This is a genomic window from Streptomyces cirratus, assembly GCF_014650775.1.
GTDB classification, from domain to species: domain Bacteria; phylum Actinomycetota; class Actinomycetes; order Streptomycetales; family Streptomycetaceae; genus Streptomyces; species Streptomyces cirratus.
This window is the reverse complement of record NZ_BMVP01000001.1, coordinates 1-55055: the sequence shown is the minus strand read 5'-3', so window position 1 is coordinate 55055 and position 55055 is coordinate 1. Positions and strand designations below refer to the sequence as shown.

General features: G+C 71.7%; 60 protein-coding genes and 1 pseudogene (1 of these 61 running past the window's edge). 37 read left to right on the top strand and 24 right to left on the bottom strand.

All coding sequences use genetic code 11. From position 1 onward, the window contains the following. Both IE207_RS00300 and IE207_RS00295 read left to right on the top strand, forming a co-directional pair. Positions 1-82, top strand: the end of a protein-coding gene (locus IE207_RS00300; protein WP_190181946.1) for an alpha/beta hydrolase family protein. 1049 nt of this gene lie to the left of the window's left edge; the window shows 82 of its 1131 coding nt (coding positions 1050-1131); its start codon lies off the left edge, out of view; it ends in the stop codon at positions 80-82. A gap of 117 nt (positions 83-199) precedes the next feature. Further along, positions 200-1681: a hypothetical protein gene (locus IE207_RS00295; RefSeq protein WP_373304636.1), complete on the top strand. Its 1482-nt coding sequence runs from the start codon at positions 200-202 to the stop codon at positions 1679-1681. Between the two features lie 52 nt (positions 1682-1733). On the opposite strand, the gene IE207_RS00290 is transcribed toward IE207_RS00295, so the two are convergent. Further along, complete coding sequence (locus tag IE207_RS00290; protein WP_190181945.1) at positions 1734-2129, bottom strand: VOC family protein; 396 nt, start codon at positions 2127-2129, stop codon at positions 1734-1736. Between the two features lie 107 nt (positions 2130-2236). Next, positions 2237-3127 (bottom strand): KPN_02809 family neutral zinc metallopeptidase, encoded by an 891-nt coding sequence (ypfJ, locus tag IE207_RS00285; protein WP_190181944.1) that lies wholly within the window; start codon positions 3125-3127, stop codon positions 2237-2239. A gap of 273 nt (positions 3128-3400) precedes the next feature. Between ypfJ and IE207_RS00280 the strand changes: the two genes are divergently transcribed. The 8 genes from IE207_RS00280 to amaP all read left to right on the top strand — a co-directional run bounded on the left by IE207_RS00280 (position 3401) and on the right by amaP (position 8742). Beyond that, a complete protein-coding gene (locus tag IE207_RS00280; protein ID WP_190181943.1) occupies positions 3401-4999 on the top strand; it encodes an ABC-F family ATP-binding cassette domain-containing protein in 1599 nt (532 codons plus the stop codon). Between the two features lie 385 nt (positions 5000-5384). After that, complete coding sequence (locus IE207_RS00275) at positions 5385-5606, top strand: helix-turn-helix domain-containing protein (RefSeq protein ID WP_190181942.1); 222 nt, start codon at positions 5385-5387, stop codon at positions 5604-5606. Positions 5607-5724: 118 nt separating this feature from the next. Further along, the gene (locus IE207_RS00270) at positions 5725-6504 is read left to right on the top strand and encodes an enoyl-CoA hydratase/isomerase family protein (protein ID WP_190181941.1); all 780 of its coding nucleotides are present in this window, start codon (positions 5725-5727) and stop codon (positions 6502-6504) included. 104 nt (positions 6505-6608) lie between these two features. Next, positions 6609-7040: an Asp23/Gls24 family envelope stress response protein gene (locus IE207_RS00265; protein WP_190181940.1), complete on the top strand. Its 432-nt coding sequence runs from the start codon at positions 6609-6611 to the stop codon at positions 7038-7040. A gap of 15 nt (positions 7041-7055) precedes the next feature. Beyond that, on the top strand, positions 7056-7241 hold the full coding sequence (locus IE207_RS00260) for a hypothetical protein (protein ID WP_190181939.1): 186 nt from the start codon (positions 7056-7058) through the stop codon (positions 7239-7241). Between the two features lie 7 nt (positions 7242-7248). Next, entirely contained in the window at positions 7249-7638 is a 390-nt protein-coding gene (locus IE207_RS00255; RefSeq protein WP_190181938.1) for an Asp23/Gls24 family envelope stress response protein, read from the top strand. A gap of 29 nt (positions 7639-7667) precedes the next feature. Continuing rightward, positions 7668-8174: a DUF6286 domain-containing protein gene (locus IE207_RS00250; RefSeq protein WP_190181937.1), complete on the top strand. Its 507-nt coding sequence runs from the start codon at positions 7668-7670 to the stop codon at positions 8172-8174. Positions 8175-8184: 10 nt separating this feature from the next. Then, the gene (gene amaP / locus IE207_RS00245) at positions 8185-8742 is read left to right on the top strand and encodes an alkaline shock response membrane anchor protein AmaP (protein ID WP_190181936.1); all 558 of its coding nucleotides are present in this window, start codon (positions 8185-8187) and stop codon (positions 8740-8742) included. A 46-nt stretch (positions 8743-8788) separates the two neighbouring features. Here amaP and IE207_RS00240 read toward each other — a convergent pair whose 3' ends face one another. The 5 genes from IE207_RS00240 to IE207_RS00220 form a co-directional block, all read right to left on the bottom strand. After that, positions 8789-9544, bottom strand: coding sequence for an SDR family oxidoreductase (locus IE207_RS00240; RefSeq protein ID WP_190181935.1), 756 nt, complete (start codon positions 9542-9544; stop codon positions 8789-8791). 10 nt (positions 9545-9554) lie between these two features. Beyond that, positions 9555-10343: an SURF1 family cytochrome oxidase biogenesis protein gene (locus IE207_RS00235; protein ID WP_190181934.1), complete on the bottom strand. Its 789-nt coding sequence runs from the start codon at positions 10341-10343 to the stop codon at positions 9555-9557. Between the two features lie 48 nt (positions 10344-10391). After that, positions 10392-10652 (bottom strand): metallothionein, encoded by a 261-nt coding sequence (locus IE207_RS00230; protein ID WP_190181933.1) that lies wholly within the window; start codon positions 10650-10652, stop codon positions 10392-10394. Positions 10653-10715: 63 nt separating this feature from the next. After that, positions 10716-11687 carry a DEDDh family exonuclease gene (locus tag IE207_RS00225; RefSeq protein ID WP_373304635.1) on the bottom strand — a complete coding sequence of 324 codons (972 nt, stop codon included), beginning with the start codon at positions 11685-11687 and terminating at the stop codon, positions 10716-10718. A 76-nt stretch (positions 11688-11763) separates the two neighbouring features. Beyond that, complete coding sequence (locus IE207_RS00220) at positions 11764-12399, bottom strand: TetR/AcrR family transcriptional regulator (RefSeq protein ID WP_190181932.1); 636 nt, start codon at positions 12397-12399, stop codon at positions 11764-11766. 113 nt (positions 12400-12512) lie between these two features. Here IE207_RS00220 and IE207_RS00215 point away from each other — a divergent pair, with 113 nt between their 5' ends. The 7 genes from IE207_RS00215 to IE207_RS00185 all read left to right on the top strand — a co-directional run bounded on the left by IE207_RS00215 (position 12513) and on the right by IE207_RS00185 (position 19509). Continuing rightward, on the top strand, positions 12513-13310 hold the full coding sequence (locus tag IE207_RS00215) for an acetoacetate decarboxylase family protein (protein WP_190181931.1): 798 nt from the start codon (positions 12513-12515) through the stop codon (positions 13308-13310). Position 13311: 1 nt separating this feature from the next. After that, a complete protein-coding gene (locus tag IE207_RS00210) occupies positions 13312-14196 on the top strand; it encodes an SDR family NAD(P)-dependent oxidoreductase (protein WP_190181930.1) in 885 nt (294 codons plus the stop codon). Between the two features lie 19 nt (positions 14197-14215). Beyond that, positions 14216-15502 (top strand): amidohydrolase family protein, encoded by a 1287-nt coding sequence (locus IE207_RS00205; protein ID WP_190181929.1) that lies wholly within the window; start codon positions 14216-14218, stop codon positions 15500-15502. Further along, entirely contained in the window at positions 15499-16719 is a 1221-nt protein-coding gene (locus tag IE207_RS00200; RefSeq protein WP_190181928.1) for an amidohydrolase family protein, read from the top strand. The genes IE207_RS00205 and IE207_RS00200 overlap by 4 nt, the downstream gene beginning before the upstream one ends. A 143-nt stretch (positions 16720-16862) precedes the next feature. Then, positions 16863-17753, top strand: a complete 891-nt coding sequence (locus IE207_RS00195) for a sterol desaturase family protein (protein WP_190181927.1) — start codon at positions 16863-16865, stop codon at positions 17751-17753. Beyond that, the gene (locus tag IE207_RS00190; protein WP_190181926.1) at positions 17750-18436 is read left to right on the top strand and encodes a lysoplasmalogenase; all 687 of its coding nucleotides are present in this window, start codon (positions 17750-17752) and stop codon (positions 18434-18436) included. Before IE207_RS00195 ends, IE207_RS00190 begins: the two co-directional genes overlap by 4 nt. A 29-nt stretch (positions 18437-18465) precedes the next feature. Continuing rightward, positions 18466-19509 (top strand): zinc-dependent alcohol dehydrogenase family protein, encoded by a 1044-nt coding sequence (locus IE207_RS00185; protein WP_190181925.1) that lies wholly within the window; start codon positions 18466-18468, stop codon positions 19507-19509. 64 nt (positions 19510-19573) lie between these two features. On the opposite strand, the gene IE207_RS00180 is transcribed toward IE207_RS00185, so the two are convergent. Then, entirely contained in the window at positions 19574-21127 is a 1554-nt protein-coding gene (locus IE207_RS00180) for a S8 family peptidase (protein WP_190181924.1), read from the bottom strand. 287 nt (positions 21128-21414) lie between these two features. Between IE207_RS00180 and IE207_RS00175 the strand changes: the two genes are divergently transcribed. The 3 genes from IE207_RS00175 (at position 21415) to moaA (ending at position 24572) form a co-directional block, all read left to right on the top strand. Then, positions 21415-21783, top strand: a complete 369-nt coding sequence (locus tag IE207_RS00175) for a DUF485 domain-containing protein (protein ID WP_190181923.1) — start codon at positions 21415-21417, stop codon at positions 21781-21783. Then, positions 21780-23405: a monocarboxylic acid transporter gene (locus IE207_RS00170; protein WP_190181922.1), complete on the top strand. Its 1626-nt coding sequence runs from the start codon at positions 21780-21782 to the stop codon at positions 23403-23405. The genes IE207_RS00175 and IE207_RS00170 overlap by 4 nt, the downstream gene beginning before the upstream one ends. A 177-nt stretch (positions 23406-23582) precedes the next feature. After that, positions 23583-24572, top strand: coding sequence for a GTP 3',8-cyclase MoaA (gene moaA, locus IE207_RS00165; RefSeq protein ID WP_190181921.1), 990 nt, complete (start codon positions 23583-23585; stop codon positions 24570-24572). A gap of 132 nt (positions 24573-24704) precedes the next feature. On the opposite strand, the gene IE207_RS00160 is transcribed toward moaA, so the two are convergent. Both IE207_RS00160 and IE207_RS00155 read right to left on the bottom strand, forming a co-directional pair. Continuing rightward, complete coding sequence (locus tag IE207_RS00160; RefSeq protein ID WP_190181920.1) at positions 24705-24962, bottom strand: hypothetical protein; 258 nt, start codon at positions 24960-24962, stop codon at positions 24705-24707. Positions 24963-25100: 138 nt separating this feature from the next. After that, entirely contained in the window at positions 25101-25433 is a 333-nt protein-coding gene (locus IE207_RS00155) for a DUF3099 domain-containing protein (RefSeq protein ID WP_190181919.1), read from the bottom strand. Between the two features lie 178 nt (positions 25434-25611). On the opposite strand from IE207_RS00155, the gene IE207_RS00150 reads away from it, so the two are divergent. After that, positions 25612-25893 carry a GlsB/YeaQ/YmgE family stress response membrane protein gene (locus IE207_RS00150; protein ID WP_190181918.1) on the top strand — a complete coding sequence of 94 codons (282 nt, stop codon included), beginning with the start codon at positions 25612-25614 and terminating at the stop codon, positions 25891-25893. Positions 25894-25976: 83 nt separating this feature from the next. Here IE207_RS00150 and tyrS read toward each other — a convergent pair whose 3' ends face one another. The 3 genes from tyrS to IE207_RS00135 all read right to left on the bottom strand — a co-directional run bounded on the left by tyrS (position 25977) and on the right by IE207_RS00135 (position 30255). Beyond that, positions 25977-27242, bottom strand: coding sequence for a tyrosine--tRNA ligase (gene tyrS, locus IE207_RS00145; RefSeq protein WP_190181917.1), 1266 nt, complete (start codon positions 27240-27242; stop codon positions 25977-25979). Between the two features lie 89 nt (positions 27243-27331). Then, positions 27332-28732 carry a metallopeptidase TldD-related protein gene (locus tag IE207_RS00140; protein WP_190181916.1) on the bottom strand — a complete coding sequence of 467 codons (1401 nt, stop codon included), beginning with the start codon at positions 28730-28732 and terminating at the stop codon, positions 27332-27334. Then, a complete protein-coding gene (locus IE207_RS00135; RefSeq protein ID WP_190181915.1) occupies positions 28732-30255 on the bottom strand; it encodes a TldD/PmbA family protein in 1524 nt (507 codons plus the stop codon). The genes IE207_RS00140 and IE207_RS00135 overlap by 1 nt, the downstream gene beginning before the upstream one ends. Positions 30256-30441: 186 nt before the next feature. Between IE207_RS00135 and fabG the strand changes: the two genes are divergently transcribed. From fabG to IE207_RS34320, 3 genes are all read left to right on the top strand, one after another. Beyond that, a complete protein-coding gene (gene fabG, locus IE207_RS00130; RefSeq protein ID WP_190181914.1) occupies positions 30442-31161 on the top strand; it encodes a 3-oxoacyl-[acyl-carrier-protein] reductase in 720 nt (239 codons plus the stop codon). A 5-nt stretch (positions 31162-31166) separates the two neighbouring features. Next, a complete protein-coding gene (fabI, locus tag IE207_RS00125) occupies positions 31167-31937 on the top strand; it encodes an enoyl-ACP reductase FabI (protein ID WP_190181913.1) in 771 nt (256 codons plus the stop codon). Positions 31938-32354: 417 nt separating this feature from the next. Further along, positions 32355-32645 (top strand): hypothetical protein, encoded by a 291-nt coding sequence (locus tag IE207_RS34320; RefSeq protein WP_417815920.1) that lies wholly within the window; start codon positions 32355-32357, stop codon positions 32643-32645. On the opposite strand, the gene IE207_RS00115 is transcribed toward IE207_RS34320, so the two are convergent. Continuing rightward, the gene (locus IE207_RS00115; RefSeq protein ID WP_190181911.1) at positions 32626-33324 is read right to left on the bottom strand and encodes a FadR/GntR family transcriptional regulator; all 699 of its coding nucleotides are present in this window, start codon (positions 33322-33324) and stop codon (positions 32626-32628) included. The genes IE207_RS34320 and IE207_RS00115 overlap by 20 nt on opposite strands. A gap of 90 nt (positions 33325-33414) precedes the next feature. Between IE207_RS00115 and IE207_RS00110 the strand changes: the two are divergent. From IE207_RS00110 to IE207_RS00100, 4 genes and pseudogenes are all read left to right on the top strand, one after another. Next, positions 33415-34699, top strand: a pseudogene (locus IE207_RS00110) (CynX/NimT family MFS transporter). Beyond that, a complete protein-coding gene (locus IE207_RS33710; RefSeq protein ID WP_308433538.1) occupies positions 34681-34824 on the top strand; it encodes an SGM_5486 family transporter-associated protein in 144 nt (47 codons plus the stop codon). Before IE207_RS00110 ends, IE207_RS33710 begins: the two are co-directional and overlap by 19 nt. A 160-nt stretch (positions 34825-34984) precedes the next feature. Further along, complete coding sequence (locus IE207_RS00105; RefSeq protein WP_190181910.1) at positions 34985-35206, top strand: hypothetical protein; 222 nt, start codon at positions 34985-34987, stop codon at positions 35204-35206. A 107-nt stretch (positions 35207-35313) separates the two neighbouring features. Further along, positions 35314-35835: a SixA phosphatase family protein gene (locus IE207_RS00100; protein ID WP_190181909.1), complete on the top strand. Its 522-nt coding sequence runs from the start codon at positions 35314-35316 to the stop codon at positions 35833-35835. Between the two features lie 72 nt (positions 35836-35907). On the opposite strand, the gene IE207_RS00095 is transcribed toward IE207_RS00100, so the two are convergent. The 5 genes from IE207_RS00095 to serB form a co-directional block, all read right to left on the bottom strand. Beyond that, entirely contained in the window at positions 35908-36738 is an 831-nt protein-coding gene (locus tag IE207_RS00095) for a tryptophan 2,3-dioxygenase family protein (protein WP_190181908.1), read from the bottom strand. Then, the gene (locus tag IE207_RS00090) at positions 36731-37678 is read right to left on the bottom strand and encodes a diiron oxygenase (RefSeq protein WP_190181907.1); all 948 of its coding nucleotides are present in this window, start codon (positions 37676-37678) and stop codon (positions 36731-36733) included. Before IE207_RS00090 ends, IE207_RS00095 begins: the two co-directional genes overlap by 8 nt. Then, the gene (locus IE207_RS00085) at positions 37675-38934 is read right to left on the bottom strand and encodes an aminotransferase class I/II-fold pyridoxal phosphate-dependent enzyme (RefSeq protein WP_190181906.1); all 1260 of its coding nucleotides are present in this window, start codon (positions 38932-38934) and stop codon (positions 37675-37677) included. The genes IE207_RS00090 and IE207_RS00085 overlap by 4 nt, the downstream gene beginning before the upstream one ends. Further along, complete coding sequence (locus IE207_RS00080; RefSeq protein WP_190181905.1) at positions 38934-39740, bottom strand: SDR family NAD(P)-dependent oxidoreductase; 807 nt, start codon at positions 39738-39740, stop codon at positions 38934-38936. Before IE207_RS00080 ends, IE207_RS00085 begins: the two co-directional genes overlap by 1 nt. Before the next feature lie 227 nt (positions 39741-39967). Further along, a complete protein-coding gene (gene serB / locus IE207_RS00075) occupies positions 39968-41167 on the bottom strand; it encodes a phosphoserine phosphatase SerB (protein ID WP_190181904.1) in 1200 nt (399 codons plus the stop codon). A gap of 313 nt (positions 41168-41480) precedes the next feature. Here serB and IE207_RS00070 point away from each other — a divergent pair, with 313 nt between their 5' ends. After that, complete coding sequence (locus tag IE207_RS00070; RefSeq protein ID WP_190181903.1) at positions 41481-43985, top strand: ABC transporter ATP-binding protein/permease; 2505 nt, start codon at positions 41481-41483, stop codon at positions 43983-43985. A gap of 98 nt (positions 43986-44083) precedes the next feature. On the opposite strand, the gene IE207_RS00065 is transcribed toward IE207_RS00070, so the two are convergent. Next, positions 44084-44755 carry a transglycosylase SLT domain-containing protein gene (locus IE207_RS00065; RefSeq protein ID WP_190181902.1) on the bottom strand — a complete coding sequence of 224 codons (672 nt, stop codon included), beginning with the start codon at positions 44753-44755 and terminating at the stop codon, positions 44084-44086. 529 nt (positions 44756-45284) lie between these two features. On the opposite strand from IE207_RS00065, the gene IE207_RS00060 reads away from it, so the two are divergent. The 3 genes from IE207_RS00060 to IE207_RS00050 all read left to right on the top strand — a co-directional run bounded on the left by IE207_RS00060 (position 45285) and on the right by IE207_RS00050 (position 47450). Further along, positions 45285-46436 carry a GAF domain-containing sensor histidine kinase gene (locus tag IE207_RS00060; protein WP_190181901.1) on the top strand — a complete coding sequence of 384 codons (1152 nt, stop codon included), beginning with the start codon at positions 45285-45287 and terminating at the stop codon, positions 46434-46436. Then, the gene (locus IE207_RS00055; protein WP_190181900.1) at positions 46429-47076 is read left to right on the top strand and encodes a response regulator; all 648 of its coding nucleotides are present in this window, start codon (positions 46429-46431) and stop codon (positions 47074-47076) included. The genes IE207_RS00060 and IE207_RS00055 overlap by 8 nt, the downstream gene beginning before the upstream one ends. Positions 47077-47204: 128 nt before the next feature. Further along, positions 47205-47450, top strand: a complete 246-nt coding sequence (locus tag IE207_RS00050; RefSeq protein WP_190181899.1) for a chaplin — start codon at positions 47205-47207, stop codon at positions 47448-47450. A 228-nt stretch (positions 47451-47678) separates the two neighbouring features. On the opposite strand, the gene IE207_RS00045 is transcribed toward IE207_RS00050, so the two are convergent. Continuing rightward, the gene (locus tag IE207_RS00045; RefSeq protein ID WP_190181898.1) at positions 47679-48455 is read right to left on the bottom strand and encodes an Rv1486c family protein; all 777 of its coding nucleotides are present in this window, start codon (positions 48453-48455) and stop codon (positions 47679-47681) included. Positions 48456-48589: 134 nt separating this feature from the next. Between IE207_RS00045 and IE207_RS00040 the strand changes: the two genes are divergently transcribed. The 4 genes from IE207_RS00040 (at position 48590) to IE207_RS00025 (ending at position 51867) form a co-directional block, all read left to right on the top strand. Further along, complete coding sequence (locus tag IE207_RS00040; RefSeq protein WP_190181897.1) at positions 48590-49384, top strand: ABC transporter ATP-binding protein; 795 nt, start codon at positions 48590-48592, stop codon at positions 49382-49384. Positions 49385-49513: 129 nt separating this feature from the next. Then, positions 49514-49945 (top strand): NfeD family protein, encoded by a 432-nt coding sequence (locus IE207_RS00035; RefSeq protein WP_190181896.1) that lies wholly within the window; start codon positions 49514-49516, stop codon positions 49943-49945. A gap of 84 nt (positions 49946-50029) precedes the next feature. Beyond that, positions 50030-51007 carry an SPFH domain-containing protein gene (locus IE207_RS00030; protein WP_190181895.1) on the top strand — a complete coding sequence of 326 codons (978 nt, stop codon included), beginning with the start codon at positions 50030-50032 and terminating at the stop codon, positions 51005-51007. 89 nt (positions 51008-51096) lie between these two features. Beyond that, positions 51097-51867, top strand: a complete 771-nt coding sequence (locus IE207_RS00025; RefSeq protein WP_190181894.1) for a sulfite exporter TauE/SafE family protein — start codon at positions 51097-51099, stop codon at positions 51865-51867. 49 nt (positions 51868-51916) lie between these two features. Here the strand turns inward: IE207_RS00025 and IE207_RS00020 are convergent, their stop codons facing one another. The 3 genes from IE207_RS00020 to IE207_RS00010 all read right to left on the bottom strand — a co-directional run bounded on the left by IE207_RS00020 (position 51917) and on the right by IE207_RS00010 (position 53938). Next, positions 51917-52420, bottom strand: a complete 504-nt coding sequence (locus tag IE207_RS00020) for an HNH endonuclease (RefSeq protein WP_190181893.1) — start codon at positions 52418-52420, stop codon at positions 51917-51919. A gap of 149 nt (positions 52421-52569) precedes the next feature. Continuing rightward, positions 52570-53103 carry a YbhB/YbcL family Raf kinase inhibitor-like protein gene (locus tag IE207_RS00015; protein ID WP_190181892.1) on the bottom strand — a complete coding sequence of 178 codons (534 nt, stop codon included), beginning with the start codon at positions 53101-53103 and terminating at the stop codon, positions 52570-52572. Positions 53104-53155: 52 nt separating this feature from the next. Next, complete coding sequence (locus IE207_RS00010; protein ID WP_190181891.1) at positions 53156-53938, bottom strand: sporulation protein; 783 nt, start codon at positions 53936-53938, stop codon at positions 53156-53158. Between the two features lie 111 nt (positions 53939-54049). Here IE207_RS00010 and IE207_RS00005 point away from each other — a divergent pair, with 111 nt between their 5' ends. Further along, entirely contained in the window at positions 54050-54691 is a 642-nt protein-coding gene (locus IE207_RS00005; protein ID WP_190181890.1) for a DNA-3-methyladenine glycosylase, read from the top strand. Positions 54692-55055 lie beyond the last annotated feature (364 nt).

Genomic DNA, 55055 nt, shown 5'->3' with positions numbered 1-55055 from the left:
CGCCCCGCACGGGGCGATGTGGAACGCCGGCCCCGAGGTGTACGAGGAGACCCTGCGCCGCTTTTTGACCCCTCTTATGTGAAAGCCCTGTGGCGGACGGGATGCAGTGGCCGTCTTGTCCCGGTATGTGTGCCCCGTCACCCGCAGCAACGACCCATTCCGTTTGGGCTTTCGGCCAGTGACGGGCGAGACTGCTTCCGTGACGTCCCGAAAGCCTGATGAGCAGTTGGCTCGCGACTCCAGACTCCGACTCGTCTCCCCGCGCTCCGTCGCCGCGGCCCGCAAGGCGGTGACCGACCGGCGGACGCGAACCGCCCCCCGGCCCCCGGCGGGTACCCCCGCGACGGCCGACCTGGCGAACCGGGCCCGGGCCTCACTCGCCGACGCGGTACGGCTGGCCCGCTGGGCCGAGCGGCACCTCGGAGCCGGAGACGGGGGCAGGCCCGCCCCGGCGGGCGCGCTGCCCGCTGCCGACGTCGAACGCGCCGCGGAAGACCTGCGCCTGACACACGGCCAGATCCGGGTCGGCTGGGACCGGGCCCGCCTCTCCGGCCTGGTCGAGGTGCACGGAGGCCATGCCCGACCCGGCTGGCGCCTGCGTGCCTGGGACCGCGACGACACGGCCGTGCTGCGCGGCTGGGTCGCCCTCTTCGACGCCTGGTCGCTCGTCCACCCGGCCCCCGCCGACATCGCCCCCGCGGCGGTGGCCGAGGTCGTCGAGGCCATGCCCCAACTCCTGTCCCTGCTCCAGCTGTCCGCCGGCCCGGTGACCGTCCCGGACCTGCTGGACCTGCTCGGCCAGCGGGTGACCGAACTGCGCGACGAACGGTGCGAGGTCCCGTACGAGGGCGCCGCCACGGACGCCGCCGCCACGGACCCCGGCGCGCACGACGGCCCGGTGGTGGCGGTCACCGCCCAGGCGACCCCCTCGGCGCAGGAGAACGCCCCCGCGGCCCCCGTCCCCCTCGCCCGGCTGCTGCGCTGGGCGCTCGGCGGGCTCGCCGCGGTCGACGCCGTCACCCTCGGCCCCGCGCAGGCCGCCCTCACCCCGCTCGGGAGCTGGGCCGTCTGGGTCAAGCTGGAGCAGATCTGCGTGGCCGCGCAGAGCCCGGCCGGGAACATCGAGCAGTCCGCCGCCGCCATGCTGCACGGCTGCGCCCGGCTCACCCCGGGCCCGGCGCGGGCCGAGTACCAGGCCTGGCTCGCCGCCCGGCCCGTCGGACACGCCGTCAGCGAACTGCTCCAGGCCGCCCGCGGCGAGGACGCGCTGCTGCGCGGCCTCGCCTTCGAGGCGCTCCGCGTGGTCGGCGCCCCCGCCGAACCCGACGTACGCGGCGCCGTCCGCGATCCGGCGCTGCGGCCCTACGCCCTGCTCTGGCTCGCCGAGCACGACGGGGTGGACCCCGACGAGGCGCAGCACGTCCTCACCCCCGAGGAGTCCACCTGGCTGTGGGTGGACACCGCCGCGGCCATCGCGGACCACGGCGAGGCCGAACTCCTGGCCCGCCACCTCGACTCGGCCGTGCGCACCACGGTGCCCAGGCTGCTGGACGAGGTCCGGGCGGTCGGCCACCCGCGGACGGTGCAGGTCCTGGTCGCCCTGGCCGCCGCCCACCCCGACCCGGCCCTGGCCAAGGCGGTCCGCCGGGCCGCCTTCCAGGTCCACACCGGCGGCGCGTAGCACCGTGGGGCCTGCCCGCGTACGGGCCGTACGGGCGTACCCGCCGCCGGGGTCAGACCTGCGGCGCGTACGTCCCGAAGCTCCAGATGTTGCCCTCGGCGTCGCGGGCCATGTAGTCCCGCGAGCCGTAGTCCTGGTCGGTCGGCTCCATCACGATCTCCGTGCCGTGCTCCGCGGCCCGTCGGTGGTGGGCGTCCACGTCGTCCACCACGACGTAGACCCCGACGGGGCCGCCGTCCGCCATGGCCTTGTCGAAGAGCCCGCCGCGGCCCTTGCTGCCGAGCATCACCGCACCGTTGCCGTACGACAGCTCCGCATGCATCACGGTGCCGTCCTCACCCTCGTAGACGGCGACCTGCGTGAACCCGAAGGCCTCCGTCAGCTGCCGGATCGCGGCCTTGGCGTCGCGGTAGAGCAGCGTCGGAACGATGGACGGAAAACCTGCCATGACGATCACTCCCTCTCGTGCGGTGCGCGTGTGCGGATCGGCGCCCAGGTGACCGGCGGGGCGGCCACCTCGACCCGCGGCCCCAGCATGGCAGGCCCCGCCGACGGTCAGCGGAAGGTGTCGCACTGGGCCATGTCACCGCTCCGGTAGCCCTGGTAGAACCACTGCTGGCGCTGCTGCGCCGAGCCGTGCGTCCAGGACTCCGGGGTGACCCGCCCCTGGAACTTCTCCTGGATCCGGTCGTCGCCGACGGTGGCCGCCGCGTTCAGGGCGTCGTCGATGTCCTGCTGGGTCAGGCCGGTGATCAGCGGACGCCCGGTGGACTCGTCCGGGGTCCGGGTCGCGTTGTGGGCCCACACCCCGGCGTAGCAGTCGGCCTGGAGCTCCACCTTGACCGAGTTGCTGTTCGCCCCCGGCCGCCCGTCCTGCGACTTGCCCAGCGTGCCCGTCAGGTTCTGGACGTGGTGCCCGTACTCGTGGGCCACGACGTACGCCTGGGCGAAGGGGCCGCCGGTCGCGCCGAACTTCGTCCGCAGTTCCTGGAAGAAGCCCAGGTCGAGGTAGACCTTCCGGTCGACGGGGCAGTAGAACGGGCCGACCGCCGAGGTGGCCGCGCCGCAGGCGGTGTCCACCTGGCCGGTGAAGAAGACCGTCGAGGCCGGGACGTACCGTGCGCCCCGCCGCTGGAACTCCTGGCGCCAGTAGTCCTGCGTGCTGTTCGTCACGGCGACGAGCCGGCAGTCCTCGCGGGTGTTGGCGTCGTGGCCGGTCCGGCAGGTCTGCTGCACCTGGGCGGCGGAAGACGGGCTGGTAACCGGCTGCGGGCTCCCGCCCGACAGGCCCAGCTGATCGGGCCCCACTCCCAGCAGCAGCCCCAGGACCAGGGCGATCACACCGACGAGGCCGCCGCCGATCGTGGCCCTGCCGCCGGGGACGCGGCTGCCGCGCTGGTCCGAGACCTCCGACGTGTCCAGATTGGCGTCGTCGTCGAACTGCATGCCGCACCGCCCTCGCTTCCACGGGTCCGCCCCTGCGGCGGCCGCCACGTCCTCACTGAGTCCTCACTGATACGTGCCCCGGCTCGCGCGGAGGATCCGTGCGCCGAACGGAGGACCCGGCGAGGGGGTGCGCAGGTGGCCGGGCGCCCCGAAAAGTGGTTGCGCGCCCCCGGTAGAATGTCCTCATGGCAAATCTCCTCGCGGATTAGCGGCGTAGAAGCTTCGCGCGTCCCTGCCCCCCTTCCGCCGTCCCCACCGCCCTGGAGTATTTCCGTGATCACCGCCACCGGCATCGAGCTGCGCGCCGGCGCCCGCGTCCTCATCGAGTCCGCTTCCTTCCGTGTCGCCAAGGGCGACCGCATCGGCCTGGTCGGCCGCAACGGAGCGGGCAAGACCACCCTCACCAAGTGCCTCGCGGGCGAGGGCCAGCCCGCCGCCGGCTCCATCGCCCGCTCGGGCGAGGTCGGCTACCTGCCGCAGGACCCGCGCACCGGCGACCTCGACGTACTCGCCCGCGACCGGATCCTCTCCGCGCGCGGCCTCGACGTACTGATCAAGAAGATGCGCATGAACGAGGAGCGCATCGCCACCGGCTCCGGCGGTACCCGCGACAAGGCGATGAAGCAGTACGAGCGCCAGGAGACCGAGTTCCTGACCAAGGGCGGGTACGCCGCCGAGGCGGAGGCCGCCACCATCTCGGCCGCCCTCGGCCTGCCCGACCGGGTGCTCGGCCAGCCGCTGCACACCCTCTCCGGTGGTCAGCGCCGCCGCGTCGAGCTCGCCCGCATCCTCTTCTCGGACGCCGACACCCTGCTCCTCGACGAGCCCACCAACCACCTCGACGCCGACTCGATCGTCTGGCTGCGCGACTACCTCAAGAACTACCGCGGCGGATTCATCGTGATCTCCCACGATGTCGACCTGGTCGAGACCGTCGTCAACAAGGTGTTCTACCTGGACGCCAACCGCGCGCAGATCGACGTCTACAACATGGGCTGGAAGCTCTACCAGCAGCAGCGCGAGGCCGACGAGAAGCGCCGCAAGCGCGAGCGCCAGAACGCCGAGAAGAAGGCCGCGGCCCTCAACTCGCAGGCCGACAAGATGCGCGCCAAGGCGACCAAGACCGTCGCCGCCCAGAACATGGCCAAGCGGGCCGAGCGGCTGCTGTCGGGCCTGGAGGCCGTCCGGGTCTCGGACAAGGTCGCCAAGCTGCGCTTCCCGGACCCGGCGCCCTGCGGCAAGACCCCGCTGACCGCGGAGGGCCTGTCGAAGTCCTACGGCTCGCTGGAGATCTTCACCGACGTCGACCTGGCCATCGACAAGGGCTCGCGCGTCGTGATCCTCGGTCTCAACGGCGCCGGCAAGACGACGCTGCTGCGCCTGCTGTCGGGCACCGAGAAGCCGGACACCGGCACCGTGACCCCCGGGCACGGCCTCAAGCTCGGGTACTACGCCCAGGAGCACGAGACGCTCGACCCGGAGCGCACGGTCCTGGAGAACATGCGCTCCTCCGCGCCCGACCTGGACCTGGTCGCCGTCCGCAAGACGCTCGGATCGTTCCTGTTCTCCGGCGACGACGTGGACAAGCCGGCGGGAGTGCTCTCCGGCGGCGAGAAGACCCGTCTGGCCCTGGCCACCCTGGTCGTCTCCTCCGCGAACGTCCTGCTGCTCGACGAGCCCACCAACAACCTCGACCCGGCCAGCCGCGAGGAGATCCTCGGCGCGCTGCGCACGTACAAGGGCGCGGTCATCCTCGTGACGCACGACGAGGGCGCGGTGGAGGCGCTGGAGCCGGAGCGGATCATCCTGCTGCCGGACGGCGTGGAGGACCTGTGGGGCCCGGACTACCGGGACCTCGTGGCGCTCGCGTAGTTCGCGCGAGGGCGCCCGGCGGCCCCTCGCCGGGGTCCTCGTTGACGTTGATCCAGTTCCTTATGGATCATTCGGCCCACGCGTGATCCATCATCTGAGTGAGGCGGTCTCATACCGTCGCACCGCCGCGACGGCCCCGGCCGTACCCGCACGGGTACGCGACCGGGGCCTGTCCGTTTTCCGGTGCCTGGCCCTGACCTGGTGATTCCTTGCGCAGCCGGCGAAGTGTGACGGAGGTCATGCGGCGGAAGGAGGGATTCCGCTCTGCCTGTGCGTCCACTCCTCGGGAAATGCCGTCATGCCGACCTTGCCGAATGGGTGGCCAGGATCGCGGGGAGGGGTGATCATGAGAAGTCCAGAGCGCACTTCCCATGAGGAGGCACGGGTGGCCGAGACTCTGAAGAAGGGCAGCCGGGTAACCGGCGCCGCGCGCGACAAGCTCGCGGCAGACCTGAAGAAGAAGTACGACTCCGGTGCGAGTATCCGGGCGCTGGCCGAGGAGACCGGCCGGTCCTACGGATTCGTCCACCGGATGCTCAGCGAGTCCGGAGTCGTGCTGCGCGGTCGCGGCGGCGCGACGCGCGGCAAGAAGGCGGCCGCAGCCTGACCCCGGCCGTCACGGACGGTTCTTCGGTGGCCCCCGGTCGGCCGTGCGGTCGACCGGGTGGTTACTGTGCAGTCACTTAGGCCGGGATTGCCGGCCGCTGCACACCGGAGGCACCGAGATGGCTCTGCTCGACAAGGACGGCGTACGGCTCACCGTGGACGACACGGTCGCCACGGTGACACTGACCAATCCGGCCAAGCGAAACGCTCAGTCCCCCGCGCTCTGGCGGGCTTTGGCGGAGGCCGGACGGTCGTTGCCGGGCAGCGTCCGGGTCGTCGTGCTGCGCGGCGAAGGCAAGTCCTTCTCCGCCGGGCTCGACCGCCAGGCGTTCACGCCCGAGGGCTTCGAGGGTGAGCCGTCCTTCATCGATCTGGCGCGCGGTTCCGACGAACTGCTCGACAGCACCATCGCCGAGTACCAGGAGGCGTTCACCTGGTGGCGGCGCAACGACATCATCTCCGTCGCCGCCGTGCAGGGGCACGCGATCGGCGCCGGCTTCCAGCTCGCGCTCGCGTGCGACCTGCGCGTGGTCGCGGACGACGTGCAGTTCGCCATGCGCGAGACCAGCCTCGGCCTGGTGCCCGACCTGGCCGGGACCCAGCCGCTGACCTCGCTGGTCGGCTACGCCCGCGCGCTGGAGATCTGCGCGACGGGCCGCTTCGTGCACGCCGAAGAGGCCGAACGGGTCGGCCTGGCGAACCTCGTGGTTCCCGTGGCCGAGCTGGACGCTGCCGTCGAGGACCTGACGACGGCGCTGCTGGCCCCGCCGCGCGACGCGGTCATCGAGACGAAGGCGCTGCTCCGCGACGCCACGTCACGCCCCTACGACGCCCAGCGCAGCGCCGAACGCGCGGCGCAGGGCCGCCGTCTGCGTGACCTGGCCGGCCTCTCCGACTGATGCGCCGACCCCCCTCCGATCCGCCCGGCTACCACGTCCCCGGGGCGGCGGAGGGGTTCCGCGCTTACGGTGGTCGTGAGTCCGCACGCTCGAAGGGACACGCGATGACCGAATTCGTGCCAGGGAGCTCTGCCAAGGACGCCGCCGACCGCGGCCGCACCTCCATCGCCGACGGGGTGGTGGAGAAGATCGCCGGACTGGCCGCCCGGGAGGTGGTGGGCGTCCACGCGATGGGCAGCGGCTCCGGCCTCTCCCGTACCTTCGGCGCCGTCCGCGAACGCGTACCCGGCGGCGCCAAGTCCTCCGCCTCGCGCGGGGTGAAGGCCGAGGTCGGCGAGCTCCAGACCGCCCTCGACCTGGAGATCGTCGTCGACTACGGCGTGGCGATCCGCGAGGTGGCCCGGGCGGTCCGGGAGAACGTCATCTCGGCGGTCGAGCGGATGACCGGCCTGGAAGTCGTGGAGGTCAACATCGCCGTCACCGACGTCAAACTGCCCGACGAGGAAGACGAAGAACCGGAATCCCGTCTCCAGTAGCCGAAGGAGCCCCGCATGAGCATGGCGGTCGTCGGCCTGGTGGCCGGCATGGCACTGGCGTTCGCCGGGTACTTCGGCGGCTTCGGAGCCTTTCTGCTGGTGGCGGCTCTGGGCGCCATCGGCTTCGTGGTCGGCCGGTTCCTCGACGGCGACCTCGACATCGCCGACCTGTTCCGTCCGCGTGACGGCCGGCGCAGGTGAGGCGCCGATGAGCAAGAGCAGCACCGACACGCCCCCGGCCACCCCGCCGCGGGTACCGCCCGCGGAACGGGGAGCCACCCGGATCGCCGACCGGGTCGTGGCCAAGATCGCGGCACAGGCGGCCCGCGAGGCGCTGGCCGGGACCGGTTCCGCTCCGGCGTCCCCGCACGCGAGCGTCACCGTGCACCACGACATCGCCCGGGTCCGGGTGAGCCTGGAGCTCGGCTACCCCTCCGACCTCACCGCCCAGTGCGCCGCCGTACGCCGTGAGGTGACCGAGCGGATCGAGCGGTGCGCCGGGATGGCCGTACCGGAGGTGGACCTCGACATCGAGCAGCTGCGTCCCCTCCCGGCCGGGCCGGCCGCCCCCGGGCCCAGCGGCCGGCGGCTGCGGTGAGGGGCCCGCGCGCGCGGCGGTTCAGGTCGGTGCGGCGGATCCCGGCCGGGCTGACCGCTCTGGCGGTGCTCGCGGTCGCGGGGCTGTTCCTCTACGACCTCGCGGCGGTACGGGCGCACCGGCCCGGCATGGGCTGGCGGCGGGAACTGGCGCAGCAGCTGGAGCGGCAGACCCCCGCCGACCCGCAGGTAATGATCGCCGGGGCGGTCCTGGCGGTGGCCGGGGCGCTGCTCCTGCTGCTCGCCTTCGCGCCGGGGATGCGCGGGATCCTGGTCATGCGGGGCTCGGAGGTACGGGCCGGGCTCGGTCGCAAGGCGGCCGGCCTGGTGCTGCGCGACCGGGCGATGGAGGTGTCCGGGGTGCGGTCGGTCCGGGTGCGGACGGGCCGCTCCCGCGTCCGGGTCCGAGCCACCTCGCACTTCCGCGAGCTGGCCGACGTACGGGCCGACCTGGAGGCGGTACTCGCGGTCGGCATCGAGGAACTCGGACTCGCGCACCCGCCGGTGGCGCGGGTGCGGGTCTACCGGAAAGGGTGACGGTGACGCGATGCTCGGGGTGGTGAACCGGGTGCTGCTGGCCCTGATCGGGCTGGCGCTGCTGGCGGCCGGGGTGTCGGTGCTGACCGCGTCGTGGCCGCTGGCCGGGCGGCACGCACCGCTGCTGTCGGTGCGGGCCCGGCGGGCCCACTTGCACGTCGAGGGCTGGTGGTGGTGGGCGGTGCTCGGCGGGCTGGCGTTGTGCGTGCTGCTGGCGCTGTGGTGGCTGCTGGCGCAGCTGCGTCGGCCGAGGCTGGCGACGGTGGCGGTGGACACGGGGGACGGGGCCTACGCGCTGCTGCGGGGGCGCGCGCTGGAGTCGGCGGTGGCCGCGGAGGTGGGCGCGCTGGACGGGGTCGCCGGGTGCCGGGTCGCCCTGCGGGGCCGGCGGGGTGCGCCGGCCCTCAGGGTGAAACTGGAACTGGAGCCGCACGCGGTCCCCTCGGACACCCTGGCCGCGCTCGCCGGCCCGGTCCTGGAGCACGCCCGCGCCTCGACGGGCCTGACTCCCCTGGCCACGGAGGCCCGCCTCGCGGTCACCTCCCATCGGGCGAGCCGGGTCACCTGAGGTCCCCCGACGGCCGGGCCGGTCGGCCGGGCCGTCGGGCGCGGCGTCAGAAGCCGTGGCGGGCGCCTCCGTCGACGGGGAGCATGACGCCCGTCAGGTAGGACGCCGCCGGGGAGAGGAAGAACGCCGCCGTACGGCCGAACTCCTCCGCCGTGCCGTAGCGGCGCAGCGGGATCCGCGATTCGTTCGCCGCCCGCGCGGCCGCCGCGTCACCGGACAGGGCGTCCAGCTCCCGCACCCGGTCCGTGTCGATCCGCGAGGGCAGCAGCCCGATCACCCGGATGCCGCGCGGACCGAGGTCCACCGACAGGGACTTCGCGAAGCCGGCCAGCCCCGGGCGCAGGCCGTTGGAGATGGTGAGGCCGGGGATGGGCTCGTGCACCGAACCCGAGAGCACGAAGCCGATGACCCCGCCCTCGCCCAGCTCGGCCGCCGCCGCCCGGGCGAGGCGGACCGCGCCCAGGAAGACCGACTCGAAGGCGGCCGTCCACTGCTCGTCGGTGTTGTCCGCCGCCGTTCCCGGAGGGGGGCCGCCGACGCTGATGAGGATGCCGTCGAGCCGGCCGAAGCGTTCCACTGCCGTGGCCACGAGCCGTGCAGCCGCCCCGGGGTCGGAGTTGTCCGCCGCGATGCCCACCGCGTCAGGGCCAAGGGAGGCGGCGGCAGCGGCCGCGCGCTCCTCGTCCCGTCCGGTGATGACCAGCTTCGCGCCCTCGGCGGCCAGTTCGCGCGCGGAGGCGAGACCGAGGCCACGGGTGGCTCCGGTGACGATGTAGACACGGTCCTTCAGTCCAAGATCCATGCCGGACACGCTACGCCGCTGCGGTCGCCGGTTCCGAAGCGGCCTTCGCCGACTCCTCGTCGCGGTCCCGCTTCTCCCGGCGCACCAGGATCAGCCACCCCACCGGCACCGCCGCCGCGAACAGCCACCACTGCACGGCGTACGCCATGTGCGGGCCGATCGAGTCGTGGTCCGGCTCGGCGACCGGCTCCGGGCTGCCGCCCGCGGGGACCGGCGCGGTCAGCTCCAGGTAGCCGCCGAGCACGGGCTTGCCCACGTACGCCGTCTGCTGGGCGCTGTTGATCAGCATCACCTGGCGCTCCGGCAGGCCCTTGCGGTCCTTGATGCCGCTGTCGCCGCTGGTCTCGTCAGCCTTGAGCCGCCCGGTGACCGTCACCTCGCCCGCGGGCGCGGCCGGCACCGGCGGGTACGCGCGGGAGTCCTCGCCGCCCGCCACCCATCCGCGGTTGACCAGCACCGCCCGGCCGTCGTCCAGCACCAGGGGGGTCACGACCTGGAAGCCGACCTTGTCGTCGTTGGAGGTCCGCATCCGCACGACCACCTCGTGCGCGGAGTCGTAGGTACCGGTGGCGGAGACCGCGCGCCAGTAGTCGTTCCTCGGGACGATGTGGCCGGGGGAGGTGAGCTCGCCCACGGGGACCGGCTTCCCGTACAGGTTCCTCGCGATCAGCTCGTTCTGCGCGACCCGGTGCTCATGGCGGTGGTACTGCCAGAACCCCAGCTTGATCATCGCGGGGATGAGGGCGAGGGTGATGAGGGTGAGGCACACCCACTGCCGGGTCAGCACAAAGCGGTACACGCCCACGACGGTACCCCCACCCGCGAAGTCCCCGGCGGCCGGGTGGCGTCATCCCGTGGAGCCGGCCGCGCTGCCCACCTTGTCGACGATGCCCGCCTTGCCCTCCGCGCGGGCGCAGTGCGCTCCGCAGTACCAGTGGCCGTCCGCCTCGACGCCCTGCCCGATGATCTGCACGCGGCAGTGCTCGCAGATGGGCGCCATCCGGTGGATGGCGCAGGAGAAGGAGTCGAACACGTGCCGCGCACCGTCCTGGGTCTCCACGTAGAACGCCAGGTCGTAATCGTTTCCGCATACTTCGCAACGGGCCATGCGCCACAGGGTGGGACGGATGGGGGGCCCGGGGAAGGGGGCGCGTGGCGAGTCGCGCGAGGGTCACCCGTCTGCCGGAGCCACGTCCCTCAGGAGCTGGGTGAAGGCCGCCTCGTCGACCACCGGCGTTCCGAAGGACTTCGCCTTCACGGTCTTCGAGGTCGCCGAGTCGGGGTCATTGGTGACCAGGAGGCTGGTGAGCCGCGACACGCTCGTCGCGACGTGCAGGCCGGCCTCGACGGCACGGTCCTCCAGGAGTTCCCGGTCCACGGAGGTGTCCCCGGAGAACGCGATCCGCATGCCCTGCTTGAGCGGCTTGCCGTCCTCGAACCGGCCCGGGTTGGGGTGCGGGCACGGCGGGCGCTTGCGGGAGGGCCGCCAGCTCGTCGCCCCGAAGGGACCCTGGTAGCCGACGCGGGGCGCGGCGGGGGAGTTCGACCACTCCGTGAGCGGGCGGCATTCCAGCAGGGGCAGGCGCACACCGTCCCGGGCGGCGGCGTGCAGCGACGGACGGAAGGCCTCGGCCAGGACGCGGGCGTCGTCGAGGGCGTGGTGGGCGCGCTGCTGGACCACGCCGAAGTGCGCGGCGAGCGACTCCAGCTTGTGGTTGGGCAGCGGGAGGTTCAGCTCCTTCGACAGGGCGATGGTGCACAGCCGCTGCCGGACCGGCGCCGCCGCGGCGGCCCGGGCGTACTCACGGGCGATCATCTGCCAGTCGAAGATGGCGTTGTGCGCGACCAGTACCCGGTCCGCGAGACGGCCGGAGAACTCCTCGGCGATGTCCTCGAAGAGCGGGGCGTCCTGGAGCACGTCGCTGGTCAGACCGTGGATCCACACCGGGCCGGGATCCCGGCGCGGGTTGACCAGCGTGTACCAGTGGTCCTCCACGTTGCCCTGCGCGTCGAGCCGGTAGACGGCGGCGGAGACTATCCGGTCGTCGCGAGCGAGCCCGGTGGTCTCCACGTCGACGACCGCGTACCCCTGGGGGTACGCGGTCGGCCACATCGTCTCTGCGGTCGTTCGGTCGTCGAGCATGGTCACAGAGGATATCGGCACCGGCTGACACCCGTGCCCCCGATGGGTGGGGAGGCGGGGGCCGGCCGCCGGCGGGTCAGCCGCGCGAGGCAGGGTCCGGTGCCAGCAGGGCCCGCGTCAAAGCCCGTACGGACAGCAGGAACAGCCGTTCCGGGTCAGGCGGGCTGGCCAGGGCGCGGGAGAGCGCCGGGTCTCCGGGCGCCGCGTCCGGCCCCCAGAGCTCCCCCTCGCCGGGGGACTGGGCGGGGGAGCGCTCGCGATTGCGTTCCACGAGCAGGTAGCCGACGATCTGGAACTGGATGGCGCGCACCGCGTCGGCGGCCCGGGCCCCGCGCAGCCCGGCCGCTCCGACTTCCTGCACGAGGGCCTGCTGGGCGGGAAGGAACATCCGCTCCGTCAGCCCGCGTTCGTGGACCATCGCGATCAGGTGCGGCCGCTCGCGCAGTTCGCGGCGCAGCAGCCGGGCCACGGAGACGATCCGCTCGGCCGGAGTGCGGCCCGAGGGCCTGATCGCGCCCATCTCCAGCACGGTGCGCTCCACGAGGGCGTCGAGCAGCGATTCGCGGTTGCCGACGTGCCAGTAGATGGAGGTGACGGCCGTACCGAGTTCCGCGGCGAGCCCCCGCATGGTGAGGGCCGCCGGACCGTGCCGTCTGACCAGGGCCGCGGCCGCGTCCAGCACCTCCTCGCGGGTCAGCGCGCTTCGCGCCATGTGTGTGCGCCGCCAATCTGTCGGTCCGTCAGTTGCCGTGGTCGTGGGTCTTTACCCTTCATCGTCGGCGGTGTAACTGTGTTACAGACCCGAACCGAGAGGTGGTGCGAGACATGGCACGCGTACGGTACGGAGCGCGCACCGAGGCCGAGATCACGGCGTCGCGCGAGAAGAGCGCCAAGCTCCCCGACATCTGGTCCACCGGTGTGGTGGCCGTCTGGGAGAGCGACCCCGATGTGGTCGCGGCGGTCCTGCCGCCCCCGCTCAAGCCCGCCGAACGGCCCCTGGTGCGGGCCAACATCAGCAAGGTCGACCTGCCCGGGTACCCGCTCGGGGCCGGCTCGGTGGCCGTCGCGGCCCGCCACGGCGAGGTCGAGGGCTGGTACCCGCTGGTCATGCCGATGACCCACGAACGCGCCCTGACCGGCGGCCGCGAGGTGTTCGGCGAACCGAAGAAGCTGGGGGAGGTCACCGTCGAGCGCGAGGGCCTGGTCGTACGCGCCCGCCTCGCCCGCCACGGCATCGCCTTCGTGGAGGTGCGCGGCGCGGTCGACGCCGTCCTGCCGCTGCCCGGGCCCGCCGTCAAGACCGACTTCTACTTCAAGTTCCTCCCCGCCGTCGACGGTTCCGGCTTCGAGGCCGACCCGGTGCTCGTGCACTGCACGCGTAACGAGAAGGTCCGCAGGCTGGAGCACCTCACCGGCGACGTGGTGCTGCGCGAGTCGATGTACGACCCGGTGGCCGACCTCCCCGTGCGCCGCATCGTGGAACTGACCATCGGCGAGAAGACCACCGACCAGAAGGGCCGGGTCGCCGAACGCGTCAGCGCCCGTTCCCTGCTCCCCTACATCCACCAGCGCTACGACGACCCGCTCCAGGTACTCGACGGGCCGCCCGAGGGGAGCGTGTGAGATGCGCCTCGAACCAGGACAGGTCGCCGTCGTCACCGGAGCGGCCGGCGGCATCGGGCTCGCCATGGCCCGCCGCTTCGCCGCCGAGGGGCTGAGGGTCGTACTCGCCGACGTGGAGGAGGGCGCCCTGCGCGAGGCGGCCGCCGAGCTGTCCGCCGACGGCGCCGAGGTACTGGCCAGGCAGGTCGACGTCGGCGAACGCGACTCGGTCACCGCCCTCGCGGACGCCGCCTACGACACCTTCGGCGCCGTCCACGTCCTGTGCAACAACGCGGGCGTGGGCTCCGGCGCCGAGGGCCGGATGTGGGAGCACGAGCCCAACGACTGGAAATGGGCCTTCGCCGTCAACGTCTGGGGCGTCTTCCACGGCATCCAGGCCTTCGTCCCCCGCATGATCGCGGGCGGCGCCCCCGGCCACGTCGTCAACACGAGCTCCGCCGACGGCGGCATCGCCCCGCTGCCGACCGCCTCCGTGTACGCCGTCACCAAGGCCGCCGTGGTCACCATGACCGAGTCGCTGTACGCCCACCTCAAGGCGGAGCGCGCGAACGTCGGCGCCTCCGTCCTCTTTCCCGGACCGCACATGCTGCGCACCGGCCTGTGGGAGTCGCACCGCAACCGGCCAGAACGCTACGCGAAGCAGCGGCCGCGCAAGACCCCGTACCGCAGCCTCGACGAGTACGAGGCAGCGATGAAGCGGGCCGGCCACGAAGTCCGGTTCACGCCGGTGGAGGAGGTCGCCGAGCACGTGGTCGACGGCATCCGCGCGGACCGGTTCTGGATGCTCCCGGCCGGCGAGCACAGCGACCGGCAGATCCGCGCCCGTTCGCAGTCGATGCTCGACCGCGCCAACCCCGCCTACCTCGAAAGCTTCATCCTCGACTGAGGAGCAGAGGAGCCTTGCCGTGAACGCGTACGAAGACCCGTACCTGATCATCTCCTCCGACTGCCACGCGGGACTGCCCACCGAGCGCTACCGCCCCTACCTCGACTCCCGCTTCCACCGCCGGTTCGACGAGTTCCTCGGGCAGCAGGGCGCCCGCCGCGAGGAGGCCACCCGGCTCGGGGTCCGCAACGAGGCCTTCGCCCAGAAGTGGTTCCACGACCACGAGGAAGGCCTCAAGGGCGGCTGGGACGTGGGGCAGCGGCTCAAGGAACTCGACGGCGACGGCGTGGCCGGCGAAGTCGTCTTCCCCGACGCGGACGCCGTCGACAGCCAGACCGCCGCCCCGTTCGGCGTCGGTCTCGGCCTCTCCGGCGACCAGGACCCCGAGCTCGGCATGGCCGGCGCGCAGGCCCACAACCGCTGGCTGGCGGAGTTCGTCTCCGCACACCCCGAACGGCACTGCGGGGTCGCCCTGCTGCCCATCACCGGCGAACCCGCGAAGGTCGTCGCGGAGATCCACCGGGCCAAGGAGTCCGGGCTCGGCGCACTGATGATCCCTTCCATGTGGGTGGACCAGGCGCCCTACCACGACCGCCGCTACGACCCCGTCTGGGCGGCTGCGGCCGAGACCGCGATGCCGGTCGTCACCCACTCGGGGGCCGCGCCCCGCCACGAGTACGGGGACCACCTCGGCATCTACGTCTCCGAGGTCACCTGGTGGCCGGCCCGGCCGCTGTGGTTCCTGCTGTGGTCCGGGGTCTTCGAGCGGCACCCCGGGCTCAAGTTCGGCGTCGCGGAGTCGGGCTGCTGGTGGCTGCCGAACCAGCTGTGGTTCATGGACCGGCTCTACCTCGGCGCGCACGGCGGCAAGAAGCTCTCCCCGTTCGCGGAGCTGAAACGGCCGCCCAGCGAGTACCTGGACCGTCAGGTCTTCATCTGCGCGACGAACACCAAGCGGCGCGAGCTGGCCCAGCGCTACGAGATCGGCGTGGACAACATCCTGTGGGGCTCGGACTTCCCGCACCCCGAGGGCACCTGGCCCGACACCCGCAACTGGCTGCGCAGCACCTTCCACGACATCCCGGTCGGCGAGAGCCGCCGGATGCTGGGTCTCGCCGCGGCGGAGGTCTTCGGCTTCGACACCGCCGCGCTGGCCCCGCTCGCCCGGCGGATCGGCCCGACCCCGGCGGAGCTCGGACAGAGCGCCGACCAGGCCGCGGTGGAAGCCTCCTGGGCCGGCTCCCGTGAAGTGGGCCGGCACTGGCTGACCGGCCACGACTTCCCGTCGCTGGGGGTCTCGTCATGAGCCCGGACCGCTACACCGTCATCTCGGCGGACTGCCACGCGGGCGCCGACCTGCTCGACTACAAGCCGTACCTGGAGAAGCGGTACCACGACGAGTTCGACGCCTGGGCCGCCACGTACGTCAACCCGTACGAGGATCTCCTCGCCGACACCGCCGACCGCAACTGGAACTCGGCCCGGCGCCTGTCGGAGCTCGAAGCGGACGGCATCGTCGCGGAAGTCATCTTCCCCAACACCATCCCGCCGTTCTTCCCCAAGACCTCCCTGATGGCCCAGCCGCCCACGGCCCTGGAGTACGAACGGCGCTGGGCGGGCCTGCAGGCCCACAACCGCTGGCTCGCCGACTTCTGTGCGGACGCCCCGGGCCGGCGGGCCGGGGTGGCGCAGATCCTGCTCAACGACGTGGACGCGGCGGTGCGGGAGATCCGCCGCACCAGGGCGGCGGGCCTCACGGGCGGGATCCTCCTCCCGGGCGTCCCGCCCGGTTCGGCCGTCCCCGAGCTGTACTCGTCGGCCTACGACCCGATCTGGGCGGTGTGCGACGAACTGGACGTCCCGGTCAACCACCACGGCGGGTCGGCGTCCCCGCCGCTCGGCGACGAACCCGCCGCCCGGGCGGTGTTCATGGTGGAGACCACCTGGTTCTCGCACCGCGCGCTGTGGCACCTGATCTTCGGCGGGGCCTTCCACCGCCATCCGGGCCTCAAGCTGGTCCTGACGGAGCAGGGCTCCGGCTGGATCCCGGGCGTGCTGGACATGCTGGACTACTACCACGCCCGGCTGGTCGCCGCCTCGGCCACGGCGGAGTCCAAGTTCGGGGCGGGCCTGGCGGGTTCCATGGGAAAGGGGCCGAGCGGGGTCTGGCGGGACAACTGCTTCGTGGGGGCGAGCTTCATGCGCCCCCACGAGGTCCCGCTGCGGGAGCGGATCGGCCTCGACAAGATCATGTGGGGCAGCGACTTCCCCCACGACGAGGGCACCACCCCCTTCTCCCGCGAGGGCCTGCGCATCGCCTACGCGGGCCTGCCCGAGGAGGAGGTCGCCGCCATGGTCGGCGGCAACGCGGCCCGCGTCTACGGCTTCGACCTCCCCCTGCTGGACGCCCTGGCCGCCGAGTACGGCCCCCTCGTCTCGGAGATCGCCGCACCCCTGACCGAAATCCCCCCACAGGCCACCAGCCCCGCCTTCGCCCGCGGCGCCTCGGTCCGCGTCTGGTGACCCGTCCCGCCGGGGCGGCTCGGCCGATACGGGCGACCCGCCCCGGCGCGATCGGCCCGGCCGGGGTACCCCGGGTAACCCCGATGGATACCGATCGGTAACAACCCCTAGCGGCGCCGCCGGGGGCGCCCTATGGTGCGGGCATGCCGAACCTGCCCGATGTCGTGCTGTGGTCCATACCCGCCTTCGTGCTGCTCACCGTCGTGGAGCTGGTGAGCTACCGGATCCATCCCGACGAGGACGCCGCCGGGTACGAGACCAAGGACGCCGCCACCAGCGTCGCCATGGGCCTCGGCAGCATCGGGTTCGACCTGCTCTGGAAGCTCCCGGTCGTCGCGGTCTTCACGGCGGTCTACGAACTGACCCCGCTGCGCGTGCCCTTCCTGTGGTGGACCGTCCCGCTGATGCTGCTCGCCCAGGACTTCCTCTACTACTGGCAGCACCGCGGCCACCACGTCGTCCGGATCCTGTGGGCCTGCCACGTCGTCCACCACAGCAGCCGGCGCTTCAACCTCACCACCGCCCTGCGCCAGCCCTGGACCAGCGCCACCACCTGGTGGTTCTACCTGCCGATGGTGGCGCTCGGGGTGCACCCGGCCGTGATCCCGTTCTGCTACGGCATCAACCTCCTCTACCAGTTCTGGGTCCACACGGAGCGCATCGGCAAGCTGCCGCGGGCCTACGAGTACGTCTTCAACACCCCCTCCCACCACCGCGTCCACCACGCCTCCCAAGGCGGCTACCTGGACCGCAACTTCGGCGGGATCCTGATCATCTGGGACCGGATGTTCGGCTCCTGGGTGGGGGAGGACGAGAAGCCCGTCTACGGGCTCACCAAGAACATCGACACCTTCAACCCGCTGCGCGTGGCCACCCACGAGTACGCCGCCATCGCCCGCGACGTCCGCGCCGCCCGCAGCTGGCGCGAGCGGGCCGGACGGGTCTTCCGCGGCCCCGGCTGGCAGCCCGCCCCCACCCCCGCCCCCGCCCCCGCCGCCGATCCCGCCAAGGCCCCGGCGGAGCGCGCCGCGTGAGCGCCACCGAGTCGCGTACCCCCTCCTGGGCCCACCCCGTGCCGGACGACACCCGCGGGCGGGTGCTGCTCGCCGCGTTCGCCGCCGCAGGCGCGCTCGACCTCGCCTCGCTGCTCGCCGGCTGGCACCTCGGGCACGTCCTCGCCAAGCCGCTGCTGATGCCGCTGCTCGTCGCCTGCGTGGTCACCCGGGGGGCGCCCCGGCTGCTGGTCGCGGCCCTGCTGTTCGGGTGGGGCGGAGACCTGGCGCTGCTCTTCGACGCCGACCTCGCGTTCCTGATCGGCATGGGCTCCTTCGCCGCCGGGCACGTCTGCTACCTCCTGCTCTTCGGCAGGGGCAGGACGCACCCCGCGCTCGGGGGCGCGTACGCCGCCGCGCTCGTCGCCGCGGTCGCGCTGCTCTGGAGCGACCTTCCGGCCGGCCTGCGGGTGCCCGTCGCCGGGTACAGCCTGCTCCTGAGCGCGATGGCCTACCGCTCCAGCGCCCTCGGGACGCGCGCGGCGATCGGCGGGGCGCTGTTCCTGCTCTCCGACACCCTCATCGCCACCGGCGTGGCCGACTGGCCGCAGCTGCCCCGCCCGGACCTGTGGATCATGGCCACCTACCTCGCCGCCCAGTACCTGCTGGCCACGGGCGCGCTCGCCACCGGTCGGGCGTACGGTAGGTCAGTCATACAAGACTGAACCAACCTGATCGGGAGGGCAGCGCCACCATGCGTGCCACCGTCATCCACGCCCCGCACGACATCCGCGTGGAGGAGGTGCCCGACGCTGCGATCCAGCGCCCCGAGGACGCCGTCGTCCGCGTCCTGCGTGCCTGCATCTGCGGCAGCGACCTGTGGGCCTACCGCGGCGAGGCCGCGCGCCAGCCCGGCCAGCGCATCGGCCACGAGTTCCTCGGCATCGTCGAGGAGACCGGCTCCGCCGTCTCCGGCCTGCGCGCGGGGGACCTCGTCGTCGCCCCCTTCATGTGGTCCGACGGCACCTGCGACTACTGCTCCGAGGGCCTGTACACCTCCTGCGTGCACGGCGGCTTCTGGGGCTCGGTCGGTTCCGACGGCGGCCAGGGCGAGGCCGTCCGCGTGCCGCACGCCGACGGCACCCTGGTGAAGCTGCCCGCCGACGCGGTCTCCGACGAGCACCTGCTGACCGGGCTGCTCGCGCTGTCCGACGTCCTGGGCACCGGACACCACGCCGCCGTGGGCGCCGGCGTCCGCAAGGGCTCCACGGTCGCCGTCGTCGGCGACGGCGCGGTCGGCCTGTGCGGCGTCCTCGCGGCCAAGCGGCTCGGCGCCGAGCGGATCATCGCCCTGGGCCGCCACACCGCCCGTACCGACATCGCGAAGCTGTTCGGGGCCACCGACATCGTCGCCGAGCGGGGAGAGGCCGCCGAGGCGGCCGTCCGCGAGCTCACCGGCGGCCAGGGAGCCCACTCGGTCATCGAAGCCGTCGGCACCGAGCAGTCCATGCGCACCGCGGTGAACATCGCCCGCGACGGCGGGTCCATCGGCTACGTCGGCGTCCCGCACGGCAGCGGCACCGGCCTCGACCTCGGCGTGATGTTCGACCGCAACCTCACCCTGCGCGGCGGCGTCGCCCCGGTGCGCGCGTACATCCCCGAGCTGCTGGAGGACGTGCTGAGCGGTGCGATCGACCCGGCGCCCGTCTTCGACCAGGCCGTCGCCCTGGACCAGGTGCCGGACGGCTACCGGGCGATGGACGACCGCAGCGCCCTCAAGGTCCTGATCACGCTCTGAGGGCGGTCCCGCAAGGGCCGGCCGGGGAAACCTCCCCCGGCCGGCCGGTGGTGTGCGTCCCGCGCTACTTGACGGCCTTGAGCGCGTCCACCACGCCGTAGCCGTAGTAGCCCGTCTGACCCCACTTGCTCTGGCAGGTCGTGGCGTCGATCAGCGTGCCCGTGGCGTCGTAGATCTTGTCCGGGCAGGCCGCCTTGGTGGCCTGCGCCTTGAGCATCGTCTGGAGCTGCGCGGGCGTCGCCGACGGGTGGGCGCTCTTGAGGAGGGCCGCGACGCCGGCGACGTGCGGGCCGGCCATCGAGGTGCCCTGCTTGTAGCCGTAGCCGCCGCCCGGGAGGGTGGACAGCACGCGGCCGTTGGCGTCCGGGGTGTCCGGTATCTGCCACTTGTCGCCGCCGGGCGCCGCCACGTCGATGACGCCGAGACCGTAGCTGGAGTAGTAGGAGCGCAGCCCCTTGTCACCGGTGGCGGAGACGGAGACCACGCCCGGAAGCTGCGTCGGCAGGTCCAGGCAGTCGTGCGGGTCGACCGTGCGCGGCGTCGGGGTCCCGTCGTCCGGGCTCGTCGTGTCGGTGATCGAGTGGGAGGCCAGGTCCCAGTTCTCGTTGCCTGCGGAGGCCACGTTGAGCACGCCCTTGCGCTCCGCGTACTTGCTCGCCCGGCCGAGGGCCTCCACCAGCGCCTTCTGGTCGTCGTCCGACTTGCAGTTGAAGTACCAAGGGTCGACGTAGTAGCTGTTGTTGGTCACCTCGATCCCCTTCTCGGCGGCGAACACGAAGCCGCAGACGACCGCTTCGGTGTAGAAGAGGCTGGTCCCGGGCTCGCTCACCTTGATCGCGGCGACCTTCGCGCCCGGCGCGACACCGCTGACACCGATGCCGTTGCGCGCGGCCGCGATGGTGCCCGCCACGTGGGTGCCGTGGTCGCTGCCGTCCGGGTAGGGGCGCCACGCGCCGTCCGTGGTGTCGGCGACGCCGCCGACGCAGTTGGCCGACTGGCTCTTGGAGAAGTTCGCGGCGAGGTCCGGGTGGGTGTCGTCGACGCCCGTGTCGATGACCCCGACCGTGACGTCCGGGCTGCCGGGGTTGATCGCCTGCGCCTGGTCGGCCTTGATCGCCCGCAGGTCCCACTGGTTGGGCTCCAGCGGCTCCTGCCCGGCCTGCGCGCTCGCCGCCGCCTTCGCCGCGTCCGCCGCGCTGAGGCGCTGCGTGGTGCCCTCCTCGGTCGTCTGGACCGTCTTGAGGGGGGCGGTGCGGGTGGCGCCGACCGAGACGAACAGGCCGCGCTGGGCGCGCAGCTGCTTGGCGAAGTCGGGGTTCTGTGAGTGGGCGACGATCACCCCGATCTGCTCGTACGAGGTCACCACCGTTCCGCCGGCCCGCTCGACGGCCTTCCTGGCCGCCGTCACGGTGGCGTACGTGTTCAGGTTCGCGACGTACGACAGCTCGGGGCCGGACGCGTCGGGCCTGGCGGCGGCCGCCGCGCCCGCCGTCGTGCCCAGGGGCGCGGCGGAGGCCGCGACCGGGGACAGGAAGGCGAGCGAGGCGGTGAGCGCGAGGCCGACCGGTACGGCGAGACGGCCGTGCCTCTTGGGGGATCGTGACCCCAGCTGAGCCATGGGTTCTCCACATCATCAGTGAAAGGGCCGTCCGCGCGTGGTCCGCGCAGGCGACGGGTTCATGACAGGCGAACCTAGTGCCGGCCGTCACCTTTGCGCCATCAGTTCGAGGAATCCCGGTGGAACGGGAGGGGCGGGGGAAAACAACCTCAGAAACGGAACGCGTTGAACCGTCCCGTCGCGCGAGCCGTGCCGTTGTCAGGGGGAACCGGCGCCACCACCCCCCACACGGAGGTCGTTTTGTCCGTACCCGCCCCCTCGCACCCGCGTCACAAGGAGAGCCCCCGGTGACAACCCAAGCAGCAGCGCAGCCGCCCGGCGGCGTGGAACCACGCCCGGCGGGCCCCACGGCCGAAGACTTCGAACGCGTCCAGCAGAGCGAGGAGTTCGCAGAACTGCGCCACTCCCACCGCTCCTTCGCCTTCCCCCTCACCGTCGCGTTCATCGCCTGGTACCTGCTGTACGTCCTGCTCTCGAACTACGCGGGCGGCTTCATGGGCACCAAGCTCTTCGGCAACATCAACGTCGCCCTCGTCCTGGGCCTCGCCCAGTTCGCCACGACCTTCCTCATCGCCTGGCTCTACTCGCGGCACGCCGCCGCCGAGCTCGACCCCAAGGCCGCCGCCATCAAGGCCCGGATGGAGGCCGGGGAATGAGCACTCCACTGCACCTGACGGTCGCCGCCGGGGCCACCGAACACCGCCCGCTGATCATCACCCTGTTCGGGCTGTTCGTCGTCGCCACCCTCGTCATCACCGTCTGGGCCGGCCGACAGACCAAGGACGCCGCCGACTTCTACGCCGGCGGCCGCCAGTTCACCGGCTTCCAGAACGGCCTGGCGATCTCCGGCGACTACATGTCCGCCGCGTCCTTCCTCGGCATCGCCGGGGCGATCGCGCTCTTCGGCTACGACGGCTTCCTCTACTCCATCGGCTTCCTCGTGGCCTGGCTGGTGGCCCTGCTGCTCGTCGCCGAGCCGCTGCGCAACTCCGGCCGCTACACGATGGGTGACGTCCTCGCGTACCGGATGCGCCAGCGGCCCGTCCGTACCGCCGCGGGCACCTCCACCATCGTGGTGTCGATCTTCTACCTGCTCGCCCAGATGGCGGGCGCGGGCGTGCTCGTCTCCCTGCTCCTGGGCATCACCAGCGACGGCGGCAAGGTGGCCGTCGTCGCCCTGGTCGGCCTCCTGATGATCCTCTACGTGACCATCGGCGGGATGAAGGGCACCACCTGGGTCCAGATGGTCAAGGCCGTCCTGCTCATCGCGGGCGCCCTGCTGATCACCTTCCTGGTGCTGCTCAAGTTCCACTTCAACATCTCCGAGCTGCTCGGCAAGGCCGCCGAGAACAGCGGCAAGGGCGCCAAGTTCCTGGAACCCGGCCTCAAATACGGCACCAACGGGACCACCAAGCTGGACTTCATCTCGCTCGGCATCGCCCTGGTCCTGGGCACCGCGGGCCTGCCGCACATCCTGATCCGCTTCTACACCGTGCCCACCGCCAAGGCCGCCCGTAAGTCCGTGAACTGGGCCATCGGCATCATCGGAGCCTTCTACCTGATGACGATCGCCCTCGGCTTCGGCGCCGCGGCCCTGCTCAACCGGGCCGACATCCTCGCCTCCAACAAAGCGGGCAACACCGCGGCCCCGCTGCTCGCCCAGGAGGTCGGCGGCGGTCCCGGCACCACCGGCGGCGCCATCCTGCTCGCGGTGATCTCCGCAGTCGCCTTCGCCACCATCCTCGCGGTGGTCGCCGGCCTGACCCTCGCCTCCTCCTCGTCCTTCGCGCACGACATCTACGTGAACGTCATCCGCAAGGGCAAGGCCACCGAGAAGGAAGAGGTCCGCGCGGCCCGCTGGTCCACCGTCGTGATCGGCGCCGTCGCCATCGGACTCGGCGCCCTCGCCCGCGACCTCAACGTCGCCGGTCTGGTCGCCCTCGCCTTCGCCGTCGCGGCGTCCGCCAACCTGCCGACGATCCTCTACAGCCTGTTCTGGAAGCGCTTCACCACCCGGGGCGCGCTGTGGTCCATCTACGGCGGCCTGGTCTCCTCGGTCGTCCTCGTGCTCTTCTCCCCGGTGGTCTCCGGCAAGCCCACCTCGATGTTCAAGGACGCCGACTTCTACTGGTTCCCGCTGGAGAACCCCGGCATCGTCTCCATCCCGCTCGGCTTCCTCCTCGGGTGGCTGGGAACCCTCCTGTCGAAGGAGGAGGCCGACCCCCGGAAGTTCGCGGAACTCGAGGTCCGTTCCCTGACGGGAACGGGCGCGCACTGAAATACTCCATGGACCCGCCGTGGCCGTGTCGTATTTCCCTACGACACGGCCACGGCACGTCTCGTTCGTTCGGGCACCACAACAAGTCACGGGCGTCGCGTAGGCTCGAAAGCAGCGCACACATGTCTCACCCGAGCGGTGCGACCTCTACGAAGCGGACAGGGGAGGGGGCCCACAGTGCTTCTCGACACCTACGGCCGCGTGGCCACTGACCTGCGCGTCTCACTCACCGACCGGTGCAACCTGCGCTGTACGTACTGCATGCCCGAGGAAGGCCTGCAGTGGCTGCAGAAGACGGACCTGCTCAGCGACGAGGAGATAGTCCGGCTGATCCGCATCGCCGTCACCCGGCTCGGCGTCACCGAGGTCCGGTTCACCGGCGGCGAACCGCTGCTGCGCCCCGGGCTCGTCGGCATCGTCGAGCAGTGCGCCGCCCTCGAGCCCCGGCCCGACATGTCCCTCACCACCAATGGCATCGGCCTCAAGCGCACCGCACAGGCGCTCAAGGCCGCCGGCCTGGACCGAGTGAACGTTTCCCTCGACACCCTGCGGCCCGAGGTGTTCAAGACCCTCACCCGCCGCGACCGCCACCACGACGTCATCGAGGGCATGGCCGCCGCCCGCGACGCCGGCCTCACCCCGGTGAAGGTCAACGCGGTGCTCATGCCCGGGCTGAACGACGACGAAGCCCCCGACCTGCTCGCCTGGGCGGTGGAGAACGAGTACGAGCTCCGCTTCATCGAGCAGATGCCGCTCGACGCACAGCACGGCTGGAAGCGCGACGGCATGATCACCGCCGGTGACATCCTGACTTCGCTGCGCACCCGCTTCACCCTCACCGAGCAGGGCGCCGACGAACGCGGCTCCGCCCCCGCCGAGCGCTGGCTCGTGGACGGCGGCCCGGCCACCGTCGGGGTCATCGCCTCCGTCACCCGCCCGTTCTGCGGCGCCTGCGACCGCACCCGCCTCACGGCCGACGGCCAGGTCCGTACGTGCCTGTTCGCCACCGAGGAGTCGGACCTGCGGGGCGCGCTGCGCTCGGGCGCCCCGGACGAGGAGATCGCCCGCCTGTGGAAGGTGGCGATGTGGGGCAAGAAGGCCGGCTCCGGCCTCGACGACCCGAGCTTCCTCCAGCCCGACCGCCCGATGTCGGCGATCGGCGGCTAGCGGCCACCCCTCACGTCACGAGGGCCACCCCTCACGTCACGAGGGCCACCCCTCACGTCACGAGGCCCCGTCCCGCAGGACGGGGCCTCGACCCGTTCTCGAGCGAAACTCCGGCACACCTGCGGCGGACCTCTAGCGCTCGCGCTCCGACCCCTCCGGCTGGACCCACTCCTCCAGCTTCACGACGTCCTTGAGGAACCCGCGCACGTCCAGGAACCGCGAGAGGTGCTCGCGGTGCTCCTCGCAGGCCAGCCACGTCTTGCGGCGCTCCGGCGCGTGCAGCTTCGGGTTGTTCCACGCCAGGACCCAGACCGCCGCGGCGCGGCAGCCCTTGGCGGAGCAGGTGGGATCGGTGCCGGGGGCGCTGGTGTCCGTATCAGGGGAGTTCACAGCCTCAACCCTACAAACGGAAGGGCGACGCCGAGCAGCCACGGGGGGAGCTGCCCGGCGTCGGTCCGTCGCTCCGACGGGGGATGCGGAGCGCGTAGGCAGTATGTCACGCAGGACCCGGTGCGGTGCACCGGAACTTCATGATTGATCTGAGGTTTTCTTGAGGTTTCCCGCCTCCAGTGCCGGGCGCACAGGGGCGGGCAGGAAGTGCGAGGGCAGAGAGGGCGCCGACTCGCGTCCGGCGTTGGCGATGACCACCGCCACGTAGGGCAGCAGGGCGCCCGCCACCAGCGTCACGATGGCCACATGACGCTCCACGTCCCACAGGAAAACGGTCGCGATGACCGACAGGGTCCTGATCGTCATGGAGATCACGTACCGGCGCTGCCGGCCGCGCACGTCCTCACTGAGGCCCATCCGCGCTCCGGTGATCCGGAAGACCTCGGCCCCGTTCCGCTTCGACCGTTCCACGCTCCACCACCGATCCACCCGCCGGGCGCTCCCGGCCCGGACCCCTTCCACCGTACGCCGCCGCCACCAGGGCGAGGAGAGGGGGTGTCCCCCGAATGGCGCTGCCGGGAGTGCGATCCGTGCGGGGCGCGCCGAAACTGGGCCCACCTGCGCACAACGCGCCACGAGGAGGCTCGACATGCATTGGTTGTGGGCGATCATCGTCGGTTTGGTGCTGGGGCTGATTGCCAGGGCCATCCTGCCGGGCAAGCAGCACCAGCCGATCTGGCTGACCGTGATCTTCGGCATCATCGGAGGCATCCTCGGCAACGCCGTGGCCACGTGGATCGGCGTCCACGACACCAAGGGCATCGACTGGATCCGGCACTTGCTCCAGCTCGCCGGAGCCGTCCTCATCGTCGGACTCGGCGACATGGTCTACATGGCACTCAGGGGCGACCGACGGCGTGAGACGACCTGAGTGACCCGTAGCCCTCCGCGGGCGCGACGAAGGGGCCGGCCGGACAGAAGTCCGTACCGGCCCCTTCGCGGACGCCGGGGCCGTCAGCCCGTGATCTCGACCGCGGCCAGGTTCTTCTTGCCGCGGCGCAGTACGAGCCAGCGCCCGTGCAGCAGGTCCTCCGCGGCCGGGACCGCGTCCTCGGCGGTCACCTTCACGTTGTTCACGTAGGCGCCGCCCTCCTTCACGGTCCGGCGGGCCGCGGACTTGCTCGCGACCAGGCCCGTCTCCGCGAGGAGGTCCACGACCGGGGCGAACTCCGCGACCCGGGCGTGCGGCAGCTCCGACAGGGCCGCGGCCAGCGTCGCCGGGTCCAGGTCCGCCAGCTCGCCCTGGCCGAACAGCGCCTTCGAGGCGGCGATCACGGCGGCGCACTGGTCGGCGCCGTGCACCAGCGTCGTCAGCTCCTCCGCCAGCGCCCGCTGCGCGGCGCGCGCCTGCGGCCGCTCGGCGGTCTGCTTCTCCAGCTCCTCGAGCTCCTCGCGGGACTTGAAGGACAGGATCCGCATGTAGCCCGAGACGTCCCGGTCGTCCACGTTCAGCCAGAACTGGTAGAACGCGTACGGGGTGGTCATCTCCGGGTCGAGCCAGACGGCCCCGCTCTCGGACTTGCCGAACTTCGTGCCGTCCGCCTTGACCATCAGCGGGGTCGCGATCGCGTGGACGTGGGCGTCCGGCTCCACCCGGTGGATCAGGTCGAGCCCGGCCGTCAGGTTGCCCCACTGGTCCGAGCCGCCCTGCTGGAGGGTGCAGCCGTAGCGGCGGTACAGCTCCAGGAAGTCCATGCCCTGCAGCAGCTGGTAGCTGAACTCGGTGTAGCTGATGCCCTGGTCGGACTCCAGCCGCTTGGCGACCGAGTCCTTCGTCAGCATCTTGTTGACCCGGAAGTGCTTGCCGATGTCCCGCAGGAACTCGATGGCGGACATGCCCGCCGTCCAGTCCAGGTTGTTCACCATGAGCGCCGCGTTCTCGCCCTCGAAGGACAGGAACGGCTCGATCTGCGAGCGCAGCCGGGCGACCCAGTTCGCGATGGTCTCCGGGTCGTTCAGCGTGCGCTCGGCGGTCGGACGCGGGTCGCCGATCTGGCCGGTGGCCCCGCCGACCAGCGCCAGCGGCCGGTGACCGGCCTGCTGGAGCCGGCGCACCGTGAGCACCTGCACGAGGTGGCCCACGTGCAGCGAGGCCGCCGTCGGGTCGAATCCGCAATAGAACGTGACAGGACCGTCCGCGAACGCCTTGCGCAGCGCTTCTTCGTCGGTGGACTGGGCGAACAGCCCGCGCCACTTCAGTTCGTCGACGATGTCCGTCACGGTCGTGACTCTCCTTGAACGAGATGAAAAACGAGATGAGAGGAGTGCTGAGGGGTTTCCCCGCCAGTCTAGGCGGGCCGCGAGACCCCTCAGACGCCCTTGCTGACCGAGCTCATGTTGAAGTCCGGGATCCGCAGGGCCGGCATCGCGGTGCGGGTGAACCAGTCGCTCCACTCGCGCGGCAGGGTCTTCTCGGTCCGGCCGGCCTCCGTGGCCCGCGACAGCAGGTCCACGGGGGACTCGTTGAACCGGAAGTTGTTGACCTCGCCGATGACCTCGCCGTTCTCCACCAGGTACACGCCGTCCCGGGTCAGGCCCGTGAGCAGCAGCGTCGCCGGGTCGACCTCGCGGATGTACCACAGGCAGGTCAGCAGCAGCCCGCGCCCCTGGTGGCCGGTGCCCGCCACCATCTCCTCCAGCGACTTCTCCCCGCCCCCGTCCAGGATCAGGTTCCCGAAGCCGGGGGACAGCGGGAGCCCGGTCAGACCCGCACTGTGCCGGGTCGTGGTCAGCCGGGCCAGCTCGCCGCCGCTGATCCACTCCGTCGCCGGGACCGGCAGGCCGTTGTCGAACACCGAGGCGTCGTCGCCGGAGCTGTGCGCGATCACGAACGGGGCGGACTCCAGCCCCGCCGCGTTCGGGTCGCTGCGCAGCGTCAGCGGCAGCTGCGACAGCCGCTCCCCGATCCGGGTGCCGCCGCCGGGCTTGGAGAAGACCGTCCGGCCCTCCACCGCGTCCCGGGCCGCCGCCGACCACATCTGGTAGATCAGCAGGTCCGCCACTGCGGTCGGCGGCAGCAGGGTCTCGTACCGCCCGGCAGGCAGGTCGAAGCGGCGCTCGGCCCAGCCCAGGCGTACGGCCAGCTCCGCGTCCAGCGCGGTCGGGTCCACGTCCTTGAAGTCCCGCGTGGCACGGCCGGCCCACGCCGAACGCTGGCGGTCCGGTGACTTCGCGTTCAGCTCCAGCGTGCCGTTCGGCTGGTCGTGGCGCAGCCGCAGCCCCGTCGAGGTGCCCACGTAGGTGGAGACCAGCTCGTGGTTGGCGAAGCCGTACAGCTCCCGGCCCCCCGCGCGGGCCCGGGCGAAGGCCTCGCCGAGGGCGGGGGCGAAGTCCGTGAACACCGCCGAGGAGGTCTCGGCCGGGGCGTCGGTGAAGTCCGGCGAGGCGGGGGTGCCGGTGATCAGGGGCTGGGCGTCCTCCGCCGGTCCCGCGTTCCGCGCGGCCGCCTCGGCGGCCCGCACCAGCGGCTCCAGGTCGGCCGCGGTGACGGCGGAGCGCGACACGACCCCCGAGGCCGTGCCCTCCTTGCCGTCGACGGTGGCGATGACCGTCAGCGTCCGGCCGCGGGTGACCCCGTTGGTGGTGAGCGCGTTGCCCGCCCAGCGCAGGTTGGCCGTCGACTCCTCGTCGGCGATGACGACGCAGCCGTCGGCGGTGGACAGCTCCAGGGCCCGCTCGACGATCTCGTGGGGCTTGGTACGAACCGACATCAGCGTCCGGCCTCCTGGGTCGTGTTCAGGATGTTGACGTCACGGAACAGTGCGGACGGGCAGCCGTGGGACACGGACGCGACCTGTCCCGGCTGCGCCTTGCCGCAGTTGAAGGCGCCGCCCAGCACGTACGTCTGCGGGCCGCCCACCTTCTCCATCGAGCCCCAGAACTCGGTGGTCGTGGCCTGGTACGCCACGTCGCGCAGCTGCCCGGCCAGCCGGCCGTTCTCGATGCGGAAGAACCGCTGTCCGGTGAACTGGAAGTTGTAGCGCTGCATGTCGATCGACCAGGAGCGGTCGCCGACCACGTAGATCCCGCGCTCCACCCCGCCGATCAGGTCCTCCGTCGACAGGCCGCCCGGATCCGGCTGGAGCGAGACGTTCGCCATCCGCTGCACCGGCACGTGGCCCGGCGAATCGGCGAACGCGCAGCCGTTGGAGCGCCCGAGCCCGGTCAGCTTCGCGATCCGCCGGTCCAGCTGGTAGCCGACCAGGGTGCCGTCCTTGACCAGGTCCCAGCTCTGCGCCTCGACGCCCTCGTCGTCATAGCCGACGGTGGCCAGGCCGTGCTCCGCCGTGCGGTCACCGGTCACGTTCATGATCGAGGAGCCGTACTTGAGCTCGCCCAGCTGGTCGAAGGTGGCGAAGGAGGTACCCGCGTACGCCGCCTCGTACCCCAGCGCCCGGTCCAGCTCGGTGGCGTGCCCGATGGACTCGTGGATGGTCAGCCACAGGTTGGACGGGTCCACGACCAGGTCGTAGCGCCCGGCCTCGACGCCCGGCGCCCGCATCTTCTCCGCGAGCAGGCCGGGGATCTGCTCCAGCTCGGAGTCCCAGTCCCAGCCGGTGCCCGTCAGGTACTCCCAGCCGCGCCCGGCCGGCGGGGCGATGGTGCGCATCGAGTCGAACTCGCCGGTGGAGGCGTTGACGGCCACCGCCGTGAGCTGCGGGTGGATCCGGACCCGCTGCTGGGTGGTGGAGGTGCCGGAGGTGTCGGCGTAGAACTTGTTCTCGTGGACGGCGAGCAGCGACGCGTCGACGTGCGTCACGCCGTCGGCCGCCAGCAGCCGGGCGCTCCACTCGGCCAGCAGGGCGGCCTTCTGTGCGTCCGGAACCTCGAACGGGTCCACGTCGTAGGCGGAGATCCAGGTCCGGTCGGCGTGCACCGGCTCCGCGGCGAGCTCCACCCGCTCCGTCGAACCCGCGGCCTTGAGCACCTGCGCCGACAGCTTGGCCATGGCCACGGCCTGCGAGGCCACCTTGGCCGCGCCGTCCATGGTCAGGTCCACACCGGAGGCGAAGCCCCAGCTGCCGCCGTGCACCACGCGCACCGCGTAGCCGAGGTCGGTGGTGTCCGAGCTGCCGGAGGGCTTGGCGTCGCGCAGCCGCCAGGAGGCGCTGCGGATCCGCTCCAGCCGGAAGTCGGCGTGGTCGGCGCCGAGCGCGCGCGCCCGCGCGAGCGCCGCGTCCGCGAGCGCCCGCAAGGGCAGCGCGGTGAAAGCCGCGTCGATGGAATGGGGCACGTCGATTCCTCCCGGGGTCGGGGCCGGTCGCCCCGATCATGTCGCGCCCGGGGCCGTTGTGCACACTTCTTTCTGTAGAGACTCCACAGAGGCTGCGGCAAGGCCCTGTCGGGCCCCGATTCTCCTTATCCAGGGCGGGACCGATAGGTTTTTGTTCATCACACAGCTAAGCGAAAGGGTGATCCGTTGAGCCGCTCGGTTCTCGTCACCGGAGGAAACCGGGGCATCGGCCTCGCCATCGCCCGAGTCTTCGCGGAGGCGGGCGACAAGGTCGCGATCACGTACCGGTCCGGCGAGCCGCCGCAGGAGCTCGCCTCGCTGGGTGTCCTGGCGGTCCGCTGCGACATCACCGACTCGGAGCAGGTGGAGCAGGCCTACAAGGAGATCGAGGACAAGCACGGAGCGGTCGAGGTGCTGGTGGCCAATGCCGGCATCACCAAGGACACGCTGCTCATGCGGATGTCCGAGGAGGACTTCGCGTCCGTCGTCGACACCAACCTCACGGGCACGTTCCGGGTCGTCAAGCGGGCCAACCGCGGGATGCTGCGGGCCAAGAAGGGCCGCGTCGTGATGATCTCCTCGGTCGTCGGTCTGCTCGGCGCGGCCGGACAGGCCAACTACGCCGCCTCGAAGGCCGCCCTCGTGGGCTTCGCCCGCTCCCTCGCCCGTGAGCTGGGCTCCCGCAACATCACCTTCAACGTCGTCGCCCCCGGTTTCGTGGACACCGACATGACGAAGGTGCTCACCGACGAGCAGCGCGCGGCCATCGTGGGCCAGGTGCCCCTGGGCCGCTACGCGCAGCCCGAGGAGATCGCGGCGGCCGTGAGCTTCCTGGCGTCCGACGACGCCGCGTACATCACCGGAGCCGTCATTCCCGTAGACGGCGGATTGGGCATGGGTCACTGATCACCATGAGTGGAATTCTCGAAGGCAAGCGCATCCTCGTCACGGGGGTGCTGATGGAGTCGTCCATCGCCTTCCACGCCGCCAAGCTGGCCCAGGAGCAGGGCGCCGAGGTCATCCTCACCGCGTGGCCGCGCCCGTCGCTGACCGAGCGCATCGCCAAGAAGCTGCCCAAGCCGGTCAAGGTGATCGAGCTCGACGTCACCAACGACGAGCACCTGGCCCGCCTGGAGGGCCTCGTCCGCGACGAGCTCGGCGGCCTGGACGGGGTCGTCCACTCCATCGGCTTCGCGCCGCAGGACGCCCTCGGCGGCAACTTCCTGAACACCCCGTTCGAGTCGGTCGCCACCGCCATGCACGTCTCGGCGTTCTCGCTGAAGTCGCTCACCATGGCCTGCAAGCCGCTGTTCCCGCACGAGGGCGCGGCCGTCGTCGGCCTGACCTTCGACGCTCAGTTCGCCTGGCCGCAGTACGACTGGATGGGCCCGGCCAAGGCCGCGCTGGAGGCCACCAGCCGCTACCTCGCCCGTGACCTGGGCAAGGAGAACATCCGCTGCAACCTGGTCTCGGCCGGTCCGCTCGGCTCGATGGCCGCGAAGTCCATCCCGGGCTTCTCCGACCTGGCCGACGTGTGGAACTCCCGCTCCATGCTGGAGTGGGACATGAGCGACCCGGAGCCGACGGGCCGGGCCATCGTGGCCCTGCTCTCCGACTGGTTCCCGAAGACCACGGGCGAGATCGTCCACGTGGACGGCGGCCTGCACGCCATGGGCGCCTGACCTTCGAGTCCCTTACGTCCGTACGGCGGTGGCCGCGCTTCCCTCCGGGGAGGCGCGGCCACCGCCGTTTCGCGCCCCACAGGGGCGCGCTCTGCCCGGTTTCACGGGGTGTTCGATCTTATGTTCGTCGTCTGACCAGATCTTCCCGAGTCGTAAACCGGGACATGTGCCTGCAAACTGACCGGGCCGGGATCTTCCCGGGTCCGTCGGGGAGGAGGTACGGGCGTGGGCGCGAGGCCGAGCCGAGCGGTATCACTGCTGGTCACCTCGGTGGCTCTGGCCGCCCTCCTGATCCCGGGAGCCGTCGCGCAGCCGGTCCCGGCCGCCGGAGAACAGGGCATCGGGGGCCAGGGCGTGGGGAGCCGGCTTCCCGAGGGCATCGAGGGCCAGGCCGCCGGGGCCGAGGGCGCGGCCGTCGTGGACCTGGCCGAGATCCCCGCCGAGCCGCCCGTCCCGTCGGCGCCGCCCGCCCGGGAGCTGTTCGGCGCCGACTGCGACACCGTGATCGAGGCCTCGCAGGTGACGGCGTACTGCCACAACAGCTTCCCGCGGACCGATCTGGTGCGGCTGCACGTGGAGTGCGACCGGTGGTGGGACGTCGACGGGGACGGCGCCGCCGTCGCCGTGGGGCCGGCCGGCCGGGTCGAACTCAGCGGCCGGTGCTGGAAGGAGGTCCGCTCGGCGTGGGTCAGCCACGAGCCGGGCTGACCTGAGGGCCACCGCCCCCGCGGCAGGCGAACGGGTAGCCCGCCGCCTCCGCCGCGGCCGTGTCCGCGTCCCCGCGCCGGATCGCCTCGATCAGGCGGGCGTGGTCCAGGTGCATCTGCGGGGTCAGCTCCGGGCCGACGTCCGCCCGCAGCCAGTCCGCCACCAGGTCGCCCAGGTCCGCGTACAGGCCGACCAGCACCTCGTTGTGCGAGGCCGTCACCACGGCCATGTGCAGGCCGACGTCCGCCGCCACGAACAGCTCCGCGTCCCCGCTGCGCCAGGCCTCCTCGCGCCGGGCCAGCAGCGCGTCCAACTGGTCGAGGTCCCGTTCGGTGCGGCGCTCCGCCGCCAGCCGGGCCGCCGAGGACTCCAGCGTCGAGCGCAGCTCCGCGATGTGCCGGGGATCGGCCCCGGCGAAGCGGCGGTGCATCACCCCCGCCAGCTCGCTGGTGGCCAGTACGTACGTGCCCGAGCCCTGGCGGATGTCGAGGAGGCCGTTGTGGGCGAGGGCCCGGACGGCCTCCCGGACCGTGTTGCGGGCGACGCCCAGCAGCTCGACCAGCTCGGGTTCCGTGGGGATCCGGGCACCCACGGGCCACTCCCCGGAGGTGATCTGGTTCCTGAGCTGGGTGATCACCTGGTCGACGAGCGCGGATCGCCGGGGCGAGCTCAGCGGCATGCGGTCGGGTCCTCTCCGGACGTGGGACGCGGAAGCGCGGGCGTCCAGCGGGCTGGACAACCAATCATCCCATGATTCTATGATGGAGCAATGTCCGAGGATGAAGTCCAGACCGTGAACCGGCCCCAGACCGCCCGCACGGCGCCCCCGCAGCCCCTCGCCGCCTCCGCCACCCCCGGACCGGCGTGGCTCGGACCCGTGGTCATCGCCGGCATCGTCGTCGCCGCCCTCAACCTGCGGCCCGCCATCACCAGCCTCGGCGCCCTCTTCGAAGAGACCCGGACCGGTCTCGGCATGAGCGGCACCGTCGCCGGACTCATCACCTCGGTCCCCGCCCTCTGCTTCGCCGTCTTCGGCGTCACCGCACCCCGCCTCTCCCGCCGCTTCGGACCGGCCGCCGTCGTCTGCGCCGGCATGGCCGCCGTCGCCGCGGGTCTGCTGATCCGGCCCTTCGCGACCAACGCCGCCGGGTTCCTCGCGGCCAGCGCACTGTCCCTGGCCGGCATAGCCCTCACCAACGTGCTGCTCCCGGTGATCGTCAAGCGCTGGTTCCCGGACCGCGTCGGCACCATGACCGGCGTCTACTCCATGGCCCTGGCAGCCGGCACCTCCCTCGCCGCCGCCGCGACCGTCCCGCTCACCTCCGCCCTCGGCGGCAGCTGGCGCACCGGCCTCCTGGTCTGGGCCTTCCTCGCCGTCGCCGCCGTCCTGACCTGGCTGCCCATCGCCGCCACGGGCCGCCGCGCCCGGGGCACCGCCCCCACCGGAGCCGGCTCCGACACCGGCCCCCGCGTCGTGCGCAGCCGTACCGCCTGGGCCCTGGCCTGCTACTTCGGCCTCCAGGCCACCGGCGCGTACGTCACCATGGGCTGGCTCGCGCAGATCTTCCGCGACTCCGGGGTCTCCGCCTCCACGGCCGGCGTACTGCTCGCCGTCACCATGTTCATGGGCGTCCCGCTCGCCTTCGTCATCCCCCGCCTCGCCGGCCGGATGCGCCACCAGGGCCCGATCGCCGTCACCCTCGGCCTCTTCGGTCTCCTCGGGTACGCCGGCCTCTGGCTGGCGCCCGCCGCCGGGGCCTGGGCCTGGGCGCTCCTCCTCGGCGTCCAACTGCGCCTTCCCGCTCGTCATCACCATGATCGGACTGCGGGCCAAGTCGCCTGCCGGGGTCGTCAAGCTTTCCGCCTTCGCCCAGAGCGCCGGCTACCTCATCTCGATCCCCGGGCCGCTGCTCATCGGCGCGCTCTACCAGCACAGCGGTGGCTGGGACCTGCCGCTGGCCCTGATGGCCGGGCTGCTGATCCCGCAGATCGTGCTCGGCGTACTCGCCGGACGGGACCGCACGATCGAGGACGAATGCGGCATGGGACACTGAGCGGCATGTCGCCCGTACTCGAACCGAACCCCCAGAACGGCCACAAGAAGCTCGGCCTCGTGCTCGGCGCGATGCTCGTCGTGACCGTCATCATCTCCGTCATCGCCACGATCGCCTCCCCCTGACACCGGCCGTCGTCGGGTGCGGGGGTAGGGACAGCCCCCGTACCCCTAGGGGGTCAGGCTCAGGGTGAACTGGGGTGTGCCCCGGATGGGAGCCGGGGCGCCGGATCAATAGATTCGACACCGCGAGCCAGTCCCACCAGCACACCCACCGGAGGCGGCCATGTCGGCCCCCACGCACACCCCGCCCGTCGCCCGCCGTCGCCCCTTCACGCCCGGCACGGGCGCCGACGCCCGGCTGCACTGGTGGGCGCTGGCACTGCCCGCGCTCGCCTTCTGCCTCCTGCTGCTGCTTCTGGCCGGATCCGGTGAGGCACACGCCGCGAGCGGCGAAGGCACCTCTCTGCTCCACGTCACCGCACAGCTGCTGCGCGCGGTCGCCTGACGGGCGCACGCCGGGGCGCACAAGGGGCGCACGACGGCGCCGCAACCCGGTGGCGAACCCCTCAACACCCCGCGCCCCACGGCTCCTTTCATGCGAAGCTGGGACCCATGAGCGCCGACACACCCCGCAGGATCGTCCTCCTCCGGCACGCCAAGGCCGAATGGTCGGACGGCACAGACCACGAACGCCCGCTGGCGGAACGCGGCCGGCAGGACGCCCCGGCCGCCGGCCGGAAACTGGCGCGGACCGGCATCGGCTTCGACCTGGCCCTCTGCTCGACCGCCGCCCGCACCCGCGAGACCTGGAAGCTCGCCGTCCAGGAACTCCCGCACCGGCCGAGGACCACGTACGAGGAACGGCTCTACGACGCCTCGCTGGGCGAGCTCATCGCCCTGCTGAACGAGACCTCCGACGAGGTGGCCGACCTCCTGGTCATCGGACACAACCCCGGGATGCACGCCCTCGCCGACGCGCTGTCCGGGACGGCCCAGGGGGACACGCTCCAGCGGATGAGCCGCAGCGGCTTCCCGACCTCGGCCCTCGCCGTCGTCTCCTTCACCGGTGGCTGGAAGTCGCTGGAGCACGGTGTCGGCACCCTGGTGGACTTCTGGACCCCGTCGGACCACTGACGCCCGCAGCAGCGCCGTGAAACCGCCGTGAAGCCCGGCCACCTCCGTGGGGCCGGGCTTCACGTGCCGCTCTCAGTGCCCGTACGCCGCCTGCGGCAGCGCCGCGTCCCGCGCTTGCCACAGCTCCGGGTAGAACCGCCGGTGCACCGACGCCCGCAGGTGGGCGACGCCGGTGCTGCCGCCCGACCCCGGACCGCTGCCGATCTGGCGCTCCACCAGCAGCGCGTGACAGGCCCGCCACTCCGTCCAGGCCTCGTCCAGGTCGACCAGCGCCTCCGCCAGCTCGGCCAGCTCCGCGAGCTGCGGGCCCCCGTTCGTTCCGTCGGGTCGTGGCGCCGCCAGCCGCTCGTATGCCGCCCGCCGGCCCTCCTCGTCCGCCACCGCGAAACCCGCCTTGCCCAGCAGCGCCACGAACGCGTCCCACACCGTGGCCTGCGCGAGGCGCCCGCGCATCCGCTCCTGCTCCGCACCGCTCAGCCCCGCGATGACCCGGGCCCCGTACGCACCGCGCACCCAGTCGGCACCGCACAGCGTCGCGATCTCGACGTACTGCGCCGACTGCGCCCCACTGCTGCTGCCCAGCACGCCCCGGAAGGCGTGGAACTCCCGGGGCGGCATGCCGCGCAACGGCCGGACCCCCGCGATCAGCACCCCGGTGATCGCCACGCACCGCACGAGCCGTGCCCGGGCCGTGCGCGCGTCCCCGTCGAGCATCCGCTCGCGGGCATAGGCCAGTTCGGCGAGCAGCTGGCCGAACCACAGCTCCTGCACCTGGTGGACGGTGATGAACAGCCGTTCGTCGTGCACCCCGTCGGCCAGTGGAACCTGGAGCGACAGCAGTTCGGGCAGCCGCAGGTAGTTCGAGTAGGTGACGCCCTCCGGCTTCACGGCCCCCTCAGCCATCGGAGTCCTCCGGTGCGCGCAGTCCGTGCGCCGCGAACGCCTCGGTGACACCAGGCAGGTCGAACGCGTCGACCTGGGCGCACAGCCGCAGAGTCGAGCGGGAGACGGTCTGGATGCGGTCCGCGCCCGCGCCGCCTCCGTAGCTGTCCTCCAGGACCGCCTCGACGCGGTCGTCGTCGAGGCCCGCCAGCCGCAGGGACACGCGGACCGGCTCCAGGTCCCAGTCGAGCGCCGCACGGATCATCGCCGGCAGCGCCCGCGCCGCCGCGATCCGACGGGCCGGGTCGAGCCGTGCCCACAGTTCGAGGAAGAACGCGGAGAAGAACCGGTGGTGGCGGCCCTCGTCCTTGGCGTGGTCGCGCATCAGTTCGCGGACGGTGCTGACCACGCCGGGGTCCTGCGGCACCTCGTTCAGCACCGCCGTGATCAGCGTCTCGAAGACCACCGCCTGCAACTGGCCCGCCAGTACCGGGTCGTCCGGCAGCAGCCGCCGCCCGCTGTCCTGGAGGGCGGCGACGAAGCCGCCGTAGTCGACGTCCGGGACCTCGATGCCGGTGACGGCGGCGATCTGGTCGGCGAGATCGAGGCTGTACAGGGCGTGGTAGCCCTCGTCGCAGTACACCTTGAAGGCGTCCATCCGCAGCGCGGTGGGGAAGTGCAGCCCGGAGATGCCGTTGGCGACGGGCTCGGCCGCCCCGTTGACCACGCGGGTCTCCAGGTGCGTCGTGGAATGCAGGAACTGGTAGAGGTGCCGTACGGAGACCTCCCGGATCCGCTCCGGGGCCAGCGCCTTCACCTCCGGATGGGCCAGGTGCGGCACCAGCGCGTCGGGGAAGAAGACCCGCCCCTGTTCGGCCTCCGCGTGGAAGATCCGTCGTACACCGCCGCGTACGCCGGCGCTCTCGTACCAGCGGTCGAGGGGACCGGGCGCGGCGTTCATGAGCGGCCTCCGTTCGCGGGGGTGTACGGGGCTTGCAGGTGGGCGGCGATCCGCCGGACCGCCTCGGCGACCAGCGGCGCGTCGACGGTGTGGCACAGCCGGAACCAGCCCGGCTGCGGCGACCGGAACGCCCCGCCGGGCAGGATGCTGACCTTCGCGGAGTCGAACAGCGTCCGCCACAGCCGTTCCTCGGCGTCGGAGCCGGTACCGGGCAGCCACCGGCGCAGGTCCAGCCATACGGAGAACCCGGCCTCCGCCGGCGCGTACGGGATGCCGTGGGCCTCCAGCAACCCGACGAGGTGGCCGTAGGAGGCCGCGAGCCGTTCCCGGCCGGCCTTGAGGAAGCCGGCCGCCCACTCCTGGTCGGCCAGCAGGGCGGCCAGCGTCTCCTGCGTCGCGGTGGAGACGGGCGCGAAGTACGCCATCGCGCGGGCCGCTGCCAGGACCTGCGGGTCTCGGGTGTGCAGGACGCCGGTCTTGAGGCCGGGCAGCCCGAAATCCTTGGCGAAGCCCCAGACGACGTGGGTGCGCTCGGCCCAGTGCGGATTCACGGCGGGATCGGCGGCGCTGGTGAAGCCCCGGGCGCCGAAGACGGCGTGCGCGTAGATCTCGTCGGAGATCAGGTCCACGTCGTGTGCGCGGACCACCCGCAGCAGCTCGGCCAGCACCTGCGGCGGGTGCACCTCGCCGATGGGGTTGGAGGGGGAGGACAGGGCGACGGCGCGCACCGTCGTACCGGCGGACCGTGCCTCGCGCAGCGCCCGGTCGACGGCCCCGGCGCTCAGCCGGAAGCCGTCGCCGGGGGAGAGCGGCGCGGGCAGGATCCGGGCGCCGGACCGCCCGCCGAGATCGGTGTCGAAGGCACCGTAGTAGGGGGCGGGCACCACGATCGCCTCGCCCGGGTCGCACAGGACGGAGGCGATCGCGTCCAGCGCCCCGGTCGCCCCGCTGATCACCACCAGGTCCCGCGCGTCCAGCGGCGTGCCGAAGGTCCCGGACAGCAGGGCGGCGACCCGTTCGCGCAGCTCGTCGGTGCCGTGCAGCGGGGCGTAGCGGGCCGTGCCCTCCCGCATCGGCGGCAGCGCGGCCAGCCGGTCTTCGAGCAGGTCCCACAGCAGGCGGTTCTCGGCAGTGCCCAGGTTGAGGTAGCCGTCCGGGCGCAGACGGGCGTCGTACGGTTCGGCCTCGGCGCGGAAGTGCGCCTCGGCGATGGCGGGCGTGTCGGCGAGCAGCCGGGCGGCCTGGAGGGAAACCATCAGGCCCTCCCGCTGTCGATGCCGGCGGCGGTCAGCAGGGCCGGGTTGACTCCGAGGCCCATGGAGGCGTCGATGACCGCGCCGTGCAGGGCGGCGGAGTGGTCACCGGCCAGCCACCACACGAACTCCGCTATCTCCTCGGGGCGGATCATGCGGGAGCCGGGCAGCCGCGCGGTGAGCGCGGCACGCTCCTCGGGCGTCAGCCGGTCCAGGGTGCTGGCCTGGAACATGTTGGTCTCCACCACGCCGGGGCACAGGGCGAAGACATGGACGGGCGCGTGCACCAGCTCGGCGGCGAGATGGCGGGTCAGGTAGGTCAGTGCGGCCTTGCTCATCCCGTCGGCGGGGTGGAAGCCGGGGAACTGGAAGATCCCGCCGCCCACGCTGGAGATGTTGACGATCTTCCCGAAGCCGCGCTCCAGCATGCCCGGGAGCAGACCGTCGACGAGCCACAGCGGGCCCACCGCGTTGATCTGGAAGAAGGCCGACGCCTTGGTGTGCCCGGGGCCGTCGGTGTGCTGCTCGATGGTCTTGGAGCCGACGGCCGCGTTGTTCACCAGGACGTCGACGGGGCCGGGCAGCCGCTCCAGCAGCCGCTCGTGCTCCTCCCAGTCGCCCTGCGCGAAGGGGAAGGCCTCCACCTTGGCCCGGCCGGTGAGGGCCAGCTCCTGTACGAGTTCCTCGGCCCGCTCCCGCCCATGACGGTAGGTAAACCAGACCGTCCAGTCTTCTTCGCGGGCGAATCTCTCCACGCAGGATCGGCCGATACCGCCCGACCCTCCTGTGATGAGCACGCTTCGAGTCATTGGGGCTCCCCTTGAAAGACATGGCCGGTTACCGCTTTTCTAGCGAAGGCGGCTCAAGAACGGCTCGCTAGACGGCCCGCCCAGGGCGGCTCGAGGGGGACTCGGAGGCGGTTGACGCAAACGAAATGCCCGGCCGGAACGCCCGGCCGGGCACCTGTAGGACAGACCGCTCGGTATGGAATGCAATGGTGATGTGGCCGGCCCCTCGGGCCAGGCCGCGCGGGCCGTCAGGCCAGATCGGCGGCTTCCACCTCTTCGCGCGTGATGCCGAGCAGGTACAGCACCGCGTCCAGGAACGGCACGTTCACCGCCGTGTGCGCGGCCTCGCGGACCACCGGCTTCGCGTTGAAGGCCACGCCCAGCCCGGCCGCGTTCAGCATGTCCAGGTCGTTGGCGCCGTCGCCGATCGCCACGGTCTGGGCCAGCGGCACACCCGCCTCAGCCGCGAAGCGGCGCAGCAGCCGGGCCTTGCCCGCCCGGTCCACGATCTCGCCCGTGACCCGGCCGGTCAGCTTCCCGTCGACGATCTCCAGCGTGTTCGCCGAGGCGAAGTCCAGGCCGAGCCGCTCCCGCAGGTCGTCCGTGACCTGCGTGAACCCGCCCGAGACCACGCCGACCTGGTAGCCGAGCATCTTGAGCGTCCGGATCAAGGTCCGGGCACCGGGCGTGAGCCGCACCTCGGAGCGCACCTTGTCCACGACGGAGGCGTCCAGCCCCGCGAGCAGCTCGACCCGGGCGTGCAGCGACTGCTCGAAGTCGAGCTCCCCGCGCATCGCCCGCTCGGTGACCTCCGCGACCTCGGCCTCACAGCCGGCGTGCGCCGCGAACAGCTCGATGACCTCGTCCTGGATCAGCGTCGAGTCCACGTCCATCACGACCAGGCGCTGCGCCCGGCGGTGCAGCCCCGCCGACACCACCGCCACGTCGACGCCGATCTGCGCGGCGGCGGTCGCCAGCGCGGTGCGCAGCGGCGCCGTCTCCGCGCCGGAGACGGCGAATTCCACGGCCGTCACCGGATACTTCGCCAGGCGGAAGATGCGGTCGATGTTGCCGCCGGTCCCGGTGATCCTGGCCGCTATGGCCGCCGTCGACTCGGCTGTCAGCGGGTGCCCCAGCACGGTCACGTGCGAGCGGCCGCTGCCGCGCGGCCGGTTGTCACCCGTTCCGGAGAGGATCTCGGCCTGCATCTTGAGCGACTCGGCCCAGCTGTGGACGGTGGCCCGCAGCTCGCCCTCGGTGCCGCCCACGGGCATGGTGACGAGGGCGCACAGGACGATGCGGCCGCGGGTGACGACCTGCTCGATGTCGACCACGTCGACGGAGTAGGCGGCGAGGGTGTCGAACAGTCCGGCGGTGATCCCGGGACGGTCCTTGCCGAAGATCTTGACGAGGAGGGTGGGGACGTCGGAGGTCTGCGAAGCGCTCATGGTCCTCTCACCGTATCTTGACCACTCCCGGACCAGGACCCCCGTCCCACCCAGCGGTCACAACCTTCCCCGGGTGTTTGCCCGCACGCCATCCGGACGTGGCGGCCGGGTGACCCGGGGGAGTGCTCCCTTCCGGCTCTCCCCGCGGCTTTCGACCGGGTCTGCGCCCCTACGCGGACCCCCCGCGAGGCCCCGATTCCACATGTGGCCCCGAGCCTGAAATAGTTCCCCCGGATGTTCGCCATCCCTAGACTCCCTGACGTCGGACTCCCTGACGCCAGGGGGATTCTCGGGGGACTTAAGTGGGGCTGGAGTGCCGGAACTCGTACTGGAATTGAATGGCAGGACCTGGACGCTCGATCCGTCCAGGTCGTACTCGCTGGGGCGCGACCCCCAGGGAGACGTGGTGATCGATGACGCCCGGGTGTCGTGGCGGCACGCCACCATCGCCTGGAACGGCCGTGGTTGGGGCCTTGAGGACCACGGCAGCACCAACGGCACCTACGTGCACGGGAGTCGGGTCCAGCAGACCGAACTCGTGCCCGGCACGCCGGTCCACCTCGGCAACGCGACCGACGGACCGAGGCTCAATCTGAGCGCCGCCGTCGCGGCGGCCGCGGCGGCGCCCGCGTACCAGGGGCAGGCCCCCGCGTACGAGGCCCCGCCCCAGCAGCAGGCCTGGCAGCAGCAGGCCCAGCCGCAGCAGGCCCCGCTCCAGCAGCAGGCTCCGCCGCAGCAGGCCCAGCCGCACTTCCCGCAGCAGCAGGGCGGCGGCGCCCACCCCGCGCAGGCCGCGGCGCCCGGCTACAGCGACCGCAGCCCGACCACGTTCCACCAGATCGCCGTCGGCCACGTCATGCGCATCGGCCGCGCCCTGGAGAACGAGCTCGTCGTCTCCGACCTCCAGGTCTCGCGCCACCACGCGGAGTTCCGCTCCACCGGCGGCCGCTTCGAGATCCACGACCTCGGCAGCCACAACGGCACCTACGTCAACGGCCAGCCGCTGCCCAAGTCCGGCACCGCGCTCCTCGGCCCCAACGACATCGTCGGTGTCGGCCACTCGACGTTCCGCATCGTCGGGGACCGGCTGGAGGAGTTCGTCGACACCGGCGAGGTCTCCTTCTCGGCCCGCCACCTCACCGTCACCGTCGACGGCGGCAAGCAGATCCTCAAGGACGTCACCTTCGGCGTCCCGGAGAAGTCGCTCATCGGCGTCATCGGCCCCTCCGGCTCCGGAAAGTCGACCCTGCTCAAGGCGCTGACCGGCTACCGGCCCGCCAACCAGGGCGACGTCCTCTACGACAACCGCAACCTGTACAAGCAGTTCGCGGAGCTCCGCCAGCGCATCGGCCTGGTCCCGCAGGACGACATCCTGCACAAGGAACTCAAGGTCAGCACGGCCCTCAAGTACGCGGCCAAGCTCCGCTTCCCCGGCGACACCGCCGAGTCCGAGCGCGCCGCCCGCATCGACGAGGTGCTGCGCGAGCTCAAGCTCGACATCCACAAGGACAAGAAGATCACCTCGCTCTCGGGCGGTCAGCGCAAGCGCGTGTCCGTCGCCCTGGAGCTGCTCACCAAGCCCTCCCTGATCTTCCTGGACGAGCCCACCTCGGGCCTCGACCCGGGCATGGACCGCGACGTCATGCAGCTCCTGCGCGGCCTCGCCGACGACGGCCGCACGGTCCTCGTCGTCACCCACTCCGTCGCCGAGCTGTCGATCTGCGACAAGCTGCTGGTCATGGCCCCGGGCGGGTCGGTCGCGTACTTCGGGCCGCCGGCCGAGGCGCTGAACTTCTTCGGCTACTCCACCTGGGCCGACGTCTTCTCCGCCTTCGAGAACTTCCGCGACTACGACTGGGCCGGCCGCTGGAAGGGCTCGCAGCACTACCAGCTGTACGCCGCCGACATCGACGCGGTGGCCCCGCAGTCGGTCGCGATGCCCTCACAGCAGCAGATGAACCCGCCGAAGCCGCAGGCCTGGGGATCGCAGCTGTGGACGCTGATCCGCCGCTACGTGTCGGTGATCGCCTCGGACAAGGGCTTCCTGGCCCTGATGGTGCTCCTGCCCGCGGTCCTGGGTGTGGTCTCCGTCGTGATCCCGGCGAAGTTCGGCCTCGCCCCGCCGACCCCGCCGAGCCGCTTCAACGGTGACGCGGGCACGATCATGCTGATCCTCTGCGTCGGCATGTGCTTCTCGGGCGCGGCGAACTCGGTGCGTGAGCTGATCAAGGAACGGGTCATCTACGAGCGGGAACGCGCGACGGGCCTGTCCCGGTCGGCGTACCTGATGTCGAAGGTCATCGTCCTCGGTGTCATCACGGCCATCCAGGGCGTGATCATCTGCGCCATCGGCTTCACCCCCCGCAAGCTGCCGGCCGAGGGCCTCTTCATGCCCCCCGCCGTCGAGCTCTGCATCGCGGTCACCGCGCTCGGCTTCACCGCCATGATGTTCGGCCTGGTGATCTCCTCGCTGGTGAAGACCGCCGAGAAGACCATGCCGCTGCTGGTCATGTTCGCGATCATCCAGGTCGTCTTCACCGGCATCCTCTTCCAGCTCTACGACAAGATCGGCCTGGAGCAGTTCGCCTATCTGATGCCGTCGCGCTGGGCCGTCGGTGCCGCCGGTACCACGCTGAACCTGGGCAAGCTGATGGCGCCGTGGGACCCGGAGAACCCCACCAACACCGACCCCCTGTGGGACCCGAGCGCCGGCCAGTGGTTCCTGGACATCTTCGTCCTGCTGGCCCTCGGCGTCGCCTGCGGCTTCGCGGTGGCCCGCCTGCTGCGCCGCCACGAGCCCGAGGTCATGCGCAAGTAGCACGACCCGCGCGGCACGCCGCGCGAACGCCTCAGGGCGGCACCCGGAACACCGGGGGCCGCCCTGAGGCGCATGGGGGCTGCTCAGCCGTCGCAGGCCTAGTAGGCGCTGTTGACGTTGTCCATCGAGCCGTAGCGGTCGGCCGCGTAGTTGCAGGCGGCGACGATGTTCGCGACCGGGTCGTACAGGTCGAACTTCGTGCCCTTGACGTGGTAGGCGGCGAAGGTCGGCTGGATGACCTGGAGGAGACCCTTGGACGGGATGCCGTTCTGGGCGTTGATGTCCCAGTTGTTGATCGCCCGCGGGTTGCCGCTGGACTCGCGCATGATGTTGCGGTGGATGCCGGCGTAGGTGCCCGGGATGCCCTCGCGCTTCATGATGGACAGCGCTTCCTTGATCCAGCCGTCCAGGTTGTTCGCGAAGACGGGGGTGCGGATCGCGGAACGGCTGGCGGCGGCCTTCTGGTCGCGCGCCTTCTTCGCGTCGGCCTCGGCCTTGGCCTTCGCCTTCGCGTCGGCCACGGCCTTGGTCTTGGCTATCGCGAGCTGCGAGCCGAGGTGCCCCTGCACGGTCTTCGTCTGCGCGCCGTCCACGACCTTCGTCCACGCCACGGGGGCGAGGGCGACCGTCGTCCCGCCCTGCTCGGCGGCGTTGGCCGGAACGAGGGAGAAGGCGAGTGCGGCGGCGCCGAGGGCGGCGATGCCGGCGAAGGAGAGCTTCTGGGCCTTGGTCGGACGAAGACTGTGGCCGGGGGTGCTGGTCTCGGACATGCGTGAGCAACCTCTTCGAATAGCGGGGGCCGCAGGAAAGCGCCGCGGATCCCTGTGGATCGCGGCGCTGTGCGACGTCGACATTCTTAGCGGTGGCAAAAAGGCATGGCAAAGGTGTGACGTACGATCCCGCTTAGTGGATCACGACCGCCCACGAAGGCCTGATTTCAGGCATCGCGGCAAGGCGGGGCAGCGCTGACAGTGCCTTTACGTAGGTACTACGCAGGTTCGTAAGTGACCTGCGTCCTATGCCCGGGCTCACATCGGGCACGTAACGGTTTCACCCTGCGTTGCCGATGCAATGCAGTCCGTGAATGAACTCATCCGCAAGTAGCAGGCGAAGGGCCCGAGCCTCGTACCCGAGACCGAGCCGGCCCCCGTTCCCGCCCGCGGTGCCCGACCCCGGCCCCCGTACCCCCGTACCGGCCCGATATGCGGAAACCACCCCCGCGCACACCTCCCGGCCGGGGCCACAGCCCTACGCCCGCAGACCGATCCCGCAGGTCACAGCCGCCGGTACGGTGAGCCCATGCACCCGAGCGGACCCTGCACCGGACTGGCCGCCGTCAGCACCGCGCTGCTGGCCATGAGCCGCCGCCTGGAGGTCCACGACGTCCTGCGTACGATCGTCGTCTCCGCGCGCGGGCTCCTGGACGCCGAATACGCGGCCCTGGGCGTGCCCGACGACCACGGCGGCTTCGCCCAGTTCGTCGTCGACGGCATCAGCGAGGAGCAGTGGCGCAGCATCGGCCCGCTGCCCCGCCAGCACGGCATCCTCGCGGCGATGCTCCACGACGAGGGCCCGCAGCGGCTCACCGACGTACGCAAGGATCCGCGCTTCGGCGGCTGGCCCGCCGCCCACCCCGACATGTCCGACTTCCTCGGCATGCCCATCCGGGACGGCGAGGAGACCCTCGGCGCCCTCTTCCTCACGAACAAGCGCGACGGCGGCGCGCGGCCCGGTACCCGCGGATTCACCGACCGGGACGAGGAGCTCCTCTCCCTCCTCGCCCAGCACGCCGCGATCGCCCTCACCAACGCCCGCCTCTACGAACGCAGCCGCGAGCTCACCATCGCCGAGGAGCGCTCCCGCCTCGCCCACGAGCTGCACGACGCCGTCAGCCAGAAGCTGTTCTCCCTGCGCCTGACCGCCCAGGCCGCCGCCACCCTCGTCGACCGCGATCCCGCCCGGGCCAAGGACGAACTCCAGCAGGTCGCCGCCCTGGCCGCCGAGGCCGCCGACGAACTGCGCGCCGCCGTGACCGAGCTCCGCCCCGCCGCCCTGGACGAGGACGGGCTCCTCGCGACCCTGCGCGACCACGTCCGCGTCCTGGACCGCGCCCACACCGCGCACGTCACCTTCGCCTGCGACGGCGTACGGGCCCTGCCTGCGACCCAGGAGGAAGCCCTCCTGCGCGTCGCCCAGGAGGCCCTCCACAACGCCCTGCGCCACTCCGGCGCCGACCGGGTCGAGGTCGTCCTCGCCCGCCGGGCCGGGGGAGCCGTCCTGACCGTCACGGACAACGGGAGCGGCTTCTCCCCTTCCTCCATCCGCGCGGCCGGCCGCCACCTGGGCCTGGTCTCCATGCGGGACCGGGCCGCAGGCGTCGGAGGCCGGCTCGAAGTCCGCTCGGAGCCCGGCGCGGGCACCACGATCGAGATGGAGGTCCCCGGTGGCTGACACACCCATCCGCGTCCTGCTGGTGGACGACCACCAAGTGGTCCGGCGGGGCCTGCGCACCTTCCTGGAGGTCCAGGAGGACATCGAGGTGGTCGGCGAGGCCGCGGACGGCGAGGAGGGCATCGCCCGCGCCGAGGAGCTGCGGCCCGACGTGATCCTGATGGACGTCAAGATGCCGGGCACCGACGGCATCGAGGCCCTGCGACGGCTGCGCGACCTGGCGAACCCCGCGCGGGTCCTGGTCGTCACCAGCTTCACGGAACAGCGGACGGTGGTCCCCGCCCTGCGCGCCGGGGCCGCCGGGTACGTCTACAAGGACATCGACCCCGACGCCCTGGCGGGAGCCATCCGCTCCGTCCACGCGGGCCACGTCCTGCTCCAGCCGGAGGTCGCGGAGGCCCTGCTGGCCCAGGAGGACCAGCCGTCGTCCTCCCCGCGCGCGGGCGCGCTCACCGACCGGGAGCGGGAGGTCCTCTGCCTCATCGCGGACGGCCGGGCGAACCGGGAGATCGCCCGGGCGCTCGTCCTGTCCGAGAAGACGGTCAAGACGCACGTATCGAACATCCTGATGAAGCTGGACCTCTCCGACCGCACGCAGGCCGCCCTGTGGGCGGTCCGGCACGGCATCGCGGACGCCTGACCCCACCTCGCCCTGTTCATACGATCGGGCGTATATCGCCCACATGGCGTATCCCGGCGAGGCTGCGGCCGTTCTCCGTTCGTGCCGCGGCGGCTGGTCGCGGTGGACGTACTGGAGGAAGAAAGAACGTGAAGAACTTCAAGAAGGCCACTGCCGTCACCATGATCGCGGGCGGCCTCGTCGCCGCCGCCGCGGGCGTCTCCTCGGCGCACGGCGGTGCCTCGGCGGAGGGCGAGGCCCAGAACTCGCCCGGCGTGGTCTCGGGGAACCTGATCCAGGCCCCCGTGGACGTCCCCGTCAACGTGGTGGGCAACTCGGTCAACGTGATCGGCCTCCTGAACCCCGCCTTCGGCAACTCGGGCATCAACGCCTGACCCCTCCCCACCCGGCCCCGCTTCCCCCTTCTCCCCGGAAGCGGGGCCGTCCCGGTGCGCCCGCCCGGCCCCGCCGGCGTTCGAAGTCCGGGGTGCGGGGCGCAGTCCCCGCAGAGCCCGGCCCAGCGGGGGCCGCTCGCGCCGCGGCGCGAGCACCCCCGGACCCCTGTGGAGCGCACGGCCGCGGCCGGGCCCCCCCGCACAGCGCGCCGCCCCCGGAGGGGCCGGTCAGCCCCGCTGCTCGACAGCCGCGTTGTACGCCGCCACCAGCGCCCGCCGGGCCACCCGCTCGACCGGCCGCAAAGCCTCGGCCCGCGCCGCCATCTCGGAGGCGGCCACCGCCCCGCCGTGCCCGTTCTCGTAGGCCAGCGACACCATCAGGTCCACCCGCTGCGCAAGCGCCAGCACCCGCACCGCCCGCGCCGGATACCCCGGCGCCAGCACCTCCCGGCCCGCCTCCGCCCGCGCCCGGTACGCCGAGAGCGCCGCGTCCGCCACCGGCCCCGACCCCGCCACGTCCAGCCGGGTCAGCACCACCGCCGCCTCGCGCAGCGCCTCCGCCAGCTCCCGCTCCGCCTCACCGAGCGACGGCACGTCCGCCGGCGGAGCCTCCCGCACCGGCAGGCAGTGCCACGTCACCGAGACGTGCACGTCCCCCGCCGGCCCCGCCTCCGCTACCTCCGGCACCAGACCCAGTGCCGCCCCCACCGCGACCACCGCCTCCTCGGCCTCCAGCGCCCGCGCGTTGAACTCCGGCGGCCCGCTGAGCCCCAGCGGATGCCCCGGCGCCGGCAGCGCCACCCGCAGCCCGGTCACCCCCAGCGCCCGCATCCGCCCCAGCGCCAGCGTCAGCCCCACCGGCCCCGCTTCCCCGGGCAGCCCCTCCACCCGGTGCACGGCGTCCTCACCCACGATCGACAGCACGGCCTCGTCGGGCGAGACCAGACCGGCCAGCAGCGCGTTCCCCCAGGCGGCCAGCCGCCCTGAACGTGGTTCGAAAAGCATCCCTCCACTTTACGGATCGGCCCGGGGGACCGGCCTGGCGCCCGGACCCCTCCGACAGTGGCGTAGGTTTTCCCCTGGGGCTGCGCCTACCGGTGCACAGACGAACCGAGACTGCAAGGGGAGACAACACGCTCATGAGCGATGTTCTGGAGCTGGTGGACGTATCCGTGGTCCGCGAGGGCCGGGCGCTGGTGGACCAGGTCTCCTGGTCGGTGAAGGAGGGGGAGCGCTGGGTGATCCTCGGCCCCAACGGCGCCGGGAAGACCACCCTGCTCAATGTCGCCTCCAGCTACCTCTTCCCCACCACGGGCGAGGCCACCATCCTCGGCAGCACCCTCGGCAAGGTGAACGTCTTCGACCTGCGCCCCCGCATCGGAGTCGCCGGCATCGCGATGGCCGACAAGCTCCCCAAGCGGCAGACCGTCCTGGAGACCGTCCTCACCGCCGCCTACGGCATGACGGCGACCTGGCAGGAGGAGTACGAGGACATCGACGAGCAGCGCGCCCGCGCGTTCCTCGACCGCCTCGGCATGACGGACTACCTGGACCGCAGGTTCGGCACCCTCTCCGAGGGCGAACGCAAGCGCACCCTGATCGCCCGCGCCCTGATGACCGACCCCGAGCTGCTGCTCCTCGACGAACCCGCCGCCGGTCTCGACCTCGGCGGCCGCGAAGACCTCGTACGGCGCCTGGGCCGCCTCGCCCGCGACCCCCTCGCTCCGTCCATGGTCATGGTCACCCACCACGTCGAGGAGATCGCGCCGGGCTTCACGCACGTCCTGATGATCCGCCAGGGCAAGGTCGTCACCGCCGGTCCCATCGAACTGGAACTGACCTCCCGCAACCTCTCGCTGTGCTTCGGCCTCCCGCTCGTCGTGGAGCGCAACGACAGCGACCGCTGGACCGCCCAGGGCCTCCCGCTGCGCTAGTGCTGTGGCCGGGCAGGTTTGCCGAGCGCCGCGACACGGTGAACCTTTCCGGTCACAGCACCGGATCCCACCGGGCGGCCCCGCACCGCACCCTGTCCCGACCGCGCCCGCCAGACCTACCATGACCATGTGACCAACATCGACGCATGGGTGTGGTGGCTCATCGGCGCGGTCGGACTGGGCATCCCCCTGGTCATCACCGCGATGCCGGAGTTCGGCATGTTCGCCGTCGGCGCGGCCCTCGCCGCGGTGACGGCCGCGCTCGGCGGGGGAGTGGTGGCCCAGGTGCTGGTGTTCGTGATCGTATCGGTCGCGCTCATCGCCGTCGTCCGCCCCCTCGCCAACCGCCACCGCGACCAACGCCCCCAACACCGCACCGGAATCGACGCGTTGAAGGGCAGGAGCGCCGTCGTCCTCGAACGCGTCGACGGCAGCGGCGGCCGCATCAAGCTCGCCGGCGAGATCTGGTCCGCTCGCACCCTCGACTCGGACACCAGTTTCGAACCCGGCCAGTCCGTCGACGTCGTCGACATCGACGGAGCGACCGCGGTCGTCATGTGAGAACCACCCGACTCGCGACCCCAGGGTCTGCGAGACTCCGATCAACGGGGCAGCACAGACAGCCGGAAGGGCACGGGGAACCGCATGCAACCGATCATCATCGTCCTGATCATTCTGGTGGTTCTGGTCTTCATCGCACTGGTCAAGACGATCCAGGTGATCCCGCAGGCCAGCGCCGCCATCGTCGAGCGGTTCGGCCGCTACACCCGCACCCTCAACGCGGGCCTCAACATCGTCGTCCCGTTCATCGACTCGATCCGCAACCGGATCGACCTGCGCGAACAGGTCGTCCCCTTCCCGCCGCAGCCCGTCATCACCCAGGACAACCTGGTCGTCAACATCGACACCGTCATCTACTACCAGGTGACCGACGCGCGGGCCGCGACGTACGAAGTCGCCAGCTACATCCAGGCCATCGAGCAGCTCACCGTCACCACCCTGCGCAACATCATCGGCGGCATGGACCTGGAGCGCACCCTCACCTCCCGCGAGGAGATCAACGCCGCCCTGCGCGGCGTCCTCGACGAAGCCACCGGCAAGTGGGGCATCCGCGTCAACCGCGTCGAACTCAAGGCGATCGAGCCGCCGACCTCCATCCAGGACTCGATGGAGAAGCAGATGCGCGCCGACCGCGACAAGCGCGCCGCGATCCTCCAGGCCGAAGGTGTCCGCCAGTCCGAGATCCTGCGCGCAGAGGGTGAGAAGCAGTCCTCCATCCTGCGCGCCGAAGGTGACGCCAAAGCCGCCGCCCTGCGCGCCGAGGGCGAGGCCCAGGCCATCCGTACGGTCTTCGAGTCCATCCACGCCGGCGACGCCGACCAGAAGCTCCTCGCCTACCAGTACCTCCAGATGCTCCCGAAGATCGCCGAAGGCGACGCCAACAAGCTCTGGATCGTGCCCAGCGAGATCGGCGACGCCCTCAAGGGCCTCTCCGGGGCCATGGGCAACTTCGGCCCCATGGGCGGCGGTTCCGGCTTCAACCCGGCTGGCACCGGCAAGGACGGCGCGAGCGCGGCCGACAAGGCCGCCTCGGACCGGCGCGAACAGCCCCCCATCGACTGACCGCCCCCCGCCTGTTGCATGATCAGTGAGGCCCCTCGACCTTCATGGCGGGGAGGCGACTCACCCATGCGAAGGGGACGGCAGCGTCCATGTCCATCTGGGAATCACTAGCGGTCTTCGCCGCAGGTGTCGGAGCCGGCACCATCAACACCATCGTCGGCTCCGGCACCCTCATCACCTTCCCCGTCCTGCTCGCCACAGGACTGCCACCGGTCACCGCCAACGTGTCCAACACCCTCGGCCTCGTGCCCGGCTCGATCAGCGGCGCCATCGGCTACCGCAAGGAACTCAAAGGCCAGCGCGCCCGCATCATGCGGCTCGGCGCCGTCTCCCTCGTCGGCGGACTCGGCGGCGCGATCCTGCTCCTCACGCTGCCGTCGGACTCCTTCAACACGATCGTGCCCGTCCTCATCGGACTGGCACTCGTCCTCGTCGTCCTCCAGCCGCGCCTCGCCGCCGCCCTGCGCGCCCGCCGGGAAGCCGCCGGCGGCGACACCGGGCACCCCGACGGCGGCCCCGTGCTGCTGACCGGAATGCTGCTCTCCAGCGCGTACGGAGGCTACTTCGGCGCCGCCCAAGGCGTGCTCTACCTCGGCCTGATGGGGCTGCTCCTGCACGAGGACCTGCAACGGACCAACGCCGTCAAGAACGTCGTCGCCGCCCTCGTCAACGGCGTCGCCGCCGTCTTCTTCCTCTTCGTCGCCGACTTCGACTGGACGGCGGTGGTCCTCATCGCCGTCGGCTCCACCCTCGGCGGCCAGATCGGCGCGAAGGTCGGCCGCCGACTGCCCCCGACGGTGCTGCGCGCCGTCATCGTCGCAGTCGGCATCATCGCCATCGTCCAACTGCTACTGCGCTGAACTGCGTAGCGAACCTACGCAGCCCAGCGCGCCCGCACACGCCGACGGGCTAGGCGGTACGCCCCAGCCACTCCGGCAGCACCTCGCGCCCGCCGGAACCCAGCGCGAGCAGCATCGCGTCCGCCGGCGACGGGACGAACGGCTTGCGGAGCAACGGCATCCCCGCCTCCTCCGGAGTACGGGCCGCCTTGCGGTGGTTGTCCTCCGCACAGGACGCCACCGTGTTCAGCCAGGTGTCCCCGCCCCCCTGAGCCCGCGGCAGCACGTGGTCCACGGTCGTCGCGCGCTTCCCGCAGTACGCGCACCGGTGCTGGTCACGGGCCAGCACCCCCCGCCGCGACCAAGGAGCGTGTCTTCGGAACGGCACCCGCACGTACCGGCAGAGCCTGATCACCCGCGGCATCGGAAGCTCCATGGTGGCCGCCCGGACACGCAGCTCGGGATGCGATTGTTCGACCACGGCCTTGTCCTGGAGCACCAGCACCACAGCCCGGTTCAACGTCACCGTCGACAGCGGCTCGAAGCTCGCATTCAGCACCAGCGTGTCCCGCATCTCGCCCACCTCCCGTGTGCAGGCCCGCGACCTCCCTGGCGGCAAGGCCCGGAACCACTCTGGCCGCGCGCGCCACGCGGGACAACGCAATAAAAATGCCCGGTCCTGGCCGTCTTTAGACCAGGACCGGGCAAACGCTCGGGAAACGATCAGGCCGCCGGAGCCTCGTACTCACCGATCAGCTGCGCACGGCCCAACGTGTGGAACCTCAGGTTGAACCCGACGACCGCCGGCGAGACGTCCGAGCCGGGCCCGAGCTTCTCCCGGTCCACCGCGTACACGGTGAACACGTACCGGTGCCGCTCCCCGGCCGGCGGGGCGGCACCGCCGAAGTCCTTCGTCCCGTAGTCGTTGCGCACGTGCACGGCCCCGGCCGGCAGGCCCTCGAACTTCCCGCCGCCCGCCCCGGCCGGCAACTCCGTCACCGAGGCGGGGATGTCGAAGAGCACCCAGTGCCAGAATCCGCTGCCCGTCGGAGCGTCCGGGTCGAAGCACGTCACGGCGAAGCTCTTCGTGCCCTCCGGGAACCCCTCCCACCGCAGGTGGGGCGAACGGTTCCCGGCCGACTGGACCTGGGCCTCCCCGAGATCCGCGCCGGGTGCCAGGTCGTCACTCACCACGGAGAAGGAATCCACCTCCGGGTGGAAGTCGTGCGGAAGCGGCGCCCTGCTCTGCTCGGCCACTGCTGAACCTCCTGATCGTTTAACCAGTACCGCCCACGAGCCTAGACAGACCTCAGAACCAGTTGCGCTGCGAACCCACGGAGGCGATCCACTGGTTCAGGTACGCCGCCCAGTCGGTCCCCTCGTACGACTGCAGACCCACCTGGAAACAGCGGTACGTGTCGCTGCCCTCGGAGAAGAGGCCCGGCTTCTTGTCCATTTCCAGGACGACGTCCATCTCCCGGCCGTCCGAGACGAACGTCAGCTCCACCTGGTTCAGCCCCCGGTACTGCGACGGCGGCAGGAACTCGATCTCCTGGTAGAACGGCAGCGTCTGCCGCGTCCCGCGGATGTGCCCGCGCTCCATGTCCGCCGACCGGAACGAGAACCCGAGCCGGCGGAACGCGTCCAAGATCGCCTGCTGCGCCGGGACCGGGTGCACGTTGATCGGGTCCAGGTCACCCGCGTCCACGGCCCGCGCGATCTCCAGCTCCGTGCTCACCCCGATGTTCATGCCCCGCAGGTGCTGCCCCTCGAAATGGGTGATCGGCGTCTCCCACGGGATCTCCAGCCCGAACGGCACCACGTGCAGGGCGCCCGGCTGGACCTGGAACGCACCGCCCAGCCGCTGCTTCGCGAAGACGATGTCCTGCTTGTGCTCCTGGTCACCGCCCTCCACCTCCACCCGCGCCTGGAGCCCGACCGACAACCCCTCGATCTGCTGCTCGACGGAACCGCCCTGGATGCGGACCTCGCCCTGGACGATGCCGCCCGGAACGACGTTCGGCTCGGTGATGACGGTGTCCACCGAGGCACCACCGGCACCCAGCGCCGCGAACAGCTTCCTGAACCCCATGCTCTGACTCCCCTTTGAAGCTCTGTGATGTGAAGGCTCTGGCGATACCCCTACAAACGCGGAACCCTAGGCCCCGGTTGCAAGCGCACGACCTCCAGTACGCTCGACCGGATGAGCGCGCGACCCGACCGTACGCCCCTGCCCCGGTCCTTCTTCGACCGCCCGGTCCTCACCGTGGCCCCCGACCTGCTCGGCCGCACCCTGGTCCGGCGAACGGCCGAGGGCGCACTCGAACTACGCATCACGGAAGTGGAGGCGTACGAGGGGGAGGCCGACCCCGGCTCCCACGCCTACCGCGGCCGCACGCCGCGCAACGCGTCGATGTTCGGACCGCCCGGACACGCGTACGTCTACTTCATCTACGGCATGTGGTTCAGTCTCAATCTGGTGTGCGGACCGCCCGACCACGCGAGCGGTGTCCTCATCCGCGCCGGCGAGATCACCCTGGGCGCCGAGCTGGCCCGCAAACGTCGGCTTTCCGCCAGAAGCGACCGAGAACTCGCCAAAGGCCCGGCCCGCCTGGCCACGGCCCTCGACATCGACCGCTCCCTGGACGGCGCCGACCTCTGCGACGGCCCCGACTCACCGCTGTCCCTGCTCACCGGCACTCCCACCAACCCCGACCTGGTGAGCAGCGGCCCCCGCACGGGAGTGGGCGGTGCCGGAGCGGACCACCCGTACCGCTTCTGGATCACCCACGACCCGACGGTCAGCCCCTACCGGGCCCACGCGCCACGCCGCCGCTCAACTTGACTCGCCCCTGGCGGACGCCTAACGTAGCCCGAGCCGCTTGAACGGGGCACTGCCATCAGCAGACCCCCGGGGCGGCCAATCCACCACCTACGACGCACCCCTGGCGGGGTCGATTTCGGCGTGCCCGAATTCGAATCCAGTGGCTCGATTATGAGTCACAAGGGACAAGCGCTAAAGTGGTGGAACGCCGAAAGGCAAAGGCCCCCAACGGCCACTGGAATCGAAATCGCAAGTCGGAAACGACAGCGGAAATGATCTGGTAGAGTTGGAAACGAAGAACAAAGGAAGCGCCCGGAGGAAAGCCCCAGTAATTGCTACTGAGGGTGAGTACGAAGGAAGCGTCCGTTCCTTGAGAACTCAACAG

Bases quoted from the DNA above. Each gene is read 5' to 3' on its own strand.
- IE207_RS00090 (WP_190181907.1), bottom strand. From the start codon at position 37,678: ATGAACGCCGCGCCCGGTCCCCTCGACCGCTGGTACGAGAGCGCCGGC.
- IE207_RS00200 (WP_190181928.1), top strand. From the start codon at position 15,499: ATGAGCCCGGACCGCTACACCGTCATCTCGGCGGACTGCCACGCGGGC.
- serB (WP_190181904.1), bottom strand. From the start codon at position 41,167: ATGAGCGCTTCGCAGACCTCCGACGTCCCCACCCTCCTCGTCAAGATC.
- IE207_RS00095 (WP_190181908.1), bottom strand. From the start codon at position 36,738: ATGGCTGAGGGGGCCGTGAAGCCGGAGGGCGTCACCTACTCGAACTAC.
- IE207_RS00230 (WP_190181933.1), bottom strand. From the start codon at position 10,652: ATGGCCCGTTGCGAAGTATGCGGAAACGATTACGACCTGGCGTTCTAC.
- IE207_RS00025 (WP_190181894.1), top strand. From the start codon at position 51,097: ATGTCCATCTGGGAATCACTAGCGGTCTTCGCCGCAGGTGTCGGAGCC.
- IE207_RS00100 (WP_190181909.1), top strand. From the start codon at position 35,314: ATGAGCGCCGACACACCCCGCAGGATCGTCCTCCTCCGGCACGCCAAG.
- IE207_RS00105 (WP_190181910.1), top strand. From the start codon at position 34,985: ATGTCGGCCCCCACGCACACCCCGCCCGTCGCCCGCCGTCGCCCCTTC.
- IE207_RS00220 (WP_190181932.1), bottom strand. From the start codon at position 12,399: ATGGCGCGAAGCGCGCTGACCCGCGAGGAGGTGCTGGACGCGGCCGCG.
- IE207_RS00225 (WP_373304635.1), bottom strand. From the start codon at position 11,687: ATGCTCGACGACCGAACGACCGCAGAGACGATGTGGCCGACCGCGTAC.
- IE207_RS00255 (WP_190181938.1), top strand. From the start codon at position 7,249: ATGAGCAAGAGCAGCACCGACACGCCCCCGGCCACCCCGCCGCGGGTA.
- fabI (WP_190181913.1), top strand. From the start codon at position 31,167: ATGAGTGGAATTCTCGAAGGCAAGCGCATCCTCGTCACGGGGGTGCTG.
- IE207_RS00020 (WP_190181893.1), bottom strand. From the start codon at position 52,420: ATGCGGGACACGCTGGTGCTGAATGCGAGCTTCGAGCCGCTGTCGACG.
- IE207_RS00080 (WP_190181905.1), bottom strand. From the start codon at position 39,740: ATGACTCGAAGCGTGCTCATCACAGGAGGGTCGGGCGGTATCGGCCGA.
- IE207_RS00140 (WP_190181916.1), bottom strand. From the start codon at position 28,732: ATGTCGGTTCGTACCAAGCCCCACGAGATCGTCGAGCGGGCCCTGGAG.
- IE207_RS00180 (WP_190181924.1), bottom strand. From the start codon at position 21,127: ATGGCTCAGCTGGGGTCACGATCCCCCAAGAGGCACGGCCGTCTCGCC.
- IE207_RS00115 (WP_190181911.1), bottom strand. From the start codon at position 33,324: ATGCCGCTGAGCTCGCCCCGGCGATCCGCGCTCGTCGACCAGGTGATC.
- IE207_RS00170 (WP_190181922.1), top strand. From the start codon at position 21,780: ATGAGCACTCCACTGCACCTGACGGTCGCCGCCGGGGCCACCGAACAC.
- IE207_RS00260 (WP_190181939.1), top strand. From the start codon at position 7,056: ATGAGCATGGCGGTCGTCGGCCTGGTGGCCGGCATGGCACTGGCGTTC.
- amaP (WP_190181936.1), top strand. From the start codon at position 8,185: ATGCTCGGGGTGGTGAACCGGGTGCTGCTGGCCCTGATCGGGCTGGCG.
- IE207_RS00240 (WP_190181935.1), bottom strand. From the start codon at position 9,544: ATGGATCTTGGACTGAAGGACCGTGTCTACATCGTCACCGGAGCCACC.
- IE207_RS00060 (WP_190181901.1), top strand. From the start codon at position 45,285: ATGCACCCGAGCGGACCCTGCACCGGACTGGCCGCCGTCAGCACCGCG.
- IE207_RS00030 (WP_190181895.1), top strand. From the start codon at position 50,030: ATGCAACCGATCATCATCGTCCTGATCATTCTGGTGGTTCTGGTCTTC.
- IE207_RS33710 (WP_308433538.1), top strand. From the start codon at position 34,681: ATGCGGCATGGGACACTGAGCGGCATGTCGCCCGTACTCGAACCGAAC.
- IE207_RS00040 (WP_190181897.1), top strand. From the start codon at position 48,590: ATGAGCGATGTTCTGGAGCTGGTGGACGTATCCGTGGTCCGCGAGGGC.
- IE207_RS00085 (WP_190181906.1), bottom strand. From the start codon at position 38,934: ATGGTTTCCCTCCAGGCCGCCCGGCTGCTCGCCGACACGCCCGCCATC.
- IE207_RS00045 (WP_190181898.1), bottom strand. From the start codon at position 48,455: ATGCTTTTCGAACCACGTTCAGGGCGGCTGGCCGCCTGGGGGAACGCG.
- IE207_RS00010 (WP_190181891.1), bottom strand. From the start codon at position 53,938: ATGGGGTTCAGGAAGCTGTTCGCGGCGCTGGGTGCCGGTGGTGCCTCG.
- IE207_RS00215 (WP_190181931.1), top strand. From the start codon at position 12,513: ATGGCACGCGTACGGTACGGAGCGCGCACCGAGGCCGAGATCACGGCG.
- IE207_RS00290 (WP_190181945.1), bottom strand. From the start codon at position 2,129: ATGGCAGGTTTTCCGTCCATCGTTCCGACGCTGCTCTACCGCGACGCC.
- IE207_RS00185 (WP_190181925.1), top strand. From the start codon at position 18,466: ATGCGTGCCACCGTCATCCACGCCCCGCACGACATCCGCGTGGAGGAG.
- ypfJ (WP_190181944.1), bottom strand. From the start codon at position 3,127: ATGCAGTTCGACGACGACGCCAATCTGGACACGTCGGAGGTCTCGGAC.
- IE207_RS00265 (WP_190181940.1), top strand. From the start codon at position 6,609: ATGACCGAATTCGTGCCAGGGAGCTCTGCCAAGGACGCCGCCGACCGC.
- IE207_RS00195 (WP_190181927.1), top strand. From the start codon at position 16,863: ATGCCGAACCTGCCCGATGTCGTGCTGTGGTCCATACCCGCCTTCGTG.
- IE207_RS00150 (WP_190181918.1), top strand. From the start codon at position 25,612: ATGCATTGGTTGTGGGCGATCATCGTCGGTTTGGTGCTGGGGCTGATT.
- IE207_RS00210 (WP_190181930.1), top strand. From the start codon at position 13,312: ATGCGCCTCGAACCAGGACAGGTCGCCGTCGTCACCGGAGCGGCCGGC.
- IE207_RS00065 (WP_190181902.1), bottom strand. From the start codon at position 44,755: ATGTCCGAGACCAGCACCCCCGGCCACAGTCTTCGTCCGACCAAGGCC.
- IE207_RS00005 (WP_190181890.1), top strand. From the start codon at position 54,050: ATGAGCGCGCGACCCGACCGTACGCCCCTGCCCCGGTCCTTCTTCGAC.
- IE207_RS00270 (WP_190181941.1), top strand. From the start codon at position 5,725: ATGGCTCTGCTCGACAAGGACGGCGTACGGCTCACCGTGGACGACACG.